This is a genomic window from Phycisphaerae bacterium, from assembly GCA_028714855.1.
Taxonomy (GTDB): domain Bacteria; phylum Planctomycetota; class Phycisphaerae; order Sedimentisphaerales; family Anaerobacaceae; genus CAIYOL01.
This window is the reverse complement of record JAQTLP010000006.1, coordinates 115,343-173,013: the sequence shown is the minus strand read 5'-3', so window position 1 is coordinate 173,013 and position 57,671 is coordinate 115,343. Positions and strand designations below refer to the sequence as shown.

Sequence of the window (57,671 nt, the reverse complement as noted above, 5' to 3'; positions counted from 1 at the left end):
AAAAATATACATTAGCTTTGCTGACGGATGGTTTTTTGCCTGCTCAGCAGCTGAAAGTCCAGGCCCTCAAAATCGAAAACTATTTTAAGTGCATAATCTACACCGAACAGCTCGGCAGACAATTCTGGAAGCCCTCACCGACCGGCTTTGAGAAACTTATGCAAACACTAAACGCAAAACCGCAGGCTATAGCTTACGTCGCTGACAACGAGAAAAAAGATTTTATCGCACCGAATAAATTAGGTTTTTTGACCGTCCAGATAACCCGTCCAGCTCGCATACATACATCAGTCTCCGATGCTCCTAATGCTTCCGCTAAGCATGTAATAAGCAAAATTACCCAGTTGCCGGCCCTCTTGGAGAAACTTTGAGGCTTTGGCTTCTGGTACCGAAATCAGGATATATTATAAGACCTTCCGAAAGTTTTTTGTTGATTTAGAACCCTTTTTAGACGATAATAGAGTGTTTTGACGGTCTTAGTCCGTCACGGACGGATTAATATGTGATTTTTTGGTGCTTCTAAGGAGTTTTACTATGCCGGTAGGCCAAAGACAGCAAAATAACGCTATGCTCTATACCGTAATAACATTTGTCGGCCTTTTTATCATCTCAACGGTCGTTGCGGTTATCTTTTATCTCCAGGCCGAAAAACATAGAACAGCAGAAGCTGCTTTACAAAGCCAGATGGACGAGATGGCCAGCAAGGCGGAACTGAGTAAAATAGGAGCGATAGTGGGGGCGAAACAGTCGCGAAAAAGCAGGCTCGGCACTATGGTCGATTATCTTGATGGAACAATGTCCATGATAGTCGGAGGCCTGCCGGAAGATACCTCTGCCGAAGTCAAATTCGACACCGCAGATAGAAAGGTCAAGGACATACTCGAATCATTGACCCAGCAGCGCCTTGCCGTTGAACCAAACGTTCCAGTTGCCGAAAGCGTCGAACCAAACACTCCAACCAATGAGCTCGTCGAGTTACTGGCCGCTCAGCAGTTTTCGGTAGTGACAGAGGACTTCAATGAAGCGGTGAAAAATGCGTTGCCTCCTGAGAAACTTGAAGAAGTGTGGAAAGCGACTATCGAACAGATGGGGCCTTTCCAAAAACAGCTTGGCTCCATGACCGAAACAGAAGCTGACTCTAATGTTGTATCTGTCACCTGCCAATTCGAGAATGGCGTCCTTGATGTAAGAATTGCTTACAATGCTGACAAGCAGGTTGCTAGTCTGTCTATTGTTCCAACGCCGGCGGAAGTCATGGAAAGTTACCAGCAGGCACTGCAGCCTGCGCAGCCTGAAAAACCGGAAGATTTCGAACGACGGCAGCAGGCTTATATTGAAATCGATGACCCAAACATCGTCGGACTTGTAGGGGTAGTAGAGAAACTTAAAGCAAAGCTGGACGGCACTACTAATACGGCTCTTTTCTTCCAGGACCAGTTTGATAAACTGAAAAATCGGTTTGATGATGCGATAAGGGTAGGTCTTGAGAAAGAGCAAACACTCCTGGCTGAAAAAGAAAAATATCAGATGCAGGTTGACGAAATCAAAAAAGATTACAATGACCTTAAAGTAATGCTGCAGCAAACTTCCGACCAGCAGGTTCAGACTCTTATGACGCAGCTCGAGGAGGAAAGAGACAATCGAAAGAAACTGAGCCAGCAGCTGCTCAAAACAGAAGCGGAATTGACGACCGCCGAAGAGAGAATAAAACGCGCCCTCGAAAAGCTTCATGCGCTTGTTCCCTCGCCTGACAGTGAAATAGCTGCGTATAAGCCCGATGGGAAAATAATATTGGTCGACGACGCGGCAAAAGTAGTCCATATCAATCTCGGAAGCGATGACCATGTTTATCGGGGACTGACTTTCTCGGTTTATGAAAAAAATACCCCCATACTCAGAGAAGGCAAGGGAAAAGCTGAAATCGAAGTGTTTAACGTCGGGAAAAACATCTCAACCGCACGCATTGTAAGTTCCACCAAAAACCCGATTATCATGGATGATGCTATTGCAAATTTAGTTTGGGATAGTGATAAAACAAACACGTTTGTGGTAGCGGGTGAATTCGACCTTAATGGCGATGGAAATATCGATTATGAGGGAGCCGATAAGATAAAAGCCCTCATCCAGAAGTGGGGCGGCAGAGTGGCTGATGAAATTACCATCGACACCGATTTCCTCGTTCTTGGAACAATACCCACGATACTCAAAAAGCCGACTTTCGAACAAATGGAAGTCGACCCGACGGCGATGGAAAAATACGAGGCATCTTTGAAAAGACTTACCTCTTACAAAGAGATACAGGAGCGGGCACAAAAGCTCTCGATGCCTGTATTTAACCTCGAAAGATTCCTATACTTCATAGGATACAAGACGCTGTCAGCCAGGCCGGACGCGTTTTAATCCGCGGCAGGCAGATTAATTTGACATAGGTTCAACGCCTATAGAGGCGACAAAAATTTCGCCTGTATAGGCGTTTGCTTTTGCGGCCGTGAACCCTTTCTTGACCGCAACGAAGGTTACGGTGAAACTGGCCCTTATAGCTGCGCCAAGCGATTCACCTGTATCGCAATCCAGACCCGATGGTATATCAACCGCTAAGATAGGGCAATGCTGAGCGTTTATGCTCTCTATAAGCTGCTTGTATTCATCGCTTAACTGTCCGGTTAATCCTGTTCCGAAAATTGCGTCAACAAGCATATCGGCGCTAGCCGCGAAACCTTTAATCCTGCCAGAGATGTCGCCGTCATCAAGGTTTAGTTGTTCGATGGATTGGCCGAGCTTTTCTAATATATCCAGATTTATTTTTGCGTCACCTTTTATTTTACCGCGGTCGCCGCATATAACTACCGTAACCTCGAAACCGCTGTTTAAAAGATGTCTCGCAATCACATAACCGTCGCCGCCGTTGTTACCCGTTCCGCAGAAGATACAGACTTTAGGATTGGCGACGCCGGCGAGTTTGTCTTTAATCAGTTCGGCACAGCTTCGGCCGGCGTTTTCCATCAATACTGCGCCCGGTATTCCGAGCGTATTTATCGCCCAGGCGTCGAACGCCCGGGCCTCGTCTCTATTCATTACGATACACTTTTTGTTCGGCGAGTATTTTTCCATAACAGCTATTGTATAGTTTTTAAGTTATCCTTCAATGGCGATTGTAATTACCCATTTTAACAAGAAATTGGCTTTGTTTGGGTTCGTTTTTGATAGTTCACAGTTCGTTGTTCATAGTTCGTAGTTATTGTCATTACTGATGTTATAGCAATTTTTGGCATTTCGGAAATTGGGTTCGTTTTGCATAATTTATTCATTTTGATTGATTGAGTTTTGGCCACGAAGGCACTAAGGCACGAAAAATTAACCACGAATAAACACGAATTTTTCAAACACCGATTGCCTAAATTAACCGTGTTTTGTTGTTCCATATCTTTCATAATGTTTAGAATACGTTCCTTTCCTAATTGGACGGACATGCGCGAATGGTGCGAAAATTCGATTACGCCTGCGGCGGATAAACCTCGTAACTCGATATGGGAAAAGGAGTAAAAAAATTTACAAAATTTCAGGATTTATCAAAAGGTACCATCATTTTTGATTGATTTTTTAATCGCGGATTGCGCTGATTACATAGGAAATTTTGGTGTTGAAAAGAGACAGGTTTTGGATAATATCATAGCAGTAAATAGAAGAGTTGTTTTGCAGTGATAGAGGAATATGAGGAAGAGCCGCTGGTTATCCTGGTTGTCGAATGATTTGCTGGATTACTTGTTGATTATACTCTCGGCACTTTTTTTGCTTGGAGGTGTGGTACTTTTTATACGCACATTCCACTTGTATGAACAAGCTAAAGTACGGCACCTTACAACAGGGCCATCATGGTGGTTCGAGAAAATATCGGAGGCAGTTGGGCTACTTACATTAGCCCTGTGGTCAGCATTGTCGAGTTATAAAGATTGGCTGCGCAGACATCTTGAAATTGTCACGTATGCTGTCTGGATGAAAAAAGTTGTGTTCGCTTTGTGGTGGGCTGTGGTTTTTGCCTTAGCGATGTCAGCAGTGAGAATCTTTTTCATTTTCAATCACTATTCAGACAAGTTTGTATTTCATTTGGTTACAATGTTGCCCTTAAGCTTTTGGTTGGTGTATGAACTGATGACCTTGCGGGCGGAAAGGCGTTACTACCATAAGCAACCACTTTGTAACATAGTTGCCGCCGGCCTGCTCGAAAGAGGTAACGAATTTCTCAATGCCCATGATTTTGATAAAGCACATGATGCATTCCTGAAAGCATGTGAAACGGCACCGGAAGGGATTTTTCTATGGTGCCAGTTAGCTCATTTCTGTGAGCTTTTTCGTAATAATACAACTGAAACAGACAAGTATATGGCTAAAGCCGAAGAATTAATATCGGCAGAGAAAGCGAACAGTGATAGCGACAAGGCCTGCTATTTCAATTTTCTCGGCATGATACTATACGAGCGGGGAGAATACGAAAAGGGATTAGAGTATATGAAGCAGTCCATTGATCTTAGGCCGAACCCAGGACGGATAAAATCGTACGAGGAAAAGCTTTCGGAATTTAAAGCCAAACAGCAAAACACACAGACCTAGATACTAAGGTGTAGGATTGGGCGGATTTGCCGCTCCATTACTGTCGCGGCTCTGTAACCCGCGCAATAACCCCCGACAACTACATTCGAGGGCAGGATTGCGGGGCTAAATACAAAACAGGTCAGGTTGGGGGCGGGGGAGATTTAAGATTTGAAATTTCAGATTTTTTCGTTATGATACGCGCTTATGCATATATTACTGACAAATGACGATGGGATATTCGCACCGGGTTTGGCCGCCATTTACAAAGAGCTGGTGAAAATCGGTGATGTAACTGTCGTTGCGCCCGCTGACAGCCGGTCGGGAACCAGCCACAGCGTTACTTTCTATGGGCCGCTGGTTTGCAACAAGGTCGATATCAACGGCCAATTCACCGGCTTCAGCGTTCAGGGGTCGCCTGCCGATTGCGTGAAAATCGCCTGTCTGCAGCTTTGCAAGCAGCCGATAGATTTGGTCATTTCCGGCATAAATAGCGGCGCAAACGCAGGAATAAACATCTACTATTCCGGCACCGTCGCCGCCGCGATGGAAGCGGCGTTTTTGAAAGTGCCGGCGGTTGCGACGAGTCTGGTCGTCGATGATAAAATGGACTATGAAAAAGGCGCCGAGTATTGCGTCGAAATTATAAAAAAACTTTTACCCATAAAAAACGGCCACGTCGTCAATATCAATATCCCGCAATTATCGAAGGGCAAGCCCAAAGGGGTAAAAGTCGTCCCTCAATCGACAGGCGGCTTCCACGAGCATTACGTTCCTCAACAAAACGAGCAGGGGCAAACCGTTTATCAACTGGAGGCCGGCCAGCATCGCCACGAGGACGATTCCACCGACTCAACCGCGCTGGCTGACGGCTATATAACCATAACCGCTTTGTCACTGGGTATGACGAACCACGAAGAAACCGCCCAGCTCGCTCAAAAAAAATGGAAAGATATTGTAGCGTAAGGAAATCCAGGAGGAAAAAAATGGCTGTATCGAAAAAACACACGGGCGTCCGTCTTCGCTACGCTTCGCCGAGACAAGCCGCAGAAGCCGCCCAAATCTGCATCGTCACCGTTACCGGCGCCGACAGGGTCGGCATAATCGCGAAACTGGCGATAATTATGTCCGGCGCCAATATAAACATTGTCGATGTTAATCAGAAGGTTATGGAAAACTATTTCGTAATGGCAATGGCGGTCGATATAACCAAGGCCTCTGCCGATATGGCCAAAATCCGGAAACTGCTCGACAAGGCCGCCGCGGAAATGTCGCTGAATATAACGATTCAGAACGAAAACATATTCAAGGCAATGCACAGGATTTAATTATGCGAATATCGGTCGAGGAAGTCTTTGAAACCGTAAGAATGACGCTGGACCACCACTTCGACATCCGCACCGTAACGCTCGGCATCAATCTGAAGGACTGCATGGACCGCAGGGTGGATAAATTAGCCGGGCGAATGCGAAAGCGAATCGTTGAAAAAGGAAAACTGCTGAATAAATTTGCCGACTTCGTAGAGCAAAAATATGGTATACCGATAACGAACAGGCGTATAGCCGTTACGCCTGTCGCACTATTGCTCGAACCGCTGCCGCGTAAAATTTCCGCAGCGGTAAAGATTGCCAAAACGCTCGATTCCGCCGCCAAAGAAGCGGACATCGACTTCATCGGCGGGTTCGGCGCAATGGTGCAGAAGGGAATGACGGCCGCCGATGAAATCCTGATAGAATCGATTCCACAGGCGCTTTCCGGAACACAGAGAGTTTGCGGATTTCTGAATCTGGCATCGACGGCAGCAGGGGTAAATATGAACGCTGTGGCGAAGTTCGGCCACACGCTGAAAAAGCTGGCAGCGCGTTCCAAGAACGGCATCGGCTGCACCAAAATAGCGGTCTTTGCCAACGTGCCTGAAGACAATCCCTTTATGGCCGGCGCTCATCATGGAATCGGCGAGCCGGACTTTTCGCTGAACATCGGAATATCCGGCCCCGGCGTGGTGCGCGACGTCGTTTCGCAGAATCCCGACTGCGACCTGACGAAGTTGTCCGAGGTAATCAAGCGGACCGTTTTTAAGATTACCCGTGCCGGCGAGCTTATCGGCCGCGAAATAGCGGAACTAATGAAAATCGATTTCGGCATTGTCGATATCTCCCTGGCATCGACAACGTCGGCCGGCGATTCGGTGGCGGATATTATCGAGGCAATGGGCGTCAGACGCATGGGACTACCCGGCTCGACGGCGGCACTGGCTCTTTTGATGGACGCCGTAAAAAAAGGCGGCGCTATGGCTTCCGGGAACGTGGGGGGACTATCTGGAACGTTTATTCCCATCAGCGAAGATGCAGGTATGATTCGGGCCGTCCGCGACGGTACCTTGAATCTCGAAAAGCTCGAAGCATTGACCAGCGTATGTTCGGTCGGCCTGGATATGTTCGCCGTGCCGGGCAACACGGACGCCGAAACGCTCTCGGCGATAATCGCCGATGAGCTTTCAATCGGCGTGATAAACAATAAAACCACAGGCGTGCGGGTAATTCCCGCCATCGGCAGAAAGGCGGGCGGGATTGTGCATTTCGGCGGCCTTCTCGGCTCGGCCCCCGTTATGAAGGTGGCGAAAACCGCCTCGCCTGAGTTCATCAACCGGAAAGGTCGAATACCTTCGCCGGTGCAGGCATTGCGGAACTAATTGGGGAAATTTTAAACCAATGTTCGATGTCTTTGAGCATCCGTGGGGTTTGATAATCATAGCGGCCGTCGCCTCGCTCATTCTGCTGATACTTCGGAGTGTCGCCCCGGGAAAATATCATTGGTGGTTATGGCTTCTGCCGGCGCTTTTAGTTGTCGCCGCTTTCGGTCTGGATTTTCTCGTCGAGACCGATTTGGAAAAAATCAATGCTGTGATTGATAAAGGCGTGCAAGCCGTCGAGGACGAAGACCCCGCTACCATCGAGACTATTATCGCCGATGACTATGCCGATTCGATACACCGCTCGAAAAGTGTTTTGATGGAATACTGCAGAGAGATGCTCTCAGAACCTCTTATTGAAAAGAACATAAAAAGACCTGTCTCAATGGATATTCAGCCGCCAAAAGCGACCACAATTTTTACTGTAAGGATATTATTCGACAAGCGAAGTTTCATTTATCAAGGCTTCAAGCAGCAAATGCTTGTAGAAGTGCAGGCAAACCTTGAGAAGCAGTCCAATGGCGGATGGCTTATCAGCCGGGTTGAATTACTCAAAATCGACTTCCAGCCGGCCAAATGGCAGAGCATCAAACAGGCAAATTGGTAAAACATAATAGTGAAAGAGTATTCAGCTCAGTGGAAAATGCCGGTGAATCTTTGACTACCGGTCACATTATAGGGCCACATTTTGTAATATATCACAAAACGTAACCTTTTGCTGTTAATGGCGTTGCGCATTAATCCCCTTGGATATTTTACAAAAGTCGTTGTGAAAATCGGCCGATAGGAGGGTGATGGTTCAAAGCTGTTTAAGTGCTGCTTCAGAAGAGAATCGATGATGTTTAGTAAATTAGAGAAAAACAAGCCTTATTTCGCCCGCCGCAGGGGGCTTCACGAAGGCGGATTGCCTTTGAACGTCAAGCTGTTCAACATCCGCTGGTATCCGAGTAACAGGAGTTGTGTTAATAAGACCAATCAGAGGGCCAATCCTCAGCAGATGCCGCCATTGATGGTTCGCAAGCCCGAGTGGCGCAGATGAAGCCTCTCGCAGTATCACAAGTTAGACTTGTTTTTTTTCTAAAAACACGTATAAGTAGCAGGTTTTCCGTTAATCAGGCACCAATTTTTTATCCGATAAAGGCAATGTTTAAAAGCTTTTTGTTTGAAAAGGCCCCAGGGTTATGAAAATACCGACAGTGAAAGATATTGAGCAGGCAGTAGAGCCGCTTGAGATCCTGACAATCAAAGAAAATGACACTGTCGCACAGGCGGCCAAAAAAATGACTGATAATCAGGTCGGATGTCTCATAGTGCTTGATGCGCAGAATAAATTTTCCGGCATAGTTACCGAGCGGGATATGCTTGCAAAAGTAATGACCAAGGCTTTGTCGCCGGAAAGTCTATCTGTCAGGGACATTATGACCACCGATGTGGTATCCTGCACTACGGACACCCCGGCTGTAAAGGTCGAGCAGCTCATGGCCGAACACAAGATACGCCATGTGCCGATTGTTGAGAATGGCGTCCCCATAGGTATGGTCTCCAGCAGGGACGTAATAGCTCATCAGCTCAGTAATAATGAAGCGATGAGAAGCGCGGCCGAACAGCTTGCTATGCTTCCTACCGGATTAAAAAGTCTCGAATTTGAAGATGTTGTCGCGTTGGCTATAAACGAAGTCCCAAAAAGCTTCAATGCCGACCGTGCTATCCTCTGCTTTAACCAAAAAGATTCTCCATCCCCTGTAATTTATCGAAGAGGTTTTCCGCCTACCAGAGAGAAGCTGCTTAGCCAGGAGAAAATCAGGGAATTATCACTGGACAGGCGAATTGTCTTCGGCGAACCCTGCAGCGAAATATGCAAAGAAGTCTGTAATCAGTGCAGTAAGCCGACGGGACTTATCATTCCGATTAGTATCTGCGACCAGACCAACGGCAATGCCGACAGCAGCGTAACTATGTGCGGGTTTCTTTGTATGTGCTGGCATAATCCGGACTCGACCGGCCCCGAAGAGCTGCTGCTGTACAAGGCTTCGCTTTTGCGGGATGTCCTCAATGTGAACCTTACCAACGCGAAACTCTATCAGAATTACGAGGAAGCTCGGCGTGACAGCGAGACAGACCCTTTAACCGGCCTTGGAACGCGCCGCGTGCTTGAGAGGGTCCTCAAGGCTGAGTGTGCAAGGGCGGCGCGCTACGATTGCTGTTTTTCTATTGCTGTTGTGGATGTCGACAACTTCAAGCAAATCAACGACACCGCCGGCCACGTTGCCGGCGATAAGGTGCTAAAACTCTTGGCCAAAACTATGCGGCACAATGTGCGAACGACGGATGTTATAATCGCTCGATATGGAGGCGATGAATTCGTCCTGCTGATGCTCGAAACGAAACTCAGCGGCGCTAAAGTCCTTCTGGAGAGGCTGAGACGTCACGTTAAAACTATTTCACTGCCTAAAATCAAATCGGTTACGATAAGCTGCGGTCTGGCTGAATGGAGCGAAGGGCCTCCGCCGGATACCGCAGAAACCGTATTAAAACGCGCCGACGACGCACTCTACGAAGCGAAACACTCCGGGCGAAACAGGGTAGTAACTGCCTGTTCCACCACGCCGCAGGAATAGGCGATTGTCGATGGTAATCGGCGGCCGGGGGGGGTAAAATCCCGAAACAGGGAACATCTTAAAACCGGTTAAAACTCCGGGCATTTTTCTTGACCATAGCTTTGCTGATAATATAATTGCGCCTGATTGTTTTTAAATATGTGCAGTGGACTTGATTTGGAGAGCGATAATGAATAAAGCAAAAGTCGGCTGTCCTTTTTTGTTCGCAATCTTAACCCTTTTTAGTTTATCTTTTTCAACCGGTTGTAATGCCCCCAAAGACCAGCTTAAGGTCTTTAACACGAGTTTCGAGGCATCGAATTACGATAACTCCGCTCTTTTTGCCGAGAAAAAGATAGGCCAGCGGAAAAATCCGAATGGCGAGGACCTGCTCTGGGCGCTGCAGCTTGCCTCCGTTGAAAGAATCCGCCAGAATTACCCCAAAAGCACCGAGTGTTTCGACAAGGCCGAGGGTATGCTGAAATTCTATGATGAGCAGTTTAAGGGCGGCGATATTATTGGCTCAACGGCCGTTAATGAAAATGTCATCCCTTATAGAGGCGAAGAGTATGACGGCGTGATGCTCAACACGTATAAAGCCCTGAATTTTATGGCCGAAGGTAAACAGGATTTGGCGAGAGTTGAGTTCAATCGTGCCCTCGACAGGCAGAGGCGCGCAAAGGAAAAATTCGTCGAAGAAATAAATAAATTAAACGCCGAGATGGAGAAGAATCAGCAGCAAAGCGCGCAGGCAAAATCAACCGCTGAAAGTCAGACAACGCATGACCTGCTGGCACAGAAATACCCAAACCTTTATAATTTCCAGGCCTACCCCGATTTCGTCAATCCGTTTGCGACTTATATGGCGGGTGTATATTTCAATCTGGTCGGTGACCACACCAAGGCGGTGGATTTACTCAAAGAATCTTACGGAATGGTTGGAAACAATCCCTTTATAGCCGAGGACCTCAGTGTTACTGAGGGAGTACTTGGCGGGGGAGGGCGGCTCGAAAATACGGTCTGGGTAATCTTCGAAAACGGCCTCGGTCCTGTAAAGGAAGAATTCCGCATAGACCTGCCCGTGTTCATTGTTACAAGCCATGTTAAATACGTCGGCATTGCTCTGCCGAAATTGGAATTCAGGAATCAGGCGTTCCCGTATTTGCTCGTAAATGCCGATGGCAAGGAGTATATGACGCTTCCAGTTGCCGATATGGACAGGGTCGTTCAGACCGAGTTCAGCAAAGATTACCCCGGTATTTTGATAAGGGCTATTATATCTGCAACGGCAAAGGCGGTTGCTCAGTATGCTATTGAGCAGCAGGGCTCCAATGCTGCAACGGCTATGTCGTTCGCAATGGCGGCTTATAGTTTCGCAACGACCGCAGCGGATGTAAGGATATGGACGGCTTTGCCGAAAGATTTTCAGGTTGCGCGCTTGCCGAAGCCGAAAGACGGCAAATTAAAAATTACTCCCCCGGGCTCTCTCCCGCTTGACATTGATATTCCCCAGTGTAATAATGCGATTGTTTATATTAAGATAATAACTAACCGGGCTGTGCCGGTTTGTAATGTTATGGCTTTTTAAACAGATATTTCCTTTTACAATAGGGGTAAAAAATGAAAACGATCATAAACATAATATTGCTTTTTGCCGTTGCGTTGGTGTTTGCAGGTTGTCATGAGCCGCCGGACTCCAACATCCACTTAAGGGCGGACGTGGGAAGCGATGACCTTGTTGATAACGTCGTGACCCGGCCTGTCGGCTATGCCTTTAGTGCATTGATTGGCGAAGGTATTAAAGTTGACCAGGCCATTTTGCGCAGGACTAAAGGCGGAGTTCTCGAGCTTAACGTTAACGGACACAACGAATCGCAATTTACCAGAAAGTTCCAATACAGGGTGGAATGGATTGACCAGGACGGTGTGGTGATTCAAACCAAAACGAGTGTTTGGCAGCGAATGTCGGCGATGGGTAAATCTACGTTTAGTTTCAAAGTCGTCGCCCCAAGACCCGAAGCTGTAAATTTCAGAATGGATACAAGAAAGTGGGAGTAATTTATGAAAACAGCAGTATTTCAAATCATCGCAATGGGCGTTATTTTGCTCACCGGCTGCGCGCCGCAAACTTCATACATCGACACTATGCATGATGACGGCAAGCCTGTTATGGCCCTCGATTACAGGGACTTTGACCAGGCCGCAAGTGAAATGGTTCAGTCTATGCTCGGTTCGGGCGCACTGAAGAAAGCGGACGGCAGCAGGTATGTTATGGCAACAGGCCGTATTGTAAATGACACTATGCAGAGAATCGACACCGACCAGCTGATGGCCAAAGTCGAGCAGGAGCTTCTCAATAGCGGCCAGGTTGTTATGACCTCCGCCGTCGGCAGCAAAATAGACCAGACGACCTATGACATAAGGAAGGATATTAAAGATTCGGACATCGAGGATGAATTTGACCAGGATACCCTTCCGGGAAAAGGCACGTTGGTTTCGCCTCACCTGAGCGTCTCCGGCAAAATTTTCCAGAGGAATGTCCGTTACGACAAAAACCGCCAGCAGGTTGAGTACTATTTCCAGCTCAGGGTTTCGGAAATTGCCAGCGGACTTGTAATCTGGCAGAATGAAACCCTCATAGGAAAACGCGGCAGCAATAAGTCCGTTGCCTGGTAACGTAAAAAAACGTGTTATTTTACTTTTATGGGAGGCCCTAAAAATGAAAAAGGCACTTCTCTTTTTGACCATCCTCGCATTGGCTTGCCCGCAGGTGTTTTCCGCCGACCCCAATACGACTAAAACAGTCGAAACGAAAGGCCGCGGCGTCAGCAGAGACGAGGCAATTAATAATGCCCTCAGACAGGCCGTCGCACAGGTCAAAGGCGTCGCGATTAGTTCCATAAACACCGATTTCAGTTATCGTTCCGCATCAGCGGACATCGAAAAAACCCCATCCGGCAAAAAAGTCGAGTTCGACGCCGTAGGTGTTGATACCGGCGGAACCACCCTCAGGACCGACGTTGCAGGTTTGGTAAAAACCTATGAGGTCTTAAACGAGAAAAAGCTCGACGACGGCACCTACGAGGTAACGCTGAAGGTTGCGGTATTCGATTATGAGTCTCCTGAAAAAAGCGCCCGCTTGAAACTTGCCGTAATGCCCATAAGGACACTTACTGGATTTTACCAGTTCGGCAATATCTTAAACCCGTCCCTCGATACATCGCGCCTGTTCTCGCAGAAATTGACCGCCGCGCTGACGCAGACAAACAAGTTCAATGTCCTCGACCGTGAATATATGCAGGAATTCGCTCAGGAAAGAAACTTCCTACTCTCAGGCGATGCTTCTATGGAGGAAATGGCCAAGCTGGGCGAGGCCCTCGGCGTTGACTATATGCTCGTCGGAACAATCAACAGGGCCGGCATCGTGACTAAAGAATCTTATTCGCAGGCCATCGGCCGAACGGTTACCGAGTATGAGGCACATTTTTCTTTCGAATACCGCCTCATCGTCGGTCCGACAAGACAAGTCAAACTGGCAGGCGTCCTCGATATCGCGCTCGATAAGGTCAATGATATCAAGAAGCTCGTCAAAAAATGGGAGCCGCAGGACCTCGACTGGAAGGAGCTGACGGATAATTTCATTGGAATGGCCGCCAATCAGATGGTTGATATTATCATCGACAATCTCTACCCCATCCGCATCGCGAGCATCGATAAAGACGGACAGGTCATTATCAATCAGGGCGGCTCAAGAATCGCGGTCGGGCAATTATTGGATATCGTCTCGCAGGGCAAGGAATTATTCGATGCTGATACAAGGGAATCTCTGGGTACAACGGAGACTCTCGTTGCAACTATAAGAATTGACAAGGTAATGCCGAAAATCTCCTATGCAAAGGTCATCGAGGGCGATTTAGCGAAGCTGTCTGAAGGGCTTATTTGCCGACTCAAAAAGACCGGGGCAGCAGCGCCCGTCGAAGGCCGTAAAAGCGAAGTACAAAAATCACCGACAGGCGGCGTAAAACTACCCTTTGATTGATACTGCATCTGATTCTCGAACAAATCGGCCTAAGAAAGCCGTTATCTTTGACCTTGATGGCGTCCTGGTTGACACCGGCTGGGCGCATAAACAGGCTTGGTTCGCCTTTGCCGAAAAACAGGGCGTTGACATATCCGATGATTTCTTTGCCGCCACCTTCGGAATGACCAACGACAGAATCCTCCCTATGCTGTTCGGCCGGACGCTCTCTTCCAGTCAGCTCAAGCAGCTCTCAGACTGGAAAGAGCAGCTTTATCGTCGAATCATCGCCGATAAACTCGCCCCGGACGAACGCCTCGAAACACTCCTGGCCGGCCTGAAGAAAACCGGCTTTTCTTTGGCTATAGGCTCGTCCGCACCCAAAACCAATCTTGACCTTATCCGCGAGCGTCTCTGCTTCGACCGGTATTTCGACGTTTATGTTACCTCTGATGATGTCACCGAAGGCAAACCCTCTCCGCAGGTTTTTCTCAAGGCCGCCGTTAAACTTTCAATTCCGGCGAGAAGCTGCGTGGTTGTCGAAGACGCCGTCGCCGGTATTGAGGCCGCCAAAGCTGCTAAAATGGCCGTAATCGCCCTGACCACGACTCGAAACCGCTCAGATCTGGCGAAGGCAAACGCCGATTTAATCTTCGACTCCCTCGCCGAGATAAAACCCGAGACAGTCGTAAAATTGCTTGCCAATCATTCCTCAAATAGTTAGGCTGATGTTGTTCTGTTTATATTAAAAGGGGGAAACGATTATGAAAAGAAACACCGCCCTTAAAATCTTAAATCCGATTTTACTTCTGTTTTTCATCAACCAGGCGGCAACGGTATTGCTTCGCGACCATCTCTCGTTTAAGGTCTTCGGCATTTTTCACAAAACCGGCGGCGCTATATTTCTATGTCTGATCGCCCTTCACTTTATTTTAAACTTCAACTGGATAAAGGCGAGCTACTTCCCCCATAAGTAGAAAATCTATTTCTTTGATGTATCGAGCCAGTCCTCGAGGTTCTTCGCTAAGATGACCACATCTTTTTTGTTCATAATATGCTCGATTATCGCAGGTTTAACCTTAAGTTTCAGCATCGCCTTGTGTGCTCGTTCCCAGAGCTGGGTCTGCTTGGATTTACTACCGGCAAGGTAAAGCTGGCTGACTAACTCCTGTAGGTTGTTTAACGTTATCGTATCGAGATTTTCATAGTATCTCGAGATAACGTCCCGCTGATAAGCTGAATATTCTTTGCCTGCCATTTAACTCAATCGCCTCGAAACGCTTTTTCCTGGTTTCCTGCCTGGCGTGATTTGAAACTATTACGAAAAAAACGCAAAACAAAAACTTGAAATTTTTTTGCGCTTGTGCGGCTATTTGCCCTTTGTATTTTTTATGTCTCTCGGGTCTTTACCTTCTTCAATAGCCATTATTTTATTAATTCTTCTCTGGTGTCTTCCGCCATCGAATTCCGTTTCCAGCCAGACTTCAACTATTTTTCGCAGTAATACTTCCCCTATCAGGTCCCCCGACAGGCAAAGCACATTTGCGTCATTATGATGGCGTGAAACCCGGGCGCTCAACTCGTCATTGCACAATGCAGCTCTGACCCCCTTGACTTTATTTGCGGCTATACTCATCCCTATACCGGTTCCGCAGGCTAAAATGGCTCTGTCAGCTTCTTTGTTTGATACCGCCGTTGCTGCCAGATAAGCGGCGTCCGGGTAATCGACCGGATTGTCATCGTTGCTGCCGACGTCTACAACTTCGTGGCCTAACTGGCTAATTATGCTTTTGATTTGCTGTTTGGCTTCAAATCCGCGATGGTCGTTTCCTACTGCTACTTTCATATCCAAAATTCACTAATCCTTTCTCTCGCAGCTTCTTCTATCGATTCTGCACACTCGTTAAAAACCCGCTGCGATTGACTTATAGGGTCAACAATTTCCTTATTCCCTGCCAGTAGTATACACTTGTTTGCAGCTTCAGGGCACAAAGCAACAACTCGTTCGCGGTGCATTCGCGTCATAGCAAATACAAAATCGCTCTCTTCAACAAGCTGTCGGGTCAGTGTTGTGCTCTTATGAGCTTTTATATCAATCCCTTTGGCCGCACAAGCCGCTATCGCTTCCTCACTTGCTAGCGAGCCTGCCATATCCATCAAACCGGCAGAAGATACCTTATAACCTATTTTGTCGAGCTGGTCAACCTTGCATTGTAATTTTTCCGCCAGAAATTTGCGAAACATCCCCTCTGCCATAGGACTTCTGCATGTATTGCCCGTGCATACAAACAAAAATTTGACCTTCGATATCTCTTCCAGCTTTTCTTTGGAATACGCGCCTTCCCTCAAAATCTCAAGCCCGTTTTTACCTATTTTAACAACAGTGCTGCTTTTTTTGTATTTGCAAGGTCCTCCATCCAGCAGCAAGTCAATCTGACCTGAAAATTGTGCCAAAACCTGCTCTGCATCCGTTGCCGCCAGCTGACCCGTTTTATTCGCACTTGGCGCAACTACGGGATGTTGCGTTTCTTGCAGCAGCATTGCAGCTATCGCGTTATCGGGACAGCGAATGCCTATGGAATTATCTTTATACAGGTTCTCAAAAACCTCTTTTTTCAGATTCTTTTTTTGCTTTTCGATATCGCTTTCAGTTAATTCAAAAACTATAGTCAATGGCCCGGGCCAGCAGTTCTTAATCAGTTTTTTTGCCCGTAATCCCACCGCTGGCACGTATTTTTCAACATAGGCCGCTTTGCCGATATGTAGCGTGTAATATTTATCAAAACTTCTGCCCTTGAGGTTATTGAGCTTTGCCAGCGAGTCAGTTTCGACCCTGCAGGCGATTCCATAGACTGTTTCAGTTGGAAAAGCCACTAACCCCCCGGCATCGACTACCTGTGCCGCTTTCTTAATTTCCGCCGCGTCAATTTTTACAGGGTCAATTTTAATTATCTTTGTCTCCATTATTCTAAAAATACACTAAACCACCCCCGATTACAAGATTTTCCGCCCCGCTTAAATTGTTCGAGTTCCACAGCGCAAAAAAACGACTGATAACCTTCCCGGTCATCAGTCGTCCGCTCCTCCCTCATCCGCATTTCTGGAGAATACCTACGGGCTGCGAAATTACTTAGCCAAAACCACTGTTTTGTTATTGCTCAAACTTAACAGCGACGCCGATATTGGCATCTCTAAGAATATCTTTGCGCTCAACCCTAACTACCTTGCCGCTTTTAATGCGGGCAAATTGTCCTTTTTCTTTTGCTAATTCCTCTGTCCGCGGGAAATTGATTTCCACGGTATGGCCCAGCCGAATCGGCGTTGTCATGGGTAACTTTATAAAAACGCCGGTTTTGCTGATATTGAAGCTTCGGCCATTGAAAAATCTGTTAGCTTCAGGCAGCCAAATGCTTACGGGCCAGGAAAGGGCGGTTCGGGTGTCCTTACGCTGTTCTATTAAGGTCTCCATAACTTAAATCTCCATAAAAAGTCGTTCCTTCAATTAAGAAGTCTATCGGCAATGTTAAAATAGATAATTTAGGATATTTAGGTAAAATAACAAGGTTTATAGAAAAAATCTTTGTTTTTTTTGTTAAAAATGCTGATTTTGGGTTTTTTATCGGGCGTTTGTTGGTTAATGGTCGCTTGTTTCTGGTCATTAACAGAAGTGTAATTGTTGTAGTTTAACTTTCAAAATGGGAAAAAGTTACAAGAAATGGGACAAGCTTTGGACACCTGGTTATCATTGATATGCTTAGACTACCCCCACCTCTATTTTGCCTATCTTAACACCAAAAAATGGCGATATAGCTACACTTTAGACAACTAAAATATTAGTAAAACTAATGCTTGTCGCATCGAATCTTCTCGGCATTCCGCATTACCCTGGCGAATGCCTCGGCGTCCATTGCTCGGAGCACGTTGGCGATGCGGGCTAAATTTTCCTTCCTGGTAGGATACAACACGGCGTATAAATGACGGTCAGGATTATCTCTGGCTACCTGCTGGCCCCACTCTGTAGCCTCAAACCTTCGCCGGTCATTCGCAACCGTCCAGTTACTCTTTTTCTCCCACATACTTAAAATTTGCTGGACCGCACATTCTCGCTCGGAACAGTTAAGCGGTTTGGTTTTGGGTAAGTAAGGATTCATCAGGGGCGAGCATACCATTAACTGCGTCACCCGCCGCTGCATATAGCTTGTAATCAACCATAGAAAAAACCCAAACACCCGAATAACGGCTAATAAACTGTTTTTGATTATAGTCAGTTTCACGGCTTCTCCATCATTTGTTTTGCCAGGTCAGCATCAAGGCGTAATCTCAGTTTACCGCGAGAAAAAGATATAACGCCGAAACGATACTGGCGAGAGAACCTTTTAATTTTCTGCTTTTTTAGGAAAGTCAAAAGCATTGTTTGTAAAAACGTTTGGTGAGAAGTGGAGGGTTCGATAATTTCATCTGTGTATTTCTTAACCAGTGAAATACGGGTTTCGCATAATGCCTTTTCGTGGTCTATGTTGGCTTGTAATTCAGCCATTTCTCGTATTACGCTGTTGATTTGATTCTCATTTTCTAAGCCTTTAGCTGGGGTGTTCATAAAACACTCTTTGCAAATAGCTTTCAGGCCATCAGATTTTATATTTTTGTCTCTGAAAAAATCAGAGGAAGGCTTTACTTGCTCGCACTTTTTACATTTTTTTTCAGCGATTTTTGGCATTTTTTTATCTGTTAACTTGTAATTATAACCTGTTTAAAGTCGTTTTAAAGTAAATCTTCCGGCTTGGCTCTGCCGCCTCTATTATCATCCCTGCCTTGCATAGGATTGTAGTTCGTAATGTGTTCATGGTGGTAATGGAACTCATTGTTGATGGTTTGTGGAGCACTTTCGGCTGCAATCGCGTCAAATCTTTGCGACAAATTATAACCCAGCTTGGCAGCTCCGCCTTTTTCAAAAAACTTTCTGATTCCGTATGCTGGAAGAATTCCCAAACCAAGCCATAGCCCTGGCTGCATAGCAGTAATAGTTTTTTGAATATTACCCTGCAACTCTATCGCTTTTTCTCTGCGTTCACCTTCCGGCAGTTCACCTATCAAAGCAGTTAAGTCTTTGTCGAGCCCCTCCATTGCCATTACGTATGGCTCTATAATGTCACTCATCAGCATCCGGTCCTGGCCTTTAGCAACTAAAATTTCGTGCTCGGCTTTGGCCTTTTTAAGTCTTGTTTGCCAGTCGGCGAATTTCGGACCTGCCTCCATTTGTTTGGCAGCTATGTCAGCCTCAGTTTGACGTGATTTACCAAGTACAGAATCCAGATACGCCTGGGCCTGCTGGTCAACAGCGGCAGGTTCTGCTGCTGATACCGCCTCGCGGGTTGCAGCCATTGCACCCATTGCTTCCGGCGTAACCATTTTGCTTATCTGTGTTGTCATCTCAGCAGGGAAGCCCTGGGCTGTCAGCCTTTGTGCTCTCTGTGATCCTGGAATACTGCCTACATATTGCAGCACGGCAGCCGTCCGCTGGTCCATTGAAAGCTGAGACCATTTTACGCCGAGTCCTTTTTCGATAGCAGCTCGCGGTTTTTCATAACCGCCCGCTGATAATCTGGCGATTTGTTCGACAAGTGTAGCGGCAAGGGCCTCATTTGCCATCACGCTGCGAGCTCCACTGAATGCACTTATTGCTTCCGGCAATGTCCCGCCCATTGCCATATATGCGGTCCCGCCTTTTTGCAGGCCGGTCATAAATTCACCGAAGTTTGTTGCTTTGCTTGACGTAAACCCTGCCTGTAGCTGTGAAAAATACTGTTTCCAAGCTCCGGTTGTCGGTGCGATTCCCGCTGTCCCGGCAAATTCAAATACTTTGGAAACTTCATCCGGCCCTAATCCGGCAGCACCAAAAAAGGGCGAAAACTCTGTGAGCATACTTAAAACTTGCGGGTTCTTAATGCCGCCCTGTTTAGCAAAAGCAATATCGGCGGAAATCATCATCTGCTGTGCAACCGCAGGATTTGACAACGCTCCGGCTTTTTGAATTTTCAGGGCCTGCTCTGTCCAGTATTGCTGCTGGCCGGTAGTGCCGGTTTGAAATTCTATGCGCTGGCCAATATCGGAAAAGGTAAGTGATTTTTCGTAAACCTCATTTTGAAGCCGTGCGATGCGCTCAAGCTTTTCAATTATAAAATTGAGTACTTCCTGTACAGCTTTCCAGCCAATAAAAGCTACAATGTAAGCCTTAGCCTGCGTAGCAACGTTCTCTAATATCCGCCCCATTCCCGATATTTTTTTTGTGCTTTCCTCTGTAGCAGCTCCGGCCTGTTTTTGCCCTGCAGCAATATCCTGGCCAACCATTTGACCGGACTGGCCAAGCTCTTTAAAGTCCTGCTTTGTCTGGGGTGTCCCTGTAGTCTTAACGTGTATGTTTATTTCTTTGGTCATTTTTCACTCTTTAACGCTGCAACCAGGGCGGTAACCCGAATCTCCGCCCTGATTACAGCTATGTGGGTTCAAACAGCCAGGCCACCGATACATCCCGCTGGCCTGGCCGCCGTAAACAAATCACACCACAACCAACTCGGCCAATCCCTGGCCGTCTGCATCCTTTGGACCAATGTTTGGTTTGGACAGTGTTGCGATAATACAGAGATTGCATCCAGTAACGCCGTTATCAGCCGTTGGAGCGTTTACCCGCACAAATCGCTTATGCGAATGCGTTAAAGACAAGTCGATTGCCTTAGCCTTATTGTCATCATTCGCTGCGAGTACGGCAGCAAGCTCAGCATCGGTTATATCCGAATACGAACCGCCCTCGGTATCGCATTCCTCAAGTTTTGGCGGCGTTGCTGCATCGCCTGAGCCAACCGCAACATCGGTATCGCCGAGAATAAACTCGACTCGCAGATGTCCCCAACCGGCACAATCCACGTAGGTATTATTCTCAAAAGCCCCGTTGTTTTTAAGCTGGGGCCTGAGCATAATTACCCGTTTGGTATCTTGAACCTCTATCATTTTTTTAGACTCCAATTTATGTTGTTAAAAACAAGTTTCAGACATCTTTTCTGTAAAAAATTTCTGTTCTGAAAAACCAAAGATGCTTAACTGGCAGCAGTAGCCAGAGCGACAATCGAGCCTGGCTCGGTTGCATCGCCAACGCCGTGAGCTGCAACGTCGATGCGCTCTGTGCCTCTGATTGCGATTTGGTCATTGCCGAAAAGCACTTCATCGCTGCGGGCAATCTCCAGCATCCTTCGCTCACCCAGGTAGGCACCGAGTTTTAGATCGCCGAGTATGGCGACAATCTGGCTGTTGGCTGCCGCATACGGCATACAGTGGATAAACTCGACCGGATAGCCCATAAGGTAACGGCCCTTCTGGTTAGACAAAATCTCAAAGATGTTCGCAACACCGGCTGCCCTGGCCAGTTTATAAACAGTGCCGTAATAAAACTTTTTGTTCATAAACCACCCTGCACCGTCGTCTGCTTCACTCGGCAAGAGACCGACGACGTTGGTAAAATCATCGAGCGTCAATTCAGCGTAGGTGTTGCCGCTGCCGATGATAAGGCCAGGAATATCAGACGGGTCAGTTGCAATTTTTAACATCGCACCGATGATGCCGAGCATTCCGAAATACTCCGACGTGCCGTCACCCATAAAGCCGACCTCATCCTCTCTTTTCGCCATCGAGCGGGTAATAGAGAGGCCGACAATCTCGCCCAGGCCGATGATAGAATCCTCGTCAAGCTCGCGGTTTATGACGGTCAGACAGGCGAATTTTCTTGTGTTTAATCCGACCATATCGGCCTTGACGTCACTCTTTTGGATTTCCCCGCCCTGGTCAGGACAGTAAATCGTCAAGTCCGTAGTGACACGCGGGACCTTCTGATTGCCGCTGCCCATTTGAACAACCAGGCTATTGCGGCGGAATTTCCCGTACTGGCCGAGCTTTTGAATCATCACTCGGCTTAATTCAGTGGGTACAACTGCCCCGCCGAGCGGGTTTTCAATTGTGCCCATATCCTTGCATTGTCTTCCGGCAAGTGCCAGCACCAGCGAGCCGAACTCTTTGGCCTGTTCATCGTTTCGCCAGAAGCCCTGGTATTCACCGGCCTGCATACTCTTATCGAGAATCGAATGGGCATAAAGCCTGAGCTGCTTTTGGAGACTCCCTAACGCCTCTTTCGTTTCCTGGAAGCAGACCTGCGATTCCTTCTCGATAGAACTTATTCGCTCGCTCGCGGCCTTAAAACCTTCCGCCACTTTTTCGGCGGTCGCATACGTTTTCATAGATAAAACCTCTCAATTTATAGTTTCATTGTTACCACGTTCCCACGTCCCACGTGAAAAATAGCAGGCGAGCCGTGGGACTTAGCCCGCCCGCCGACTGAATTGAAAACTACAGTCAATTACGCACCGCGAAAGATATGTAAGGTAGCTTCCGCAGCTCGCGGCTGGCCGGCGGAAAAACATTTCTCGCATATCTGTCATAATTTTTAATTCTCAAAATACGAACTATAATCCGGCTCAAAACCCAACTCCGTTTCGCCGGTAAATTCCGTTTCGTCAAATTCGGCCTCGGCATCATCCGGCTCGAGCGCATCGAGTCCGTCGCCGGTCATAAACTTGTTGTATTCGTCCTCACCAAAAGTCAATATCGCATAATCCTCAGCATTCTTTTCAAGCTGCTGCCGCTGAGCGATTTTCTCGGCTACGAAATCGGCTTTTCTCTGTTTAGATTTGCTCAGGGCGTTTCGGTTTGCAGGGACCGGCACGCAGCTTATTTCGAGCAGCTCCACTTTGATATGAATCCTCACTCGCCGTCCGTCTTTAGTTTCGTCCTTCCATTCCAGCGGTATAAAGCCGACGCTGAATGCCCTCTGAAATTTATTCTTATAAAGATACCAAAACTCATTACCAAGCTCCGTCTCGGCAAACCATATAATAACGTGCAGGCCTTTTGCATTAATCCAGGCTTTAATTACCTGGCCTACTACACTGCTGTGGCCGGTATCTAATCGATTTTGGTGAGAGCTGATAACAATAGGGTTTTTAAGATATATACCGAGCGTTTCGCGGAATGCTTCCGGCTCGATGATTTCATCGTAGCGGTCCAGGTCAGCGGTCGAAACGACGGCCTCAATCTGCCGCTTGGCTTCGTCTATTGATTTGACAAAAAGGGACTGAGCCTCTTTAAACTCAGCCCCTTTTGTCTCAATTCGAGCGATATAATCACGCTCGCCGGTTTGCATCCTTGCAACTAACGACTTAAAATCGACTTCCTTGTCGCTCATTTTTTTGCTTCCTTAATTTGCGGCGGCCGCCACTAACCCACTATTCCTCACTTGCTCCAAAAGTCCTTTATAAATATCCGTCTGTTCGGGGTATGACAGTCCGCTATTGTGGATAAAATCAATCAATTCATCTCTTGCCCTGTCTCTCACCACCTCCTCTTCGTATTCCTTCTCTAATGGCTCTAAAGCTTTAAGTGATTTTGCCAGCACAATTTCCTGGGCAATCCCAGGTAGTTTGCCAAAAAGTTTGTTGTATTTCTTTATGCAATCCTCGTATGATTTGAATTTGTCCGATTCAATCTCTTTGGTTATTTCGGGTGGCGGCGTTAGGTTTGCCGCTTTAGCAAACAGATACGTATACAGCTTTCGCTGAAACGGCGGAATATAAAAACCAAATTCTTGATTGAGCGATTCGATTATAATATTCACGCCCTCTCGAAATTTCTTTTTTTCCGCTTCTGTTGGCTCATCTAACTGTCGTATCTCTTCAGCAGACCCGACCGGCAACGCTTCCTTAGTCCTCTTTTGGGTTTTCACACTTTGCATAATATTTCTCCTAACCGTGCGCACAAAAAAACCCCGGATTTGTGAGGTACGAGAGTACCTGGCCAACCTTGCGGAGGGGCCAATCCGAGGTCTTTAAAAGCGCAAAATGTTTTCTCGTTTTCCACGTCTCTCGTTTTCACGCTGCTATTTTTACCCTTGCCGAGCTTCGCCGTCAAGGGTCTTTTTGCTGAAAAAAATGTCTCTATTTTTGCTATCATTTTAACCTTTTCAGGTCCGCTATAACCCACCCGATACAATCAACCTGCTCATCGGCAAGCTTCTGTAAAAATGCTATTCGCTCTTCGGGTTTATGATTCCGGCCTGGGTGCAATTTATTTTCCTTAATTTCTTCGATTAAGGTGTTGTAATCGAAGCACACATCGGCCAAATAAAACTCCACATAATGCCGCAGCGTCTGCGTATTCCGCTTTTTCAGACCATTATTTTTATTAGCCATTCGACTGTCTCCCAAATCTGAGCAAATTGCCTCTGCTTTCGTTCAAGCTGGTCTGCCAATACAGCGATGCGATTGCGAGTGAAATCGTCTTGGAGTGCCTCTGTTTTTCTCTGTATTAATTCGTCTCCGATGGTGACACTTTCCTTGCCGACTATATGAAGATAATCAAGCAGGTGTGATTTCACTCCCTTTAAAATTTTCTTTGGAATAAGGACCATCGTGAGCCGACGGCGTTCAAATAACACGATGCTGTTAAGCGGAATTTCCCACTTGCCGTTTTTTTTCTCCGCACCGAGTAACTGCCCCTCTTCGCACAGCCCCTTAGCAATTTTTTTGGTGACGCCGAGCCGTTTCGCTGTCTCTTCCAAACTAAGCCAGCAGTTTTCCGTCATTGGCCGCCCCCACTTTTCTCTTGCTCCGCGTCTGCATTTTTGATAAAATCTCGGCCACTTAAAGCCTCGATGATAGTCTGAGTCGCGGCGTTGGTGGCAGTTCGGCCTTCGTGTAATGCCCGAAGTTTTACGAGCCGAATGGCTTTTTTGTTGGTTAGGCGAATAGGTTTTTCGTTAACAATTATCATAATAAAACGTCAAAACTTTTTATGAGTAACAATCACTATATCGACTGATTATATGATTTTTCCTCAATGATACAAGGTTAATTTTGACAAAAAAGCAAAAAATACAAAATTTTTCTGACAGATTGCGGCAGGTCCGCGAGGAAAGAGGTTTGACGAGAAACGACCTGGCCCGTAAGCTCGGCCTGAGCGATTCGACTCAAATCTCTCGTTATGAAAACTCCAAAGCCTTTCCACCGGTTCCGGCCATTCAAAAGCTGGCCTTAATTTTAGATGTTGACTTGCACTGGCTAATAACTGGGGTTCATTCGCCGAGCGTAAAGGTTCTAAGTGCCGCTGCAGAAAAGTATTTACGTGAATTGGGGGAAAGAATCAAACAATTAGAGGACAAAGACTTGTCTTTTGATTTAGCAGCACGATTCCGAGGAGAAGAAAACAAAGAGGCTGCGGCCCAGAATGAACGCAGTTTATCTCATCTAAAAGCCGAATATACCGCTATAGTAAGCGTTCTAAAAAGGGGATAGATTTTAAAATCCATAAGCACGGCTAATAACAAAATTTTTTCACAAATTCCGAGAATTTTTGCAGATTTTTTCGCCACCCCCATTTTTAGCTTAAAAATAGCTCTTGACTTTTTTCCTAAAAGTCTCACGCCCTCTAAAAACCGTCAAATTTTACCCCCTATTTTTAGCTCAAAAACGCAATGTTAGATGATTTTTGAACAACTTTGTTAGATGTTTTTCAAACCCAGTTAAGCGTAATTCCTATTTACTTTAAACGCCTTAAAATGCAGTTATAAATGATTTGATGGTAGTTTAAACGTTTTGCAAATCGCTTCTGTTTTTGTCTCATTTCTTGTAACTTTTTTGCCAAAATGGCGTTTTGTCCCATTTAGAACAGTTGTTTGATTTGTCCCTTTGGATGCCCCAAAAACCCGCTTTTCAGAGGTTTAATCCCACTTTTTCCCGTCGAATCCAGAGTATTCCCACCCACCGGCCAAATATCCCATTTAGTCGGTTAGTTTACATTTGAATCGCGAATTTCTTCCCTAAAAAATTGCCTTAAAACCGTTTTTTTGGGCCGCAAACCCACGCCTTCCCGCCCTTTCCCCGCCATTCCCGTCTTCCAGCCAAATATCCCATTTAGTCGGTTAATTTACAATTGGGTAAAATAAAAAGTGGTAGAAATTGGTATAAATGTGTACGAAATTGGTACAAATGTACGGAAAAGTGTGACAAATGTACGTGAAAGTGAGACAAAATGTCAGAAAATGTTAAGAATTTCAGGGACCAATCAGGCAGGTAGAGAATGAGTAGATGAGGCGATGAGTGGATGGGAGAAAAAGGAAATTTAGTACAGGTTGCCGGTGAGGCGGAGTGAATTAGGAAATTGAAAGACTGGGTCCCTGATAACGGCATTCCGGGATCTCCGCCCGCCAAAAGGATGGCGAGGTAAACTGCGCTACGAGGGGCTAAACGTTTTGGGGTTACCGCTCACTAACGTTTGCGGCTCTGTTACATTAAGGCGGCTATGAGTAAAAGAGTCATGCTGATGATGACGGCGGTAAAGGTGATTTTCGACCATTTTGTATATTTTGCGTAGCCGGGGTGCCGGTCTTCGAATTCGCAGTAATAGTCATCAAGGTCTGAGCCCTGCTTCGGGTTCAAACGCAGCTTTACGTAAATGTGCGCAATAAGAGATATAACAAACAAAGGGCCAGCAATTATCAAAAGAATAGTATCCATAAGTCTTTACGGCTTATCATAATACCGCTAAAAAGCAAAAAGTTAAGTTAAAACGGGCAAGATTTTCTTGCTTTTATTTCCATTTTTTTTCTTGACGGAAAGAGGAAAAAAAGTTTTATAACTGCCATGGCTATACACAGAGGCAAGACCACAAAGGGAAAAGGGGTTGTTTGCGGGAATAACAGGGGGACAATTCATCGACAAAAACTCCAAGGTCTTGTGTTTAAGGGGTCATGCCTCTTTCGTATTTGATATATACGTCGGGCATTTGGTCGACAACGTTGTTCTTAAAGGCTTTTTATAATCGCTTTTGGAGCCGGGGTTGTTCGGGAGCTAAGGAGGTGTCAGACAAACAAATCAAGTGCATATAGGAGAATATGCCGGTGCACAGTCGGATTCAGTGGTACATATCACAAAAAACGACGCGCCGGCGAGAAGACGGGAGAAACACAATTATAAGGAGAAAAAAATGAAAAAGACATATTTAACAGTAATCATTGCGCTGATGTTACTTCTAAGCCAAACGGCGGAGGCGGGGACCGCGAACATCAATTTAGACACTACGAGGCAGACTATGAGGGGCTATGGCGGTATGAATTTCCCCAGATGGATTGACGATTTGACTGCTGCCCAGGCAGACAAGGCTTTTGGCAACGGTGACGGACAGATCGGCTTTAGCATTTTGCGTGTCGAGGTTCCCCCTTACGAAGACGACTGGGCCGATGTAGTCCCTACTGCTCAAAGAGCCGCAAATCACGGAGCGATTATAATGGCATCACCATGGTCGCCCCCGCCATCTATGAAAACTAACAATAATGTCGTCGGAGGTCAACTGAGTACAAGTTCATACAGTGCTTTTGCCAATTATTTAAGGGATTTTGCTAATTACATGTCGTCAAACGGAGCATCACTATATGCCATTTCTGTTCAGAACGAACCAGATTATTTGCCGGATTACGATTCGTGCGGATGGACTGCATCACAAATGCAAACTTTCCTTAATAATAATGCATCAGTAATTCCAACCCGGGTACTTGCTCCTGAAACAACCGGTTTTAATTCAAGTTATATGAACACTGTAGCATCTTCATCGCAGTGTGACATAGTAGGTATCCATATTTACGGAGGAAGCGGCACCTATTCAGGGAAAGAATATTGGATGACCGAGCATCTCGTGAATGATACTACCTGGTCAGGCGCACTTGCAACAGGCAGGGAAATACATAATTGTATGACTCAAAACATGAGTGCATACATATGGTGGTATATAAGAAGAAGCTACGGCCCAATCGACGAAAGCGGAAATATCACCAAACGCGGTTACGTTATGAGCCATTTCGCTAAATTCGTCCGGCCGGGATACGTCAGGGTAGATGCGACAGCCAGCCCGCAATCTAATGTTTATGTAACTGCGTATAAAAGCGGCAGCACTGTTGTTATTGTCGCTATAAACCAGAACTCCTCTTCCCAGAGCGTGACGTTTTCAGTGTCTGGCGGTACTGTGAGCAGTTATACAAAGTATGAAACAACAAGTTCCTCTAATATGGCTAACAGAGGCTCTGTCGGCAGTACTAATACTTTGGCTGCGAGCAGTATGAACACTTTTGTTGGCACTATCGGCACAGCAGATACTACTCCACCGACGCCTGATCCGATGACCTGGTCTTCATTCCCGGAGGCAACCGGACAGACCACAATCGCGATGACCGCAACGACCGCCACGGATGCCGACAGCCCGCCGGTGCAGTATTACTTCGAATGCACCAATGACGGCAGCAAGAGCAGCAGCTGGCAATCGAGTGCATCTTATACGGCTTCTGGTCTGACACCGAATACTCAGTACTCATTCAGGGTCCAGGCACGCGACAGTGCTGCTACTCCAAACGTGAACGGCTGGTCAAGTACGCAATATGCGACCACCGATCCGCCGGTGCAGGATACAACACCACCGACGCCTGACCCGATGACATGGTCTTCATTCCCGACGGCAACGGGCTCAAGCACAATCACAATGACCGCAACGACCGCCACCGATGCCACCAGTCCGCCGGTGCAATATTACTTCGAATGCACAAATGACGGCAGCAAGAGCAGCGGCTGGCAAAGCAGCTCGACATACGTTGCCTCAGGCCTGACGGCGAGTACCCAGTATTCGTTCAGGGCCAGAGCGCGCGACAGTGCTGCCACCCCCAATGTGACGGGCTGGTCGAGCACTATGTCCGCGACTACCGACCCAGCCGGCGAAGGCATTGAACTCCTCGGCTCATGGGTAAACGGCACATCTCATACCAAAGAGTCGGGCAGTAACCGTGCACTCATCGTGATTGCGCACGCTGAGGGCAGTTCATGGAGAAATCCTACCCTGTCTACTGTAACTTATGGCGGACAAACGATGACGAAAATCACAGATAGAGTCCAGTCCTACAGCTGGCAAACCCGCGCATACGTCGGGGCATTTATCCTTAATGAAGCCGGCGTCAACGCCGCAACCAGCAGCACCATCAGCGCATCCTGGGGCGGCTCGCCAACTTCGACTTCGATAACAAGCGTATTTCTTGGCGGCGTCGACCAGGCAGACCTTGTCGGAGCTTATGCAACTAACGGCGTATCGAATACCGGGACCATAACAACCTCCGCATTGGCTACCAGCAGCGGTGATATGGTCATTGAGGGCGGTACCTGTACTGAAACAGGAACGTATACAGCAAATAATGGTTTTACAAAAGGTGTTGACCTTGGAGTATCCAGTTTCGATGGAATGGGCGGACACAAACCCGCAACAGGCGCATCTGAAACACCGAGCGTAACGCACTCAACTTCTACTAACCGCCAGGCACTTCTCGGCTTCGTTGTCCAGGCCGGCGGCTCAGGAGGTGGGTCTGCGCCCGGACAGGCAAGCAATCCGTCGCCATCCAACGGCGCAACAAGCGTCGGCGTTACGACCGACCTTAGCTGGACAGCCGGGTCAGGGGCGACCTCGCACGATGTGTACTTCGGAACCTCAAGTCCCGGCACCTTCAGGGGCAACCAGACAGGCACAACCTATGATACAGGAACAATGACCGCCAGCACGACCTATTACTGGCGCATCGATGAGAAAAACGACTACGGCACGACCACAGGAACGGTGTGGAGCTTTACCACCGCAGCTGGAGGCGGTAGTCCGGTCAGTCTCCTGGGTTCGTGGGGAACTGGAACATCTCATACAAAGGAATCGGGTTCCAACCGTGCTTTGATATTCATCGCACACGCCGAGTCCACAAGTACTATGAATCTCAGCGCTGTAACATATGGCGGTCAGTCAATGACCAAGGTGCTTGAATATAACTACAACGCCGCCAGCGGTTATGCGTATGCCGCGATATTTATTCTTAAGGAGACAGACGTAGCTGCAGCGAGCAGCAGCACGTTTACTCCTACATGGAGCGGCACCGCACCGGGTAGCGCCGGATACTCCAGTGCATTTTTCTCAAATGTCAACCAGACGACATCTACCGGAGCAACCGGTACTGGTGGAAGCACGAGTAATCCGGTTACTACCTCTTCACTTGCGACAAGCAGCGGTGATATGGTTATTCTCGGCGCCACCTGCGGCAATTCCGGCTCATACACGCTCAACAACGGCTTCACCGAAGGCAACGACCAGACAATGGGCGGAACTGTTACCGGTGTAACAGGCCATAAATCAGCTACGGGCGCTAACGAGACACCAAGCGCGACTTACTCCAGTTCTATAAACCGTCAGATGATTATAGGGCTCGTGGTTAAACACCAATAGTTAATGGTAATTTAGTAAATGATAAAAGGACGGCTGACAAATGTCAGCCGTCCTTTTTTTGAGCCGCATAGGTGCCAACAGAAAGGTTGACACAATGGGGGGCGGGGCGTATAGTTAATTCGTTAATAATATTTTTGTCGGGGCGAAAGTTATGGACAATGAAAAGAAGAAAAGCTGGGAAAAGCGGCTGGAAGGGCAGCCGGACGAAATCACTATAGACTTCGTAGAGTCGCTGTCGGTAGATAAGCGGCTTTACAAATATGATATCGTCGGCTCGATTGCCCATGCGCAGATGCTGGCGGAGCAGAAGCTGATTACCAAAGAAGAATTCAAACAGATTAAGGATGGTCTGGTTGAGATATCGCAGGAAATCGAGGCGGGGCGGTTCAAATTCGACAAGACATACGAAGATATTCATATGGCGATAGAGGCGGCGCTGGTTTCGAAAATCGGCGAAGCAGGCAAGAAACTTCATACCGGCAGAAGCCGAAACGACCAGGTCGCTACCGATATTCGGCTCTGGATGCGAGACGAAATTGATGCGCTGCGGGCGAAAGTGACAGGCCTGCAAAAGGGGTTTGTTAAACTGGCGGGCAAATATGCGGAAGATGTGATGCCGGGCTATACGCACCTTCAGCGGGCACAGCCGATTGTTATTGCATCGTATCTGTTAAGTTTTGTGGAGCAGTTAGAGCGAGACTTTATCCGGCTGAAAAACTGCAAGTCGCTTTTAAGCGTTTCGCCCTTAGGCAGCGGCGCTCTGGCTGGGTCAACGCTGGCGATAGACAGAAAAAGCACAGCACAACAGTTAGGTTTCGCGGAAACAAGCTATAATAGCATCGATGCGGTCAGCGACAGAGATTTTTGCGCCGAATTTATTTTCGATTGCGCGCTTATTGCGACACATCTATCGCGCCTGGCTGAGGACTGGATAATTTACTCATCCAGCGAATTCGGTTTTGTTCAGATTGACGAGGCGTACTGCACGTCGTCGAGCATGATGCCGCAAAAGCGCAATCCGGACATTCTGGAATTGATTCGCGGAAAAACGGGTCGCGTTTACGGCTCACTGATGGGGATGCTGACGATTTTGAAAGGACAGCCATCGGGCTACAACCGCGATTTGCAAGAGGACAAGATTCATATTTTTGCGGCGAGCGATACGGTCAAGGCTTCCTTAGATGCGGCAGGCGCGATTGTTTCACATACGAAATTCGAAACCAAGAAAATCTCGGCAGGACTGGACGAAGGGTTTTTAGATGCTACGGCTTTGGCGGAGTATCTGGTCGGGAAGGGCGTTGCTTTCCGTGAGGCGCACGGCATTGTCGGGACGTTAGTTTGTCAGTGCGAAAAGCAAAACAAGAAATTGGCTGAGATTACTCTGGATGAATTTAAGCGGCACTGCGGCGCAATCGAGGCGGATGTGTATGAGCATTTAGGCGCGGGCAAGGTTGTGAGTAAATACGTTACGGAGGGCGCGGCCGGGGTGAAGCAGGCAAAGGAGCAAATTGCGTATTGGAATAAGCGGCTGGGAGAGCGATGAACGGCAGGGAAGATGAGATAACCGCGTGGTTTGCCAGTCAAAGCAAGCTGGCGGCGGCAGATTTTCCGATAGGGATTGGGGACGATATGGCCCAAATCCGATGGAGCGAGGAGTCGGTTTTTGTTACCACGGATATGCTGCTGGACGGGGTGCACTTCGAGCTGGAGAAAACAACTCTAAAGCAGGTCGGGTATAAAGCGATGGCGGTGAGCTTAAGCGATTGCGCGGCGATGGCGACAATTCCTGTCGCTGCGGTTGTTTCTGTTGCGCTGCCGAGAGGTTTCGGCGAGGAAGAATTAAAGCAGCTACACAGCGGGATAGTGCTGGCGGGCGGGAAATTTGGTTGCGAGCTTGTAGGCGGGGACATCACGAGCTGGAAGGGGAAGGAGGCGCTGGCAATAAATGTTGCGATGCTCAGCAAGCCGGGAGGCGGCAAACCTGTAAAGCGGTCGGGCGCGAAATTCGCGGACGTGATTTGCGTTACGGGGACGCTGGGCGGGGCAGGCGTTAAAAAACATCTGGAGTTCGAGCCAAGGGTCAAAGAGGCGCTGGAGATAACCAAAAAGGCGGCGGTAAATTCGATGATTGATATAAGCGACGGGCTGAGCAGCGATTTGAACCGGATTTGCCGGCAGAGCGGAGTGGGGGCCATTATAAACGCGGAGCAGATTCCGATATCGGATGAAGCGAAAAAAGGCAAGGAGCCGTTGAATTCCGCGCTGAATGACGGGGAAGATTTCGAGCTGCTCTTTACTCTTTCTGAAGGAGAATACCGGAAACTACTGAAGCAGTGGGGCGGGACGACGGCGATTACGCAAATTGGAACAATCACCGACACTAAAAAAATGCAGATAAAAATGCCGGACGGGCAGATTAGAGATTTGGAAGCGAAGGGGTACGACCACCTGAAGTGATTTATTATTTTCGATTTATGATTTAAGATGACTATCGATGTAATAACGAATTCGCCGGAGGAGACGATAGAGCTTGGCAGAAAGGTCGGCTCGCAGTTAAAAGGGGGAGAGGTTATAGCTTTGTGCGGGGCGCTGGGCAGCGGCAAGACACATCTTATCAAAGGGATTGCGTCCGGCGCGGGGGCGGCGGAAAGTAAAAAAGTTACCAGCCCGACGTTTGTTATAATCAATGAATATAAGGGCCGGCTGGATATCTATCATATAGACGCTTACCGGCTGGAATCTATTTCTGAATTCGAGATGCTGGGTTTCGATGATTACTGCCAGCCGGGGTCGGCAGTTCTGATTGAATGGGCTGATAAAATCGAATCTGCGCTGAAGAACATAGATTACATTCGGGTCGAGCTTTCTCACGCGGGGAAGAGCAAGAGAGAAATACACATCGAAAATATGCCTGATTATATCAGTTGTTAGTTAGCTGGGGCGGCAGCATTGGGGGGAATCCGGCCACATCCGATATTTCATACCTTAAAATTTGGCATTGGGGCGTTTATTTTATATATTTTTATTCGGACACAGTCATATAGTTTTGTACGCGGCAAACTAAAATGTTTTAGGACGTGAGCGGTAAGTCTTATTGTTAATTAAGAATCGGAAGGAGATTTTTAGAAGTATTTTGGGGGGATTTTTGACATTTCTTGTTTATGGAGGGGGTTAACGATATCAAGAGAAGGTTAAGTGTGGTCAAGTGCTGCTTTGATTAAGACGATAGTTTGAATGAAAAAAGTGAAATTTCTATTTTGAGAAAGGGATAAAAGATGAAAGCGAAAAGCGGTTTTACATTAGTGGAAATTCTGATTGTTGTAGTCATTCTTGGTATTCTTGCGGCCATTGTGATTCCTCAGTTTACGGACGCGAGCGAGGACGCTAAAGAGAGTGCATTGCTCAGCAACCTTCAAACGATGCGCGGACAAATCGAGCTGTATAAGGCTCAGCACAATGGCGCCCTGCCTGGCGCAGGTACCGCCGCCGTTGCAGCTGCTTTAACCGGTCGAACTGATGTCGATGGCGCTGCTGATGCGGCCGGCGCCTATGGGCCTTATATGCAGAAGATTCCTGCTAATCCTTTCAATGAATTGAACACTATTGATGAGGATGGAACGGCAGGAGATGACAGCCACGGCTGGAACCTTGTTACTACCGGTGCCAATATAGGGCTTTTCCAGGCTGATGATAGCGATGACCCGAACCATGTTAATCTGTAACAATCGGAATCGTTGAGGGACAGATAACCGGGCTGACCAGCCCTGGGCGAGGGCCGAGAGTTGGTCAGCCCTTTTTAAGAGTATGGGGGGGGGTATGGAAAAGAATATTCGCTTGTCGTATGTCGAAGTAATGGTCGTGGCAATTGTGTTGGGCATAGCCGGGAAGATGATTAGTCCGCAGTTTACGGAAGCGAGTAACGAAGAAGCAAAGATTTCCGGGTTGGTTGACGGGCTTGAAGCAATGCGTATTCAGATAGATTTATACCGAGTTCAGCACGAAGATATTCTTCCTCCTGCGGATTCATACAAAAGTTTTGAAACAGCTATGACAACAACAGTCGGCGAGCACGGTCCGTATGTTGAGCGGATACCAACGAATCCATTTAACGGTCTTAAAACAATCCGTTTTGATGGAGAGCCGGCCGGGGCCGGGGAGGCAGGATGGCGGCTTGATACGAAGACGGGCATGTTTCAGGCCGACAATGATGCTGCATGTGCGGCTCTGTAAAGAGTCAATAGACGACTGAGTAATCGAAAAGGGACAACCGGCTGACCGTTGCCGAGGCGATTGCCTGCGACGGGTCGGCTTTTTTAATTTATTATTTACTATTGATAATTGATTAATGAAAAAACGAAGCTGGAGAAATCGAAAGGGATTTTCATTGGCTGAGGCGGCAATAGCCACTTTGGTGCTGGGTATTGCCGCGGCGGGAATACTGCTTCCATTTACCAGCGGATTGGCGGTTCGGGCTGAAGGTGAGCATCGGACGCTGGGGGCGAAACTGGCAGGCGATTTGATGGAGGAAATAATTTCCGACCACTTAAACGATGTTAATATTGTAGATAATTACAATTACGCCGAGGAACAAGGCCACGTAGAGGATGCGAGCAGGACAGAGTTTACCGATTTGAATTATGCCAAATTCAGCAGGGAAGTAACCTGTGCGGATGTGTGGGTGCCGCAAGAAGACGAGACTGAGGAAGCGAAATTTATTCTCGCGACGGTACAGGTAAATTATGACGGGAAGGAAATCGCAATTATAAAACGGCTTATAAGCAAGTAACGCATTGGGAAAACGGGATGCGAGCAAAGAGAAACGAAAATGGTTTTACGTTTGTTGAGCTGCTGATGGCATTGATGGTTGTCAGTATAGTTCTTGCTGCTACGGCCACTTTAGCTTACACCCTCGGGGCAGTGAATGAAACTACAAACGATATGGCGGAGAAACAAGCACAGGTGCGTTTCGCAAGCGTCAGGATTTCGGAGTTGATTCGCCACTGCAAACTTATATGCGGCGATACAGCTACTTCCATTACTATCTGGAAGTCGGACGATAACAGCGATAACGTAATCGATAGCAGTGAACAAACTTATATAGAAGCTGTGGACGGCAAACTGCAGCTTCGCGATCCCGGCGCCGACCCTGTGGTGCTGATTGCCCAGTGCAGTAATGTGCAATTTCAATTTGATGAGCCGTCGTTGCTGGTGATGAAAAGAAAATTTGTAAGTATTTCATTCGATATTGTTGAAGACATCGCTACCCGCCGGTACCAGATAAACGCTGCTCTGCGCGGCTGGGCAGGAAATCTGCTGAACACTGCGGGCGATGCTGTTGCAAGTGATGACGATTAGATATGAAGAATACTAATAGAAAAGGGTCGGCACTATTTGTTGTGCTGCTTATCGTTATGGCAATAACGATTTTGTCGCTGAGCTTTTTGTCGCGAAGCGATGTGGAGCTGGCCTGCGGGGAGAATATGATACTTCGGACACAAATGGATTATCTGGCGGAATCTGGGCTGGAATACGCCAGGGGATTGATACTCAATGACAATACCTATTTGGGAAATTGGGCGGTTACCGGTCAGCAATTAACGGGCGGCAGCGAAGATTTCTACGATGTAAGTGTGGCTCAAGATGCAAATGGGGAATGTAATTATCAGATAATTTGTGATGCGTATAGAGAGAAGAACGGCGAAAGAATCGGGCGCAGCCGTTTAGAGGCAGAATTGCGACTCGACCCGTGCATAGCATTCTGGGTAGAAAAAGGCATATTAATCGTACCCAATGTTACAATCAACGGTGATGTCTATTGTAACGGCACATTAGCAAACAGCGGCACAATCTACGGCGATGTGTTTGCAAATGGTTTAGCCGGAGGTGGAATCTTAACAGGGCGACTTAAGGCAAGGGGGGATTTGTCACTGACTTGGCCGCAAGTTGCGGCGGGGGACTTTACCTCGCATTATTCTGTACAAACCATAGATGCCAATACTCTTGATAGCAATAGTCTGGGCGGCTCTTCGCAGGTGTGTTATTACTACGGCAATTTGGAATTAGCCAGCAATGTCCAAATCGAAGGCATGCTTATTGTTGAAGGCAACCTGACAATAACAGGAAACGGAAACGTCATTACGGCAGGAGAAAATTTGCCGGCGATGTTAGTAACCGGCAATGTGATAGTAGCAACAGACGGCTACCTGCGTGTCAATGGCCTTGCTATTGTTAACGTAAGATTAGCAAACAGCGGCGACGTCAACATAACCGGCGGATTGTTCCTCAAAGATTTGCTTACAGGCGCCGGTCGTATGGTTATAACCGCTGCGCCGTCGAAGACAGAAATTACGACCTGGCCAAGTGTCGATCCTGTAAGGTGGAGTCCTGTGGCTGGGGCGTTTTTCAAAAGCATCGCAAGGCCTTAAGGTCGCGTTATCGGACAGCTTAAAGCCGACGTGCTTATCGGCCTTTGCGGCAATCCCAAAGAAAAATCCTCGAGCTTAAGACATAAATTGCATATTCCCGCCTTTTCAAAAGCATAGAAATGGTTTGATTTTTTCCTACCTTATTTTGACGATTGTGTCGGTTTTACTGTTTCTGACTTTAGTGATGTGAAGAAACTAAGCTGATATTGCACTTGCGGATATAGGCCGATAAAAAGCGATGGTTAAATGGCGGGAAACCAATGTAAGCGTTGAAAATCGAGGTAAAGATGCATCTTAAAGAGGACGAAAAAAGAACTGATGTAAAGGGTGATATAGTGCGCAAAGACAAAGAAAAAAAGACAGCTAATTTGCGACACCGGCTTCGGAGGATTCGCCATCCGGGCGGCGGTTTTACTTTGGTGGAGATTTTGCTTGTGGTGATGATAATCGCAATAGCAGCGATGATTGCTGTGCCAATGATAGGCTCTATGGACAGTGTGCAGATTCGGTCTGCGGCGAATGTGATTGCTGCGGACCTGGAATATACCAAAAGTATGGCAATCAGCAGGCAGGAGAATTATTCGGTGTTTTTTAGTCCGGGCGGCGGCTATTACGAAATCCGCGACGCGGACGGAATAATACTTACGCACCCTGTCACGAAGAAACCTTACAGAATGACCTTCAGCAGTGATTCGAGACTGGAAAATGTTGTTATCGACGGTGCTGATTTTGATTCGAGTGATACGATTACGTTCGATTATCTTGGCAGTCCTTACAGCGGAAGCGGGGCAGCGTTAAACAGCGGGACAATCAGCATCGCGGCAGGGGACTTTAGTATGACCATAAGGGTAGAACCCGTTACAGGTTTTATCTCGATTGAGTGATGATAGGAAAAACGTAAATGGTAAGCTGGAAACTAAAAACGCGAAGTCTGCAGCCGATAGGATTGGACATAGGTCACAATTCTATCAAGATGATTCAGCTGGTGATGAGCGGGGAACATATAAGTATCCTTGCAGCGGATAAGGTCCATATTAGGGGTATGAACGGTGATGAAAAAGCAAGAAGGAGCTTTATTATTTCTGCGATAAAGAAAATGCTGGCGGAGGGTAAGTTTCACGGACGGAACGTTGTCTCTTGTCTTCCAAGTGAGAAATTAAAAATAACGAGTCTGCGATTGGCCGAGACGGAAACGGACGAGATTGAGCAGGCATTGAAAAAAGAAGCCGGTCAGCGTTTCGGGATGGACCCGGAGAAGGACATAATTAACTATTTGGTTGCCGGGAATGTTCAGTGCGGCGATGAGATTAAGAATGAGCTGATATTGTTTGCCGCATCCGATGAAACAATAAGAAGCCATATTGCGATGCTCGAAGAGGTGCGGCTTAGACCTGTTGCCATAGATACGGTTCCATGTGCGTTGTTCAGAAGTTTTGAGAGGTCGCGCCGGCGCGAGGAGGACAAAGAGCAGACGGTTGTTTTTGTGGATGTCGGCAGCCGGTTCACGACGGTGGTGTTCGGACGCGGAGGAGAAATTAGTTTTACCAAGCAGATACCGATTGGCGGGGAAAAATTTAACAGCGAAATCTCATCGAAATTAGGTGTCAGCATCGACGAAGCCGAGATACTTCGAGGAAAGCTGCAGATGGAAAGTATGCTAAGGGCGGACGCAGGTCTTGGTGTGTCGCAGTTAAGCCCGCCGGTGGGAGACAACTCTGATTCGATTCCGCAAGCGGAAGAGAATTGGGGCGGTCATTCGGCTGAGCAGTTAGGTCGTTCTGAGCAGTCCGCCGTCGAAGTACTCAGTCGAAGCGCTCTTGATACATCGACGCAGCAGGTAATGGCTGATGCAATCGGGGCAGCCGCCGAGGAACTGGCAAAAGAGATATCGCTGTGTCTAAGATATTATACGGTGACATTCAGGGGCAAGCATGTTGAGCGGGCGGTTTTTTCCGGTGGAGAAGCGTACGAAAGAATTTTGCTGAATGTTTTGAGACGGCACCTGACCGCAAAGATTGAGATTGCACAGCCGTTGAAAGGCTTAGATATCTTAGATGGTACGAAAGTGAATTTTGACAGTAACAGACGAAATTTACTTTGTGAGTGGGCAGTAGCAGTTGGGCTCAGTCTTAAGGGCTGGGAAGGCCAGCGGAAATTATGAAAGAAATTGATTTTCTCCCAACATGGTATAAAAACGGCAGACAGCGGCGGATTAGCTACCGCACACAATATGCCGGCTTAGGCGGTATATTTGTAGCGATATTGGTGTGGAATTTTGTTGCGACGCATTCGCTTTCAAGGGCCGAAGCGGAGCTTGCCCAGGCGGAGATTGAGTCGGCGAGCGTGAAAAGTGCGGGACAAGAATTCGCCGAGATTAAAAGCGAAACGGCCCAATTACAGGAAAAAGCGAGAACTATAGAAGCAATTGATTCGAGAATTAACGTTGCAAATGTTTTAGCTGAGATAAGCTTTTTGGTTGATAAAAAGATAGTGTTGAGCAAAGTCGAATTCATTGCCGAGAAGTTCGGAAACAGGTGGGAAGAGAAAACAAGCAGCCGTTCTGCGGTTAGAGCGGCCAGTGGTAATATTGGCAGTAAAGAGTCGTCACTGCCCGGCGACGTTAGATTTAAGGTGTTGATAAATGGTGTTGCGTCAGATGGAGGCGGAGTAGCGACATTGATATGCAATCTGGAAGACTCGCCTTATTTTTCTCAGGTTACACCATTGTTTACTCGCAACAAAGAGATGAAAACAACAGCCGGTGCCGGTGGAGAGAAATTTCAGGTGAGTGAATTTGAAATAAGCTGCAATCTGGCGAATTACAGGCAAGAGGAATTTTATTCTGCAGCAGCGGATGAACTTACAGAAGAAGCACAAAAGGAGAAGGCGGCAGGTCTGTGATACGATTTCGAGAAAAACGACAAATAGCGATATTTGCAGCCGCGGCAGTGATGATCTGCGGATTCGTGCTGTTTAGATATCTGCCTTTGAAGAGAGAAACGGAATTTCTCAGGCAGGCCTACGCATTGCGGATGCTTGCTGTTTCAAAGGCTTTAGATGAAAGCCGGCAGATGCCGGCAGCCAGAGAAGAACTGCTTGGCCTGCGGGCAGCGGTTGGAAACTATGAGCGACAAATACCTGCGCGACGAGAGCTTGGCGAATTTATGCAAAAAATCACTGACTTGATGAATGAGCATAATCTTAAGGGACAGATGATTCAGCCCGGCAAAGAAGTAAGAGCAGGGGATTTGAACTGCGTGCCAGTAAATATGCAGTGTAAAGGCAGACTGTCGCAGATATTCGAATTTTATAGAGAAGTGCAAGGATTAGACAGGCTGGTTCGCATCGAACGTGTAAAGCTTGTGAATGATAATGATTTCGGCGGCGAAGTGGTTGTGCAGACAAATGCGGTTATTTATTACAGGGCGGAGGCTGGACAAGGGTAGGAAATGGTTCGACAGGCTCACTGCAGGCCCGAGCGGGATAACCACCTGACGATGAGACAAGCAGAAAGAGAGATAAGAAAGGTATGAAACAGGACATGAAGGACAGCGGTAATAGAGGCAACAGGAATTTTTACAGATTGGCAGCGGAGAAGAAAAAGACCGCCATAGCGGTTTGTTTAATCACAGTAATGGTCTTCATGTGGGTCAGAGTGCTTATGAGAAAAGGGCCTCAGAGCGCCAAGGCGGCAGTAGTGGCACAAGATGTGAACGAGAGTCAGATAAACCCGGAATTAAAGATATCTTTTATGGAATTGCCTAAGGTCGAGGGCCGCAATGACGTACTTGCCAGAGACTTTTTTGCCGTGGGCAGCTGGTTGGATTTTATGAGAGGCGGAGAGGGAAGGCCGGCTGACGATAGACGAGAGGTGATGGCCGACGAAGGAAACGATAATGAAGATATAGTCAAGCGAGTTACAGAAAAACTGAGGCTGGAAGCAATAGTGCAGGGCGAAAATCCTCAGGCTTTTATTAACGACAAGCTGCTGTCGGTAGGAGACAAGCTGGTTGTCGGAAACGGAATCTATACATATGAATGTGAGGTCTCTGCAATTAAAGAAAACGTGGTGTCTATAAAGTGCGGAGAGACAGAAGTAACGTTGAGACTTGCCCAGAATCAATAATTGATAAATGAAAAAGTATTAAAAAAAGAGAGACAAATTATGTGTCACAATAAAAGTTTGAAAAACGGAATCAAGAACAAAATGGCGCTGCTCATATCTGGCTTTGCGGTGCAAGGCATCCTGATGATATTGGCTGTGACAGCAGCAACAGCGTTTGGCGATGTTGAGCAAGCCCCGGTGACAACCGAGGCCAAAGAAAACATAATCACAAAGGACGTTAGCGTGAGCAGCGGCGAAGGTATAGCGGCGGGCGGAACGATACAGTCAATTACCTTCGATAGAGACAGTAAAATCAGAGACGGACTTCGTGTTTTGTCGGCGATGTATAAGAAGAATATAGTGCCGTCAGCGAAAGTCGATGGGGTAATGGGATTTACGCGTCTATACAACGTGACCTTCGAAGAGGCAATGGACGCGATTTTGGGTGTGGACTTCAAATACGAACAAGAAGGTCAGCTGGTCAAAGTCTATGCCGAAGGGGAATACAAGAAGCTTAAAGAAGACAAGGACCGAATGGAACATGAGGTTTTTACGTTGTACTACATCAACGCGGCCGAAGTAAAAGCCTTAGTTACACCGCTGCTGAGTGACTCAGGTAAGGTTACCTCGACTGCTGCTGCAGCAGTCGACACCGAAGCCGGAGAGGGCGGTAATACGACCAGTATGAGAGATACGGTAGTTGTTTACGATTTTCCTGAAAGGCTGGAAAAAATCGGAGAGATGATTAAGGAAGTAGACATAAAGCCGCAGCAGATACTGGTAGAAGTTACACTTCTCAAGGCCGAACTCTCCGAGACCACACAATTCGGCATAGACTGGACAAAAATTGCCGGCATGACGGCAACCCCAGGTGTGGGGTTGCCTTTTGGGATGGCGGTAAGTCTTACAAGCGGGATAACACCGACTGGAACCGGCCTTACTGCTGAATTTTCGAATGAAGAGGTAATAGCTTCAATCACCGCTCTTGAAGAAGTTACCAATACGACTGTGCTTGCCAATCCGAAGATTATGGCATTAAATAAACAGGCCGGTTATATAAATATCGGTGAAGAAAGAGGCTACACCGCCAGCACAACTCAAGGTCAGACTACAACAACTTCGGTGGACTTTCTTATAAGCGGTACAATTCTGAAGTTCAGGCCTTTTATATGCGAGGATGGGTACGTTCGTATGGAGATTAGCCCTGAACTGAGTACCGGAACCGTACTGGATGCTAATGGTAATTTACCTTTAAAAACTGTTACGCAGATTAAGAGCAACATAATGGTAAAGGACGGCGAAACGATAATTATGGGCGGTCTGTTCAAGGAACAGCTCACCAATACCGATGCACAGGTGCCTATCGTAGGTGATATGCCTATTGTCGGCGGGCTGTTCAAAAGAACTAAAGACGCCAATGTCCGCACAGAGCTTGTCGTATTGATAACTCCGCATATTATTAATGACCCGCAAGACCTTGCATCTGAATCTGCAGACAGAGCAAATGACGTTAGCCGAATTGTTCATGGTTCGAGAAAAGGGATAAGCTCGATTTCAAGAATGCGGATTTATGAAGACTGCTATGCAAAAGCTGTGGAATATTACCTTGCAGGCCAAAAGGAAGCCGCATTGAACAATTTGAACTGGGCACTTGCAGCCCGGCCGACATACATAGAGGCATTACGTCTGAAAGAAAGGATTATTCGCGAAACCGTTCCCGACGGCGCGGCAACGATAGAAAGAGTTATGCTCGATGTTATCGAACGGGAAGAATCGGAAAAATGGTTAAGGAAATAAACCAAAATAAAGAAGGAAGATTAAAGATGTTACGCAAAGCAATAATAGTGACGGCCATAATTGTTTGTTTGAACATTATCGGTTGTGAAACACATTCACAGAACAAAAAGCTGGCGGCTGAGCGGTGGGATAAAGCATCGTCGGAGATAAAGCTGAAATTGGCCCAGCAGAAGTATGAGAATAATGATTTAGATGAAGCCAGGGAGGCTGTTTCTGAATGCATAACCGCCGACCCTAATAATGCTCAGGTCCATTTGCTGTATGGTAAACTGCTTTTGACTGAGGACAAGGGGACAGATGCGGTAAAGGAATTGCAATTGGCAGTTGAGTTGGATGAAAAACTTGGGGAAGGGTGGTATTGGCTTGGCGTGGCGGCCGAAAGACAGGAGCAAAGTCAGCAGACGCTGTTTTACTACAATAAGGCGCTGGCGCTTAATCCTGCCAATGTTGATTATATTCTTTCTGTTGCCGAAACATATGCTGAACAGGAAAAACCCGGAGAGGCGATAAAACTGCTCGAAGAAAAAATAGCGGCTATGCCGAGAGAGGTTTTGCTAAAGGTTGCGGCAGCGGATTTGATGTGGCGAGCGGGGGGAAATGAGCGAGCTATCGAGCTTTACAAAGAGGCGATGCTAATGAGAGGTGATGACAGCAGCATAGCAGAAGCACTTGGGTACTGTTATGTATTCAGCGGCCGGTGGAGTGAAGGGGCGGAGATTTTTAATGAATTGGCCGAGCAATGCGAGGACGAACAGCAAAAGAAATTATATCTGCAAGCGGAGGCACTTTGCAGTGTGAACTGTGCTCAATATGACAGAGCTGTTAATTGCTACAACGAATTAAGCGTCGAGGGAAGAGATGATGCTGAGATTTGGTTGAAAATGGGTCAGGCAGCGTTGGGCGCAGGGGCGGCAGAGAGATCGCTTATGTGCGGGGAAAGGGCGCTGGTTTTGCAGCCAGGCGATGCGGATGCGACTACCCTTGTAGGATGCGCCCAGTATTCAATGGGGGACTATGCCGCAGCAATCAAAAACTTTGAAAAAACGGCCTCAGACGAGAAAAACGGAGGCATTTCGTGGCTTATGAGAGCAAGATGTTATGAACAACTCGGCCTGGATAACGAGGCAGGACAAGCATATAAAAAAGCGCTGGAAATAGAACCCCACAGCAAGCTGGGCGATTTGCTGGCTAAAGGAAAAAATGTAGATGATTTGGGATTTACGACTGAAGATTAAGAAAAAATCGGAGATATGATTTTGAAATCGGCAGCAAACATATATTTTATTATTGCAATTGCCGCGGCGGTAGGCGGGACTTTGCTTGGCTGGTATTGGCTGAGACTGGTTAGGGGTATTACATCCATGACCCGGCAGCTCAGAGAAAAGCAATCGGGCCACATCAAACCAAACAGCAGCAAAATAGTAAATGAACTGGGGGAAGCGATTAATAAACATTTTGACGGCAATAGCAGTTACATAGGAGAACTCGAAAAGCAAATCGAGGATTTGCAACTTAAGGTTCAATTGCTGCGAAGGCAAAAAGGAAACACCGATGCGATTATATACGGTATCCGCGACGCTGTTATCGTTATCGATGAATTTGACAAGCTGCTGATGGCAAATGAGGCGGCGGGCAAACTTTTTAATTTTGATTATAAGAATTTGCAGCACAAACCTATCAGCGAGCTTGTCAGTAGTGAAAAAACAAATGCTGGTGAAAAAGAATTTACAGATTTTCTGCATCAAAGCAAGCAAAACAAATCACGACATACCAAGCGCGAAATTGTTTTTTCAGGCAAGAACGAACCAAAAACTTTCGACTGCATTGTTTCCTGTATTCACGACGAAGGGGAGCAGGTTTGCGGAGTTGTTGCAGTGCTGCATGATATTACACGCGAGAAAGAAGTATCGCAGATGAAAAACGATTTTGTAAACCACGTTTCGCACGAATTAAAAACTCCCCTTGCTTCCATTAGTGCCTGCTCTGAAATGCTGGTTGACGGGGAGGCGGACGACGAACAGACGAGAAAAGAATTTTATTCAGTGATTCAAAGCCAGGCGAAAAGGCTGAACCGGCTGATTGAGGACATACTGAATACTTCGCGGATAGAATCGGGCCTGATAAAGGTAGAAAAGGTACCTGTCAGCCTGACAATACTAATAGAAGAACAGCTACAAATGATAAAAAACTACGCAGAAGAGAAAAACATCGAGATTATCGGACAAAAGCCGATTGTTTTCGACCAGGTCTATGCGGACAAAGATATGATATCGCAGGTCATTGTTAATCTGCTTAGTAACGCGGTTAAATATACTCCGAGCGGGGGCAAGATAAAAATTGAAACCGAGGTTGACGAAATCGCAGGCCTGGCACGGGTCAGTATAACTGATACCGGGGTCGGTATTCCTGAGGATGAAATAGAACATATCTTTGATAAGTTTTACAGGGTCGGCGTAAATAAGAAACAAGCGAAGGGGACAGGGTTGGGACTCAACCTTGTTAAACAAATAATTGAAAAAACGCACGACGGCCGGGTGTTCGTTACAAGCAAGCCCGGCGTCGGCAGTACATTTGGTTTTGAGCTGCCTTTGGCGACTGCGGAGGTAGCGAAAACGTGAAGCATCTATTGTTTGGAATACGAGGAATATTTTGGAGATAGAATGATGACAGCAAGAAAGGTTTTAGTTGCGGATGATGAAATACATATAGTTCATGTGGTAACTATAAAGCTTCGTAATAACGGCTATGAGGTGCTATCGGCAGAGAACGGCGACGACGCCTTTAAGCTGGCGTGTGAAGAGAAGCCGGACATTATCGTAACGGATTATCAGATGCCAGGCATGACGGGAGTGGAACTCGTGCGGAAACTTCGGCAGAACGAAACGACAAAAGATATGCCGGTAATTATGCTGACGGCAAGAGGCTTCGCTGTTGAAGATAAAGAAGTGAAAGAGCTTGGGATATCAGAGCTTCTCAGTAAGCCGTTCAGTCCCAAGGAGCTGTTAAGAAGCATCGAGGATATTCTGTATCAGAGATCGGTAATGCAAAAGTGATAATGTGTTCTTTCAGGTGAAGCTATGCTTAATGCAATCGAAAAAGATTTAAGTCCATTACAATTGCGTGGATTGAAAAGTTTTGGCGGCAAGACGAACAAGCTCGGCGTCAATTTTGCGGTTTGTAATGCTGACAACAAAGTAATATTGCTGTGCGACGGCGGCAAATTCAAAAGCGATCAGGAGCAGTTAATAAAGTTGAGCCAGCAGGTTATAAAACAAAGCAACAAGGGAAGCGGTGCCGGGACAGAGGATAGAGTTTGCCGATTCGACGAAGGCAATCAGGTTTTAGCTGTCGTTCTGAAATCTGACGGCGTAGCTGTCGGAGCAGCTTTGATTGACCGCGGCCGCGAGCGAGGAGAGATGAGCGACGAGGGGCAAATAATGAACGAGATGCTCGGGTTTTTGGCAGAGAGTTTTCAGACGGATGGGGAGGCCGAGAAGCAAATTGATATGGTCAGCAATGAATTGGCGCAAACCTACGAGGAACTGGTGCTGCTTCACAAACTCAGCACAAATATGAAAGTTACTGAACCGGATGCTACTTTTCTTCAGATGGCTTGTGACAGCCTGGCTGATATTGTCAGCGTCGAGGGTATGGCGATACTGCTGGAAAGGGCCGTAGAAGGCGAGAAGCGGCTGGTTTTGTCTGCGGGGTTGGGGTTGATAGATGTGAATGAACAAATGGCCAGTGTTTTAAAAAACCGATTAGTTGGGGAGATAAACAATGGGCACGAGGCGTTGCTGGACAGCGAAGTCGATTCGCATTTCAAATATAACTGGCCAGCGAACATAAAAAGTATTATTGCTGTGCCTCTCTGGGGCAGACTGAAGGGGAAATCATTTCCTTCTTCCGAAGGAAGCAGCGAGGCGGAAGAAGCACTCCGCCAGAGCGAAAAAGCAAACTCCATAATAGGTCTGATGGTTGCGATAAACAGAGTCGACAAGCCGGACTTCGACAGCACAGATGCGAAACTGTTTAATTCGGTGGCTAACGGATGTGCCATTTTTATCGATAACGGCAAACTGTTCAGGGACCTCGAAGAATTATTTATAGGTTCGTTAAAAGCATTAACAAGCAGTATTGATGCGAAGGACCCATATACTCGCGGCCATTCCGAAAGGGTCGCATTTATCTCCCGATGGATTGCCGAGAGAATAGATGGTGAAGAACCATTGGAAAGAGAAGAGATGCACAAGATTTATTTGACCGGATTGCTGCACGATATCGGGAAAATGGGAATAGATGATGCGGTGCTTCGCAAGAAAGGCAAGCTGACCGAGGAGGAGATGAACGACATAAGGAAACATCCGTCAATAGGGGCGGGTATTTTAAGCGGAATAAAACAGATGCGTGATATTGTGCCCGGTGTGTTGTATCACCACGAGCGGTCTGATGGCAAGGGGTATCCCACCGGTTTAACGGGCAAGCAGATACCGCTGGTGGGCAAGATTGTCGGACTGGCGGACAGTTTTGATGCAATGACATCGAAGCGCACTTACAGGGACGCTATGACTGTAGACGAAGCACGAGCGGAAATAGAAAAGGGATTAGGCACACAGTTTGACGAGAAAGTAGGAAGGGTATTTATTAACAGTGACCTTCATCAACTCTGGGGTATTATGCAGGAGGGATTTTCTGAGATTTATGGAAGCGGTAATTTATCAGAATATGGTATTTCTGCTGTTGGGGAATTAGTCAGATGAAGATTAAAACACAAAATTATAACGATGTTGCGGTTGTGGGACTGCAGGGTGAACTGGACAGCGACTCTGTCGAAATGTTCCAAAATACGGTTACCGGGATAATTGACACACACAAGTCCGGCATTGTACTTGATATGAGCGAGGTAGGGTTTGTTGACAGTGTGGGATTGGAACAATTGTTGTGTGTGCGTGATTACTGCAGCGAGAACGACTGCCAGATAAGGTTGGCCGGACTTGATGAGACTGTCACGAAAATTCTGGAAATTACCCGGCTCGAAAAAGAATTCGAGTGTTACGCAGAACTCACCGAGGCGGTAAAGAGTTTTGCATAAAGAACAGATATTGGAAGATGGTGATTGGTGATTTTAACCAGTTGCCGGTTACTGAGGGAAAATATGAGTCGGATAGCAACAGAAAACAAGACGCAGCTCGGTCAATTGCTGATGGGTCGCGGTATTGTTACACAAGAGCAGATAGATAGTGCTCTTGCTGAACAGAAAGAAAAGGGGCATCGCAAGCTGCTCGGCGAGCTTTTGGTCGAGATGAATTATTGTACGGAGAATCAGATAGCCGCGGCGCTTGCAGAGGCGTACGATGTGCCTTATGCCCAGGTTAGTCCGAAGATATGCGATGCAAAAGTGCTCGATATTTTGCCGAGGGAATTTCTCGAAGAGCATGTCATTCTGCCGCTGTTTAAGGTTGGAGATAAGCTTACAGTGGCGGTGAACGAGCCGACAAACGTATTTTTGATAGATGAGGTAGAACGTATAAGCGGCTGTAAGGTTCAGATAGTCTGCGCTACGACAAAGGATATCAAGGCCACGCTGGGGACATATTTGCCGTCGGCGAATGTTTTTGTCATTGACGATATTATCGATGAGGAAGGACTGGGAGACTTTTCGCTGATAGAAAAGTATAAAGCGGATATAGGCGACCTTGCAGAAATAGCGGGCCAATCGCCGGTTGTTAAGTTGGTTAATTACCTTATTTACAACGCTGTGCTGGAAAATGCCAGTGACGTTCATATAGAGCCGTATGATAAGAAACTGCGTGTCCGGTACAGGGTCGACGGCAAGCTTTATGAAAAGTTATGCCCGCCTCATCAGATGCATGCTGCGATTGTTTCGCGTATCAAAATAATGGCTGAACTGGATATAGCTCAGCGCCGATTGCCTCAAGACGGCGGTATTCATGTCTTAAAGGACGGCAGGCCGATTGATTTACGTGTGTCGGTTATGCCGGGCAACTTTGGCGAAAAAGTGGTTATCAGAATTATTGATCCGCAGAAGATTCTCTTTAGTCTTGAATCTCTCGGATTTACCTACGAGAACCTGCAGCTGTTCAGGAAAGTGATACAATCTCCAAATGGTATAGTTTTGGTAACAGGACCAACCGGTTCAGGGAAAAATACCACCCTTTACGCTGCTTTGGCTGAATTAAACAGCGATGAGGTTAATATCTGCACGGTTGAAGACCCTGTAGAGTGCAATATGGCGGGCATAAATCAGTTTCAGGTTAGCGAAGGTGTGGGTTTTCAATTTTCGACGGCATTGCGGAGTTTGTTAAGACAAGACCCTAATATCATAATGATTGGCGAGGTTAGAGATAACATCACTGCAAACATTGCTGTGCAGGCAGCGCTGACGGGCCATTTGGTCCTGTCAACTTTACACACAAATGATGCACCCGGCGCCGTGACGCGTTTGCTGGACCTTGGCGTTGCCCCTTATCTTGTAAGCGCATCGCTGATTGCTGTTTTAGCACAGCGTCTGGTACGTAAGATATGCCCGGCTTGCAAGACGGAGTACGAGGCTGCCAGCAGTATTAGAAAAGCGGTGAAAAGTATATGTGGTGGGGTCGAGAAATTTTACCGTGGTGTGGGCTGCAGGAAGTGCAGGAACACTGGTTGTGCCGGCCGAATTGCCATACATGAGCTGTTTGTGCCTGATGATGAAATCAAGGAAATGATTAATGACCGGGTGAGCCTTAAGAAACTGCGAGCCGAAGCACTGCGAACCGGGATGGTTCCTCTGCAATTAGATGGTATCGAAAAGGTAAAAGCGGGAATAATATCAATCGAAGAAGTGTTGAGAACAGCCCCAACAACGGACGGCGAGGACAGCGAGTAACCGATAACAGGAAATAAGAGTTTGGAAGCCAAATAAATGATTGTGTCGGTAAGAAATACAGCAGAAAAACCTGATTTTGTAAAGGAAAGTAAGAAACAGAAGCCTGTGGAGCCTCAAATGAAGCAGGAGTATATGAGGGGCCGGTCACGAGATGGATCTCAACCGTTATATACGGTAAAGGTTAAATCGACAGATCTGATACTGTTCACGACACAGTTGGCGGTAATGCTTGACAGCGGGGTGGTGCTTAGTGATGCTCTTGATGCTATTGCAGAGCAATCCGAAGAAGGTGTACTCAAAATGATAATTATGGATGTGGCAGAGGCGGTCAAGGGCGGTGAAAATTTGTCGAAGACGCTGAGCGCATATCCGAAGGTTTTCAGCTCGATGTTTATCAGTATGGTCAAGGCTTCGGAAGCATCCGGTAAAATGGTAGAAATGCTCGAGGTGCTTAGTGGCTATCTGAACTTTGAATTCGAAACCCGCAAGCGCATCAAAGGGGCCCTTACGTATCCGATTGTAATGGCGTTGATGGCTGTGGCTGCGACAGGGACGCTGATGTTCTTTGCTTTGCCGAGGTTCATGAAAATCTATGAATCCAGAGGTGCCGCCCTTCCCAAAATCACTCAAATACTTGTTGGTTTCAGCAAGATATTAGGGGATTTCCAGGCAATGACGGTTATTCTGACGACGATTGTATTTGCCTCAATGGGATTATATTACTGGGGCAGGACGCTAATGGGGCGGCGGGTGATAGATTATCTAAAAATCCACACACCTGTATTTGGCACGATGTTTGTCGACACGCTCGTAACTCGCAGCATGCGTATTATGTCCACAATGGTCAATACGGGCGTGAGCCTGCTGGATACTATAGAGGTGATACAAGGTTCGTGTGAGAATTACTACTTCCAGCAGCTCTGGGCAGGAACAGACAAGAAAATTCGGGACGGTTATCAATTGTCGGAGTCGATACTGATTTCGCAGGACAGCGAAGGATACGAAAAACACCTAATTGCCCCCGGGATTGTCCAAATGCTCCGCGCCGGCGAAAAGAGCGGTAAACTCGGTGAAGTTTGCGACAAGGTATCGGTCTTTTACGGGAAAAAACTCGAGGCTTCTATAGGGGCTGTTATGGCTCTTATAGAGCCGGTAATGATAGTAATTTTGGGCAGTATTATCGGGACTATTGCGATAGCCCTGCTGCTGCCCGTGTTTAGAATATCAACCATAATCAGCCACTAACGTTACTTGTTAGATACGAACTTTCCTGTCGGAAGAAGTCAAGCCGCTGCTTTTCTGTATTCTCAGGATTTGCCCTTTTGATTTTTCAGGAAAAAGCATCCTTTTTTACTGGTTACGGAGGATTTTATCTTAAATAAACTTTGCTGCAGAAAAGACTTGCAAATATAATAATGGCTGGCTATAATGCCCCGTTTACGGTTTATAATATTCTGTGAGGTTATTTGAGAGTCTAAGTGATTATTGAATTGTCGATTAAGTATTCAGGAAAGGATTTGTCCAAAAGATGATGACGGTTCAGGAAAAAGAGAAAATTATCAGTGATTTTAAGCTCCACGACGGAGACACCGGCTCGCCTGAGGTTCAGATCGCGCTGTTGACGAAAAAGATAGACTACCTTACCGGCCATCTTAAGATTCATAAAAAAGACCACGCATCCAGGCGTGGTTTGCTGAAAATGGTCGGAACCAGGGCGGCATTGCTTAAATACATAAGCAAAAAAGACGTCAAGCGTTATCAGGAAACCATATCCCGGCTCGGCCTGCGGAAATAAAAGAGTACGAAAGCCAAAGTGCACAAGTAACGTGTGATTTTTGCACCCATAATTGAGGTTTGTATATGTTTGATGTATGCAGAGTAGAAAAGCAAATCGGGGGAAGATTGTTATCCATCGAAACCGGCAAAGTTGCTAAACAAGCAGACGGAGCGGTTGTAGTTCAGTACGGCGATACCGTTGTTCTTGTTACTGTGGTAACAGCGCCTCCGAGGAACGAGGAAATCGATTTTTTCCCGCTAAGCGTTGAGTATCGGGAGAAGCACTGTGCTGCGGGCAAGTTTCCGGGCGGTTTTATTAAACGCGAGGGCAGGCCGAGCACGAAAGAAATTCTGACGGCAAGAATGATAGACAGGCCTATTCGTCCGTTGTTTCCCGAGGGCTATTTTCAGGAAGTTCAAATCATAGCAGACGTTTTGAGCGCAGACAATGTGAACGACCCTGATATTTTGGCAATGGTAGGTGCCAGTGCTGCGCTTACGATAAGCAAAATTCCGTTCATGGGCCCGACCGGCGCCTGCAGATTAGGCAGAGTTGACGGCGAATTTGTGGTCAACCCCACGTATCAGCAGCTTGAGACAAGCGACCTGAACCTGCTTCTTGGAGGACGTAAAGAAGCGTTAAATATGATTGAAGTCAGCGCGAAGGAATTGCCGGAACAGGTTATTGCTGATGCGATTGCAACAGCACAACAAACGATTGTCCAGGTTTGTGAAATGATTGAGGAGCTCAAAGAAAAAGCCGGCGTCGAAAAGGAAATCCCTCTTGTGGAGATAGACGAGGAGCTTTACTCGCAAATTAGTTCACAGACGGCAGATAAATTATACGAATCCAAGCAAATACCAGTTAAGCAGGAACGCAAAGCTGCTGTTAAAGAATTAGTTGAACAGCTTAACACGGAATATTGTGAGGCGGTGAACGGTGCTGAGCCTAAATGTACCAAAGCGATGCTTAAACGAATCTTCGACAAGATAGAGGGCCAGGTTGTCCGCAAGCTGCTGCTGGAAGGTAAAAGACTCGATGGCAGAGGTTACAATGATGTTCGCCAGATAGTTTGTGAAGTAGGCTTTTTGCCGCGGACGCACGGGTCGGCGTTATTTAGCCGGGGAGAAACACAGGCGATAGTGAGCGTAACCCTCGGCACTGTCCGGGATGCTCAGATTATAGATGGTTTGATGGAAGAATACGCTCAAAGTTTTACGCTCCATTACAATTTCCCGCCGTTTTCCGTCGGCGAAGTACGTCCGGTTCGCGGGCCAGGCCGAAGAGAAATCGGACACGGCGCTCTTGCGGAACGTGCGCTGGGAGGCGTGAGGCCGCCGGAGGCAGAATTTGCATATACCGTCAGGATAGTATCTGATATTACGGAATCGAACGGTTCCAGCTCGATGGCTTCGGTTTGCGGAGGTACGCTCGCTTTAATGGATGCGGGTGTTCCAATCAAAAAACCGGTCGCTGGCATATCAATCGGAATGGTCAGTGACGCAAAGGGGCGGTATGCATTGCTGACAGACATCATTGGCGAGGAAGACCATTACGGCGATATGGATTTCAAAGTTGCCGGTACTGTTGACGGTATTACGGCGATACAACTCGATATCAAAGCTGAAGGGCTTGCGCATAATATTATGGCCGAGGCGCTGGAGCGGGCGAAAACAGCCCGTCTGGAGATTTTGAAGATTATGACCGGCGTCATCAGTCAGCCCAGACCCGAATTGAGCAAGTATGCGCCGAAACTGATAAGTATCGAAATTGACCCTGAGTTTATCGGCAAGGTGATTGGACCGGGCGGAAAGATGATTAAAAGTATTCAGGAGCAGACCGACACAACGATTGAAATCGAAGAAGACGGAACTATTTTTATAAGCTGCATAGATGGTGACGGCCACCTCAAGGCCAGGGATATTATCGAAGGGATGACCACGCCTCCGGTAGTGGGGCGGATATATGAAAACTCGAAAGTGGTGTCTGTAAAAGACTTTGGAGTATTTGTTGAAATCACGCCCGGAGTGGAAGGGCTGTGTCATATCAGCGAACTAAGCACCGGCTACGTCAAAAACGCCGAAGAGGTATGCAAAATGGGTGATTTGATACCTGTGAAATTATTGATGATTGATGAGCAGGGCAGATTTAAACTTTCCCGCAAGGCCGCTCTCGCTGAGCTTAACAAGGGCGAAAAGGCACAAACCGACAGTAAAAAATAATGGTACTTTGGCCGGGGGGCAAAGTTAAAATGCCGGGCGGCAGTGACAATCTAATTTGTAGATTTAAACGGTATGCGGGGGAAATAGATGCAAAAGAGTAAAAACGAACATTTCAAACAGCTTGAAGAGTTAAGTAAGTTAACCGGCGAGCTTGCTCATGAAATAAAAAATCCCCTTTCCACCATCAAGGTCAACCTTGAGCTTGCGGCCGAAGAACTGCAAAGGCCGGGTAAAAACGACCAGACGGCAGCGAGAGCTCTCAAAAAAATTACCGTCGTTCAAAAAGAAACGGATAGACTCGGGCAGATTCTTGACGGTTTTCTGCGGTACGTCAGCAGACCCGAACTTCAGCTCGCCGGTGTCAATGTCAATGAGCTGCTTAGTGATATGGTTGATTTTTATTCGCCCCAGGCGTACAGTAACTCAATAACGATTCGGCAGGGTTTGTCGAGTGAGCCGCTGGTTTGCAAAGTTGATGCAGGTATGCTAAAACAGGTTATATTGAATTTATTTATTAACGCACAGCAGGCGATGAATACCGGCGGTGAACTGATGATAAGAACATCCAGGCAGAAAGAAAAAGCGGTGATTCAGATTAGCGATACCGGCAACGGGATAGCGGCGGACAAACTGCCCGAGCTTTTTAAGCCTTATTGTTCTTTTCGGCCGAGCGGTACCGGTCTGGGGCTGGCCACCGCAAAGAGAATAGTCGAGGCACATAATGGCACAATAACCGTTGACAGCGAACCCGGCAAAGGAACATTATTTACGATAAAACTGCCTCTTCAGGCCGATTAAGGATATATGAGCAAGGACATCATAGTTCTGGTTGTAGATGATGAGCATGACCACGCCGACGGCATTGCCGAGGCGCTCCAGAAATGCTGTGCAAAGGCGATTGCGGTTTACAACGGTTCTGATGCACTGGAGATTCTTCGCAGCGAAACGGTTAATGTTGTTGTTACCGACCTGAAACTCGGCGGTGACATCGACGGCCTGGAAATACTCAGCCAGGCCAGGAAATATAATGCCGATACCGAAGTTATTCTGATAACGGCCTACGCTACTATTGATACCTGCAAGGAAGCAATGCGGCGGGGGGCATACGATTATCTTGTCAAACCCATCGACATTAATCAGCTTCGCACGCTTGTGGGGCAGGCAGGCAGAAAGGTCTCTGCTGCGACCCGCCGTCGAACTGAAGTTGCCAGAGCGGGCGCTGGGGATTTCGAATTTGAAGGTGTGCGAGGCAAGAGCGCCGCGATGAACGGGGTATTTGAGGTGCTTCGGCGTGTTGCCCCGACAGATATATCTGTTTTGATTGAGGGTCGCTCCGGAACGGGCAAGGAACTGCTGGCAAGAGCTATTCATTATAATTCCAAACGCGCCGATAAACCTTTCAGGCCTGTTAATTGTGCGGGACTAACGGAAACGCTGCTTGAAAGCGAACTGTTCGGCCACGTCAAAGGGGCCTTTACCGGTGCAGCAACCGATAGAAAAGGCTTGTTTGAAATAGCCGACAAGGGAACACTTTTTCTGGACGAGATTGGCGATATGCCGCTGAATATGCAGGCTAAACTCCTGCGAGTCATTGAAGACGGGGTTGTTAATCCGGTTGGCTCCAGTAAGCCGATTGTCGTGGACGTGCGAATAATCAGTGCTACAAATCATGATTTGACGTTGCTTATAGAACAGAAGAAGTTCAGGCAGGATTTATATTTCAGAATCAAAGGGGTCGGGGTTTCTCTGCCTGACCTCTCTGACAGGGCGGAAGACATACCTGATTTTATCCGGTATTTTATCGAAGAGGCTGTTGCCGAGACCGGCTCAAAGGTTACCGGTATCACACAGGCAGCCATGAATATTCTTACAGCTTTCAACTGGCCCGGGAATATTCGCCAGCTTCGAAACTGTATCAGAACAATGGTAGTGATGTGCGACCGTGAAAAGCTCGATGTGGCCGACGTTCCCCCCGAAATATATCAGGTGCGGCAGTTGACAGCCGGCCGGCCAAAACAGGACCGCACGCTCAGTGAGCTTGAGAAACAGGCCATTATTGACACGTTGGCAAAGACCGGTAACAACCGCGAAAAAACCGCCAAAATCCTCGGAATCGGCGAAAGAACGCTCTATCGGAAGATAAAAGAATACAATCTGTAAAATTTTCCTTTTGGGGCTTATCCCCGTAATTCCCGCAAAGAATCCTGTTTTTATCGGTTTTTTCTTGACATTTCTCTTCGAAACAGGTATACTAATGATCAATGGGGTGAGAATTCTTTTTTAATCCAAATGCAGTCAAGTTCTGGTTAATTATTAATTCTGCTGAGCTGAAATTAAGACCGCACCTTTTGCCAGAGAGTTATAATTATTCAGGATGAGGAAAATGATGAAAAGACGGTACGTCTTCATATTAGTTATTGCGGCTTTGTGCGGCAGTATTGCTCTGGGAGGCATTCCCAAAAGCGGTACTTTCGATGTTGCCGGCCCAACATCTGTCAGCTTTGCCCCAGTCCCATGGACATCTCCGAATCCTTACCTTTATACCTATCTGTGGCCTTTTGCTGCGGATGATTTGTATGAAGAAACCGAGCCTGGTTCAACGTATAACCTGGCCTGGGTGTCGCTTTCGGCCGGGGCTTTCACCGTTACGGATTACGGTGAAAAAAGTGGTAACCTTGGCATACGGGTGAGTCACTATACAGGTAGTACCCAGACGTTTGAGGCCTGCATACTCACATTGGATTTTGTCGGCAGCGGCAGTTTTGATATTTATCTGCCCGAGTTCACGGTTGGAACGGGTGAAAATATGTTTTTTTGGGTATCGCAAAGCGGCGCGACATACTATGCGAATTCCCTGAAGGGGGTAGGTTTTCCTGATATGTCAGCTCTTACAGCTATGGCGGCGGGCGATGAATATCTTGCTGGAGTTCCTGAACCGGCGACGATTTTCCTGCTCGGCCTAGGCGGCTTGGCGGTGCGAAAATTTAATCGCAGAACTCATAAGGCATGTTAATATTTTTAGTAGTATCACTTTCTATTTATTGATTTCCGCGAAAAAAAGCTGCTTTTTGTAGGCCTTTTTCCCTTGACATTTTTTCCTTAATCGGATATGTTATTTCTAAAGGAGTGGTGGTGGAACAGCTTTTTTCCCAAGCTTTCACCAAAAAGAAATTTCATTCTAGAAAAACAAAAAGGAAGAAAGGGGTAGCAGATGTTAAAAAAACAAATTCTTATATGTTTGGTGGGTACGTTGTTGAGCGTCTCGGTTGTCGGAGAAGCCGACATTATTCAGTTGATGTCCCCTTCTGAGTTCATTTATTCTGCAACAACCCTCAGCTTTGATGATGGACCATCAGGTGCCGCTGCTAATACTCGCTATCTTGATAAGGGTGTTGAATTCTCAAGAGATGACGGCTACGATATATTCCTTTACGATGTCCAAAGCTTAGGTGATGTTACGACTTCGCCTCCGAACGTCATTGCAACAGTCGCAAAATTCCCCGCAATTACAACTTGGGCCATGCACCTCAACGCGATTTTTTCATCACCGATTTACGAATTAGGGGCGTTCTTTGGAAATGACCAGGGTTATGGTTATACGGCAACTACGCTTTCAATCTTCGATATTGATGGAGTATTATTGGATTCGGTTGTAGTCCCGACTAACAACAACACGAATGTAGACCAGTTTATCGGTTTGCGAAGTGATGTGGCTTTTTATTTTGCTCGGTTTGAAAACAACGGCGAATGGTTGGCCGTAAATCTCGATGATATGGTCTTTACAGTTCCTGAACCGGCGACGGTTTTCCTGCTCGGCTTAGGCGGCTTGGCGATTATAAGAAAAAGTAGCTTAAAACATAAAACAAAGAGCATAAAGCCATAATTCAAAATTGTTTTAGCCGCGTTAGTTTTGTATTTTGAGCTTTGGTTTTTAGTTTTTCGCTTTGCGTTTTACGCTACTTGAAACTGCAAATCTCGTGTCTTAAGCCAGTTACCATTTTTTTAGTTTTCCATAAAAAATCTTGTTTTTATCAGCCTTTTTCCTTGATATTTTATACCGAAGAGGTATGGTTACAAAGAAGATATAGTTTCACAGAAGGAGAGTGGTGAGAGAGTTTGGTTTGTTTTCTGCCAGGCTTTCCTCCCACAAAAAGCTAGTTGCTTTATAGCCCA

General features: G+C 47.0%; 59 protein-coding genes (1 of these 59 cut by a window edge). 44 read left to right on the top strand and 15 right to left on the bottom strand.

Annotation, left to right across the window (positions count from 1 at the left end):
• Both PHG53_06625 and PHG53_06620 read left to right on the top strand, forming a co-directional pair.
• A protein-coding gene (locus PHG53_06625) for an HAD family hydrolase (protein MDD5381295.1) crosses the window boundary here: on the top strand, window positions 1–371 show its 3' portion. The gene continues 313 nt to the left of window position 1, outside the view; only the last 371 of its 684 coding nucleotides appear in the window; its start codon lies off the left edge, out of view; the stop codon is at window positions 369–371.
• 163 nt (window positions 372–534) lie between these two features.
• Window positions 535–2,400 (top strand): DUF3887 domain-containing protein, encoded by a 1,866-nt coding sequence (locus PHG53_06620; GenBank protein MDD5381294.1) that lies wholly within the window; start codon window positions 535–537, stop codon window positions 2,398–2,400.
• Between the two features lie 15 nt (window positions 2,401–2,415).
• Here PHG53_06620 and PHG53_06615 read toward each other — a convergent pair whose 3' ends face one another.
• Window positions 2,416–3,111: an NAD(P)H-hydrate epimerase gene (locus PHG53_06615; GenBank protein ID MDD5381293.1), complete on the bottom strand. Its 696-nt coding sequence runs from the start codon at window positions 3,109–3,111 to the stop codon at window positions 2,416–2,418.
• Between the two features lie 600 nt (window positions 3,112–3,711).
• On the opposite strand from PHG53_06615, the gene PHG53_06610 reads away from it, so the two are divergent.
• The 13 genes from PHG53_06610 (at window position 3,712) to PHG53_06550 (ending at window position 14,871) form a co-directional block, all read left to right on the top strand.
• Complete coding sequence (locus PHG53_06610; GenBank protein ID MDD5381292.1) at window positions 3,712–4,608, top strand: hypothetical protein; 897 nt, start codon at window positions 3,712–3,714, stop codon at window positions 4,606–4,608.
• A gap of 186 nt (window positions 4,609–4,794) precedes the next feature.
• Window positions 4,795–5,553 (top strand): 5'/3'-nucleotidase SurE, encoded by a 759-nt coding sequence (gene surE, locus PHG53_06605; protein MDD5381291.1) that lies wholly within the window; start codon window positions 4,795–4,797, stop codon window positions 5,551–5,553.
• Window positions 5,554–5,573: 20 nt separating this feature from the next.
• On the top strand, window positions 5,574–5,915 hold the full coding sequence (locus tag PHG53_06600) for an ACT domain-containing protein (GenBank protein MDD5381290.1): 342 nt from the start codon (window positions 5,574–5,576) through the stop codon (window positions 5,913–5,915).
• Window positions 5,916–5,917: 2 nt separating this feature from the next.
• Window positions 5,918–7,279, top strand: a complete 1,362-nt coding sequence (locus tag PHG53_06595) for a PFL family protein (GenBank protein ID MDD5381289.1) — start codon at window positions 5,918–5,920, stop codon at window positions 7,277–7,279.
• A 19-nt stretch (window positions 7,280–7,298) separates the two neighbouring features.
• Window positions 7,299–7,886 (top strand): hypothetical protein, encoded by a 588-nt coding sequence (locus PHG53_06590; protein ID MDD5381288.1) that lies wholly within the window; start codon window positions 7,299–7,301, stop codon window positions 7,884–7,886.
• Window positions 7,887–8,114: 228 nt separating this feature from the next.
• Window positions 8,115–8,318 carry a hypothetical protein gene (locus PHG53_06585; protein ID MDD5381287.1) on the top strand — a complete coding sequence of 68 codons (204 nt, stop codon included), beginning with the start codon at window positions 8,115–8,117 and terminating at the stop codon, window positions 8,316–8,318.
• 142 nt (window positions 8,319–8,460) lie between these two features.
• On the top strand, window positions 8,461–9,897 hold the full coding sequence (locus PHG53_06580) for a diguanylate cyclase (GenBank protein MDD5381286.1): 1,437 nt from the start codon (window positions 8,461–8,463) through the stop codon (window positions 9,895–9,897).
• Window positions 9,898–10,066: 169 nt separating this feature from the next.
• The gene (locus tag PHG53_06575; GenBank protein ID MDD5381285.1) at window positions 10,067–11,464 is read left to right on the top strand and encodes a hypothetical protein; all 1,398 of its coding nucleotides are present in this window, start codon (window positions 10,067–10,069) and stop codon (window positions 11,462–11,464) included.
• A 32-nt stretch (window positions 11,465–11,496) separates the two neighbouring features.
• Window positions 11,497–11,934 (top strand): YcfL family protein, encoded by a 438-nt coding sequence (locus tag PHG53_06570; protein MDD5381284.1) that lies wholly within the window; start codon window positions 11,497–11,499, stop codon window positions 11,932–11,934.
• A gap of 3 nt (window positions 11,935–11,937) precedes the next feature.
• Entirely contained in the window at window positions 11,938–12,552 is a 615-nt protein-coding gene (lpoB, locus tag PHG53_06565; protein ID MDD5381283.1) for a penicillin-binding protein activator LpoB, read from the top strand.
• A 43-nt stretch (window positions 12,553–12,595) separates the two neighbouring features.
• A complete protein-coding gene (locus PHG53_06560; protein MDD5381282.1) occupies window positions 12,596–13,915 on the top strand; it encodes a CsgG/HfaB family protein in 1,320 nt (439 codons plus the stop codon).
• Entirely contained in the window at window positions 13,908–14,618 is a 711-nt protein-coding gene (locus PHG53_06555; GenBank protein MDD5381281.1) for an HAD family phosphatase, read from the top strand. Before PHG53_06560 ends, PHG53_06555 begins: the two co-directional genes overlap by 8 nt.
• A gap of 40 nt (window positions 14,619–14,658) precedes the next feature.
• Window positions 14,659–14,871: a hypothetical protein gene (locus tag PHG53_06550; protein ID MDD5381280.1), complete on the top strand. Its 213-nt coding sequence runs from the start codon at window positions 14,659–14,661 to the stop codon at window positions 14,869–14,871.
• 5 nt (window positions 14,872–14,876) lie between these two features.
• Here the strand turns inward: PHG53_06550 and PHG53_06545 are convergent, their stop codons facing one another.
• From PHG53_06545 to PHG53_06485, 13 genes are all read right to left on the bottom strand, one after another.
• Window positions 14,877–15,152, bottom strand: coding sequence for a hypothetical protein (locus tag PHG53_06545; protein ID MDD5381279.1), 276 nt, complete (start codon window positions 15,150–15,152; stop codon window positions 14,877–14,879).
• Window positions 15,153–15,263: 111 nt separating this feature from the next.
• Window positions 15,264–15,740 carry a ribose 5-phosphate isomerase B gene (rpiB, locus tag PHG53_06540; protein ID MDD5381278.1) on the bottom strand — a complete coding sequence of 159 codons (477 nt, stop codon included), beginning with the start codon at window positions 15,738–15,740 and terminating at the stop codon, window positions 15,264–15,266.
• The gene (locus tag PHG53_06535) at window positions 15,737–16,858 is read right to left on the bottom strand and encodes an L-threonylcarbamoyladenylate synthase (GenBank protein ID MDD5381277.1); all 1,122 of its coding nucleotides are present in this window, start codon (window positions 16,856–16,858) and stop codon (window positions 15,737–15,739) included. The genes rpiB and PHG53_06535 overlap by 4 nt, the downstream gene beginning before the upstream one ends.
• A gap of 187 nt (window positions 16,859–17,045) precedes the next feature.
• Window positions 17,046–17,363 (bottom strand): PilZ domain-containing protein, encoded by a 318-nt coding sequence (locus PHG53_06530; GenBank protein ID MDD5381276.1) that lies wholly within the window; start codon window positions 17,361–17,363, stop codon window positions 17,046–17,048.
• 373 nt (window positions 17,364–17,736) lie between these two features.
• Window positions 17,737–18,168, bottom strand: coding sequence for a hypothetical protein (locus tag PHG53_06525; GenBank protein ID MDD5381275.1), 432 nt, complete (start codon window positions 18,166–18,168; stop codon window positions 17,737–17,739).
• On the bottom strand, window positions 18,165–18,611 hold the full coding sequence (locus PHG53_06520) for a hypothetical protein (GenBank protein MDD5381274.1): 447 nt from the start codon (window positions 18,609–18,611) through the stop codon (window positions 18,165–18,167). The genes PHG53_06525 and PHG53_06520 overlap by 4 nt, the downstream gene beginning before the upstream one ends.
• 44 nt (window positions 18,612–18,655) lie before the next feature.
• Complete coding sequence (locus PHG53_06515; GenBank protein ID MDD5381273.1) at window positions 18,656–20,329, bottom strand: hypothetical protein; 1,674 nt, start codon at window positions 20,327–20,329, stop codon at window positions 18,656–18,658.
• Window positions 20,330–20,449: 120 nt separating this feature from the next.
• Window positions 20,450–20,899: a hypothetical protein gene (locus tag PHG53_06510; GenBank protein ID MDD5381272.1), complete on the bottom strand. Its 450-nt coding sequence runs from the start codon at window positions 20,897–20,899 to the stop codon at window positions 20,450–20,452.
• 86 nt (window positions 20,900–20,985) lie between these two features.
• The gene (locus tag PHG53_06505) at window positions 20,986–22,176 is read right to left on the bottom strand and encodes a phage major capsid protein (GenBank protein MDD5381271.1); all 1,191 of its coding nucleotides are present in this window, start codon (window positions 22,174–22,176) and stop codon (window positions 20,986–20,988) included.
• Window positions 22,177–22,382: 206 nt separating this feature from the next.
• Entirely contained in the window at window positions 22,383–23,180 is a 798-nt protein-coding gene (locus PHG53_06500; GenBank protein MDD5381270.1) for an HK97 family phage prohead protease, read from the bottom strand.
• A gap of 12 nt (window positions 23,181–23,192) precedes the next feature.
• A complete protein-coding gene (locus tag PHG53_06495; GenBank protein ID MDD5381269.1) occupies window positions 23,193–23,726 on the bottom strand; it encodes a hypothetical protein in 534 nt (177 codons plus the stop codon).
• Between the two features lie 214 nt (window positions 23,727–23,940).
• Window positions 23,941–24,183 carry a hypothetical protein gene (locus PHG53_06490; protein ID MDD5381268.1) on the bottom strand — a complete coding sequence of 81 codons (243 nt, stop codon included), beginning with the start codon at window positions 24,181–24,183 and terminating at the stop codon, window positions 23,941–23,943.
• Window positions 24,159–24,575, bottom strand: coding sequence for a hypothetical protein (locus PHG53_06485; protein ID MDD5381267.1), 417 nt, complete (start codon window positions 24,573–24,575; stop codon window positions 24,159–24,161). The genes PHG53_06490 and PHG53_06485 overlap by 25 nt, the downstream gene beginning before the upstream one ends.
• Before the next feature lie 310 nt (window positions 24,576–24,885).
• On the opposite strand from PHG53_06485, the gene PHG53_06480 reads away from it, so the two are divergent.
• A complete protein-coding gene (locus PHG53_06480) occupies window positions 24,886–25,284 on the top strand; it encodes a helix-turn-helix domain-containing protein (GenBank protein ID MDD5381266.1) in 399 nt (132 codons plus the stop codon).
• Window positions 25,285–26,274: 990 nt separating this feature from the next.
• On the opposite strand, the gene PHG53_06475 is transcribed toward PHG53_06480, so the two are convergent.
• Window positions 26,275–26,505: a hypothetical protein gene (locus PHG53_06475; protein MDD5381265.1), complete on the bottom strand. Its 231-nt coding sequence runs from the start codon at window positions 26,503–26,505 to the stop codon at window positions 26,275–26,277.
• Window positions 26,506–26,974: 469 nt separating this feature from the next.
• Between PHG53_06475 and PHG53_06470 the strand changes: the two genes are divergently transcribed.
• The 28 genes from PHG53_06470 (at window position 26,975) to PHG53_06335 (ending at window position 57,381) form a co-directional block, all read left to right on the top strand.
• Window positions 26,975–30,283: a hypothetical protein gene (locus tag PHG53_06470; protein MDD5381264.1), complete on the top strand. Its 3,309-nt coding sequence runs from the start codon at window positions 26,975–26,977 to the stop codon at window positions 30,281–30,283.
• A 151-nt stretch (window positions 30,284–30,434) separates the two neighbouring features.
• Window positions 30,435–31,826: an argininosuccinate lyase gene (gene argH, locus PHG53_06465; GenBank protein MDD5381263.1), complete on the top strand. Its 1,392-nt coding sequence runs from the start codon at window positions 30,435–30,437 to the stop codon at window positions 31,824–31,826.
• Window positions 31,823–32,740, top strand: a complete 918-nt coding sequence (gene thiL / locus PHG53_06460) for a thiamine-phosphate kinase (protein MDD5381262.1) — start codon at window positions 31,823–31,825, stop codon at window positions 32,738–32,740. Before argH ends, thiL begins: the two co-directional genes overlap by 4 nt.
• Window positions 32,741–32,767: 27 nt before the next feature.
• Window positions 32,768–33,214: a tRNA (adenosine(37)-N6)-threonylcarbamoyltransferase complex ATPase subunit type 1 TsaE gene (gene tsaE, locus PHG53_06455; protein MDD5381261.1), complete on the top strand. Its 447-nt coding sequence runs from the start codon at window positions 32,768–32,770 to the stop codon at window positions 33,212–33,214.
• 344 nt (window positions 33,215–33,558) lie between these two features.
• Window positions 33,559–34,005 (top strand): type II secretion system protein, encoded by a 447-nt coding sequence (locus PHG53_06450; GenBank protein ID MDD5381260.1) that lies wholly within the window; start codon window positions 33,559–33,561, stop codon window positions 34,003–34,005.
• A gap of 94 nt (window positions 34,006–34,099) precedes the next feature.
• Entirely contained in the window at window positions 34,100–34,513 is a 414-nt protein-coding gene (locus PHG53_06445; GenBank protein MDD5381259.1) for a type II secretion system protein, read from the top strand.
• Between the two features lie 115 nt (window positions 34,514–34,628).
• Window positions 34,629–35,069 carry a prepilin-type N-terminal cleavage/methylation domain-containing protein gene (locus PHG53_06440; GenBank protein MDD5381258.1) on the top strand — a complete coding sequence of 147 codons (441 nt, stop codon included), beginning with the start codon at window positions 34,629–34,631 and terminating at the stop codon, window positions 35,067–35,069.
• Window positions 35,070–35,086: 17 nt separating this feature from the next.
• Window positions 35,087–35,638, top strand: a complete 552-nt coding sequence (locus PHG53_06435) for a type II secretion system protein (protein MDD5381257.1) — start codon at window positions 35,087–35,089, stop codon at window positions 35,636–35,638.
• Window positions 35,639–35,640: 2 nt separating this feature from the next.
• A complete protein-coding gene (locus PHG53_06430) occupies window positions 35,641–36,708 on the top strand; it encodes a hypothetical protein (GenBank protein ID MDD5381256.1) in 1,068 nt (355 codons plus the stop codon).
• Between the two features lie 287 nt (window positions 36,709–36,995).
• Window positions 36,996–37,592: a GspH/FimT family protein gene (locus PHG53_06425; GenBank protein ID MDD5381255.1), complete on the top strand. Its 597-nt coding sequence runs from the start codon at window positions 36,996–36,998 to the stop codon at window positions 37,590–37,592.
• A 17-nt stretch (window positions 37,593–37,609) separates the two neighbouring features.
• The gene (gene pilM / locus PHG53_06420) at window positions 37,610–38,869 is read left to right on the top strand and encodes a pilus assembly protein PilM (protein ID MDD5381254.1); all 1,260 of its coding nucleotides are present in this window, start codon (window positions 37,610–37,612) and stop codon (window positions 38,867–38,869) included.
• Entirely contained in the window at window positions 38,866–39,609 is a 744-nt protein-coding gene (locus PHG53_06415) for a PilN domain-containing protein (GenBank protein MDD5381253.1), read from the top strand. Before pilM ends, PHG53_06415 begins: the two co-directional genes overlap by 4 nt.
• The gene (gene pilO, locus PHG53_06410) at window positions 39,606–40,154 is read left to right on the top strand and encodes a type 4a pilus biogenesis protein PilO (protein MDD5381252.1); all 549 of its coding nucleotides are present in this window, start codon (window positions 39,606–39,608) and stop codon (window positions 40,152–40,154) included. The genes PHG53_06415 and pilO overlap by 4 nt, the downstream gene beginning before the upstream one ends.
• An 83-nt stretch (window positions 40,155–40,237) precedes the next feature.
• Complete coding sequence (locus tag PHG53_06405; GenBank protein MDD5381251.1) at window positions 40,238–40,834, top strand: hypothetical protein; 597 nt, start codon at window positions 40,238–40,240, stop codon at window positions 40,832–40,834.
• A 39-nt stretch (window positions 40,835–40,873) separates the two neighbouring features.
• On the top strand, window positions 40,874–42,610 hold the full coding sequence (locus PHG53_06400) for a hypothetical protein (GenBank protein MDD5381250.1): 1,737 nt from the start codon (window positions 40,874–40,876) through the stop codon (window positions 42,608–42,610).
• Between the two features lie 26 nt (window positions 42,611–42,636).
• Window positions 42,637–43,845, top strand: a complete 1,209-nt coding sequence (locus PHG53_06395; protein MDD5381249.1) for a tetratricopeptide repeat protein — start codon at window positions 42,637–42,639, stop codon at window positions 43,843–43,845.
• Between the two features lie 15 nt (window positions 43,846–43,860).
• The gene (locus tag PHG53_06390) at window positions 43,861–45,228 is read left to right on the top strand and encodes an ATP-binding protein (GenBank protein ID MDD5381248.1); all 1,368 of its coding nucleotides are present in this window, start codon (window positions 43,861–43,863) and stop codon (window positions 45,226–45,228) included.
• 42 nt (window positions 45,229–45,270) lie between these two features.
• Complete coding sequence (locus PHG53_06385) at window positions 45,271–45,663, top strand: response regulator (GenBank protein MDD5381247.1); 393 nt, start codon at window positions 45,271–45,273, stop codon at window positions 45,661–45,663.
• 24 nt (window positions 45,664–45,687) lie between these two features.
• Window positions 45,688–47,370, top strand: a complete 1,683-nt coding sequence (locus PHG53_06380; GenBank protein ID MDD5381246.1) for an HD-GYP domain-containing protein — start codon at window positions 45,688–45,690, stop codon at window positions 47,368–47,370.
• A complete protein-coding gene (locus tag PHG53_06375; GenBank protein MDD5381245.1) occupies window positions 47,367–47,702 on the top strand; it encodes an STAS domain-containing protein in 336 nt (111 codons plus the stop codon). The genes PHG53_06380 and PHG53_06375 overlap by 4 nt, the downstream gene beginning before the upstream one ends.
• Before the next feature lie 63 nt (window positions 47,703–47,765).
• A complete protein-coding gene (locus PHG53_06370; protein MDD5381244.1) occupies window positions 47,766–49,499 on the top strand; it encodes an ATPase, T2SS/T4P/T4SS family in 1,734 nt (577 codons plus the stop codon).
• Window positions 49,500–49,535: 36 nt separating this feature from the next.
• On the top strand, window positions 49,536–50,744 hold the full coding sequence (locus tag PHG53_06365) for a type II secretion system F family protein (protein MDD5381243.1): 1,209 nt from the start codon (window positions 49,536–49,538) through the stop codon (window positions 50,742–50,744).
• A gap of 283 nt (window positions 50,745–51,027) precedes the next feature.
• Window positions 51,028–51,294: a 30S ribosomal protein S15 gene (rpsO, locus tag PHG53_06360; GenBank protein ID MDD5381242.1), complete on the top strand. Its 267-nt coding sequence runs from the start codon at window positions 51,028–51,030 to the stop codon at window positions 51,292–51,294.
• 65 nt (window positions 51,295–51,359) lie between these two features.
• Window positions 51,360–53,498, top strand: a complete 2,139-nt coding sequence (pnp, locus tag PHG53_06355; protein ID MDD5381241.1) for a polyribonucleotide nucleotidyltransferase — start codon at window positions 51,360–51,362, stop codon at window positions 53,496–53,498.
• 87 nt (window positions 53,499–53,585) lie between these two features.
• Window positions 53,586–54,296, top strand: a complete 711-nt coding sequence (locus PHG53_06350; GenBank protein MDD5381240.1) for an ATP-binding protein — start codon at window positions 53,586–53,588, stop codon at window positions 54,294–54,296.
• A 6-nt stretch (window positions 54,297–54,302) separates the two neighbouring features.
• Complete coding sequence (locus tag PHG53_06345; protein ID MDD5381239.1) at window positions 54,303–55,658, top strand: sigma-54 dependent transcriptional regulator; 1,356 nt, start codon at window positions 54,303–54,305, stop codon at window positions 55,656–55,658.
• A gap of 223 nt (window positions 55,659–55,881) precedes the next feature.
• Window positions 55,882–56,511, top strand: coding sequence for a PEP-CTERM sorting domain-containing protein (locus PHG53_06340; GenBank protein ID MDD5381238.1), 630 nt, complete (start codon window positions 55,882–55,884; stop codon window positions 56,509–56,511).
• A gap of 198 nt (window positions 56,512–56,709) precedes the next feature.
• A complete protein-coding gene (locus tag PHG53_06335; GenBank protein MDD5381237.1) occupies window positions 56,710–57,381 on the top strand; it encodes a PEP-CTERM sorting domain-containing protein in 672 nt (223 codons plus the stop codon).
• Window positions 57,382–57,671 lie beyond the last annotated feature (290 nt).

Bases quoted from the DNA above. Each gene is read 5' to 3' on its own strand.
- PHG53_06620 (MDD5381294.1), top strand. From the start codon at position 535: ATGCCGGTAGGCCAAAGACAGCAAAATAACGCTATGCTCTATACCGTA.
- PHG53_06615 (MDD5381293.1), bottom strand. From the start codon at position 3,111: ATGGAAAAATACTCGCCGAACAAAAAGTGTATCGTAATGAATAGAGAC.
- PHG53_06610 (MDD5381292.1), top strand. From the start codon at position 3,712: ATGAGGAAGAGCCGCTGGTTATCCTGGTTGTCGAATGATTTGCTGGAT.
- surE (MDD5381291.1), top strand. From the start codon at position 4,795: ATGCATATATTACTGACAAATGACGATGGGATATTCGCACCGGGTTTG.
- PHG53_06600 (MDD5381290.1), top strand. From the start codon at position 5,574: ATGGCTGTATCGAAAAAACACACGGGCGTCCGTCTTCGCTACGCTTCG.
- PHG53_06595 (MDD5381289.1), top strand. From the start codon at position 5,918: ATGCGAATATCGGTCGAGGAAGTCTTTGAAACCGTAAGAATGACGCTG.
- PHG53_06590 (MDD5381288.1), top strand. From the start codon at position 7,299: ATGTTCGATGTCTTTGAGCATCCGTGGGGTTTGATAATCATAGCGGCC.
- PHG53_06585 (MDD5381287.1), top strand. From the start codon at position 8,115: ATGATGTTTAGTAAATTAGAGAAAAACAAGCCTTATTTCGCCCGCCGC.
- PHG53_06580 (MDD5381286.1), top strand. From the start codon at position 8,461: ATGAAAATACCGACAGTGAAAGATATTGAGCAGGCAGTAGAGCCGCTT.
- PHG53_06575 (MDD5381285.1), top strand. From the start codon at position 10,067: ATGAATAAAGCAAAAGTCGGCTGTCCTTTTTTGTTCGCAATCTTAACC.
- PHG53_06570 (MDD5381284.1), top strand. From the start codon at position 11,497: ATGAAAACGATCATAAACATAATATTGCTTTTTGCCGTTGCGTTGGTG.
- lpoB (MDD5381283.1), top strand. From the start codon at position 11,938: ATGAAAACAGCAGTATTTCAAATCATCGCAATGGGCGTTATTTTGCTC.
- PHG53_06560 (MDD5381282.1), top strand. From the start codon at position 12,596: ATGAAAAAGGCACTTCTCTTTTTGACCATCCTCGCATTGGCTTGCCCG.
- PHG53_06550 (MDD5381280.1), top strand. From the start codon at position 14,659: ATGAAAAGAAACACCGCCCTTAAAATCTTAAATCCGATTTTACTTCTG.
- PHG53_06545 (MDD5381279.1), bottom strand. From the start codon at position 15,152: ATGGCAGGCAAAGAATATTCAGCTTATCAGCGGGACGTTATCTCGAGA.
- rpiB (MDD5381278.1), bottom strand. From the start codon at position 15,740: ATGAAAGTAGCAGTAGGAAACGACCATCGCGGATTTGAAGCCAAACAG.
- PHG53_06535 (MDD5381277.1), bottom strand. From the start codon at position 16,858: ATGGAGACAAAGATAATTAAAATTGACCCTGTAAAAATTGACGCGGCG.
- PHG53_06530 (MDD5381276.1), bottom strand. From the start codon at position 17,363: ATGGAGACCTTAATAGAACAGCGTAAGGACACCCGAACCGCCCTTTCC.
- PHG53_06520 (MDD5381274.1), bottom strand. From the start codon at position 18,611: ATGCCAAAAATCGCTGAAAAAAAATGTAAAAAGTGCGAGCAAGTAAAG.
- PHG53_06515 (MDD5381273.1), bottom strand. From the start codon at position 20,329: ATGACCAAAGAAATAAACATACACGTTAAGACTACAGGGACACCCCAG.
- PHG53_06510 (MDD5381272.1), bottom strand. From the start codon at position 20,899: ATGATAGAGGTTCAAGATACCAAACGGGTAATTATGCTCAGGCCCCAG.
- PHG53_06505 (MDD5381271.1), bottom strand. From the start codon at position 22,176: ATGAAAACGTATGCGACCGCCGAAAAAGTGGCGGAAGGTTTTAAGGCC.
- PHG53_06500 (MDD5381270.1), bottom strand. From the start codon at position 23,180: ATGAGCGACAAGGAAGTCGATTTTAAGTCGTTAGTTGCAAGGATGCAA.
- PHG53_06495 (MDD5381269.1), bottom strand. From the start codon at position 23,726: ATGCAAAGTGTGAAAACCCAAAAGAGGACTAAGGAAGCGTTGCCGGTC.
- PHG53_06490 (MDD5381268.1), bottom strand. From the start codon at position 24,183: ATGGCTAATAAAAATAATGGTCTGAAAAAGCGGAATACGCAGACGCTG.
- PHG53_06485 (MDD5381267.1), bottom strand. From the start codon at position 24,575: ATGACGGAAAACTGCTGGCTTAGTTTGGAAGAGACAGCGAAACGGCTC.
- PHG53_06475 (MDD5381265.1), bottom strand. From the start codon at position 26,505: ATGGATACTATTCTTTTGATAATTGCTGGCCCTTTGTTTGTTATATCT.
- PHG53_06470 (MDD5381264.1), top strand. From the start codon at position 26,975: ATGAAAAAGACATATTTAACAGTAATCATTGCGCTGATGTTACTTCTA.
- argH (MDD5381263.1), top strand. From the start codon at position 30,435: ATGGACAATGAAAAGAAGAAAAGCTGGGAAAAGCGGCTGGAAGGGCAG.
- thiL (MDD5381262.1), top strand. From the start codon at position 31,823: ATGAACGGCAGGGAAGATGAGATAACCGCGTGGTTTGCCAGTCAAAGC.
- tsaE (MDD5381261.1), top strand. From the start codon at position 32,768: ATGACTATCGATGTAATAACGAATTCGCCGGAGGAGACGATAGAGCTT.
- PHG53_06450 (MDD5381260.1), top strand. From the start codon at position 33,559: ATGAAAGCGAAAAGCGGTTTTACATTAGTGGAAATTCTGATTGTTGTA.
- PHG53_06445 (MDD5381259.1), top strand. From the start codon at position 34,100: ATGGAAAAGAATATTCGCTTGTCGTATGTCGAAGTAATGGTCGTGGCA.
- PHG53_06440 (MDD5381258.1), top strand. From the start codon at position 34,629: ATGAAAAAACGAAGCTGGAGAAATCGAAAGGGATTTTCATTGGCTGAG.
- PHG53_06435 (MDD5381257.1), top strand. From the start codon at position 35,087: ATGCGAGCAAAGAGAAACGAAAATGGTTTTACGTTTGTTGAGCTGCTG.
- PHG53_06430 (MDD5381256.1), top strand. From the start codon at position 35,641: ATGAAGAATACTAATAGAAAAGGGTCGGCACTATTTGTTGTGCTGCTT.
- PHG53_06425 (MDD5381255.1), top strand. From the start codon at position 36,996: ATGCATCTTAAAGAGGACGAAAAAAGAACTGATGTAAAGGGTGATATA.
- pilM (MDD5381254.1), top strand. From the start codon at position 37,610: ATGGTAAGCTGGAAACTAAAAACGCGAAGTCTGCAGCCGATAGGATTG.
- PHG53_06415 (MDD5381253.1), top strand. From the start codon at position 38,866: ATGAAAGAAATTGATTTTCTCCCAACATGGTATAAAAACGGCAGACAG.
- PHG53_06405 (MDD5381251.1), top strand. From the start codon at position 40,238: ATGAAACAGGACATGAAGGACAGCGGTAATAGAGGCAACAGGAATTTT.
- PHG53_06400 (MDD5381250.1), top strand. From the start codon at position 40,874: ATGTGTCACAATAAAAGTTTGAAAAACGGAATCAAGAACAAAATGGCG.
- PHG53_06395 (MDD5381249.1), top strand. From the start codon at position 42,637: ATGTTACGCAAAGCAATAATAGTGACGGCCATAATTGTTTGTTTGAAC.
- PHG53_06390 (MDD5381248.1), top strand. From the start codon at position 43,861: ATGATTTTGAAATCGGCAGCAAACATATATTTTATTATTGCAATTGCC.
- PHG53_06385 (MDD5381247.1), top strand. From the start codon at position 45,271: ATGATGACAGCAAGAAAGGTTTTAGTTGCGGATGATGAAATACATATA.
- PHG53_06380 (MDD5381246.1), top strand. From the start codon at position 45,688: ATGCTTAATGCAATCGAAAAAGATTTAAGTCCATTACAATTGCGTGGA.
- PHG53_06375 (MDD5381245.1), top strand. From the start codon at position 47,367: ATGAAGATTAAAACACAAAATTATAACGATGTTGCGGTTGTGGGACTG.
- PHG53_06370 (MDD5381244.1), top strand. From the start codon at position 47,766: ATGAGTCGGATAGCAACAGAAAACAAGACGCAGCTCGGTCAATTGCTG.
- PHG53_06365 (MDD5381243.1), top strand. From the start codon at position 49,536: ATGATTGTGTCGGTAAGAAATACAGCAGAAAAACCTGATTTTGTAAAG.
- rpsO (MDD5381242.1), top strand. From the start codon at position 51,028: ATGATGACGGTTCAGGAAAAAGAGAAAATTATCAGTGATTTTAAGCTC.
- pnp (MDD5381241.1), top strand. From the start codon at position 51,360: ATGTTTGATGTATGCAGAGTAGAAAAGCAAATCGGGGGAAGATTGTTA.
- PHG53_06350 (MDD5381240.1), top strand. From the start codon at position 53,586: ATGCAAAAGAGTAAAAACGAACATTTCAAACAGCTTGAAGAGTTAAGT.
- PHG53_06345 (MDD5381239.1), top strand. From the start codon at position 54,303: ATGAGCAAGGACATCATAGTTCTGGTTGTAGATGATGAGCATGACCAC.
- PHG53_06340 (MDD5381238.1), top strand. From the start codon at position 55,882: ATGATGAAAAGACGGTACGTCTTCATATTAGTTATTGCGGCTTTGTGC.
- PHG53_06335 (MDD5381237.1), top strand. From the start codon at position 56,710: ATGTTAAAAAAACAAATTCTTATATGTTTGGTGGGTACGTTGTTGAGC.